This is a genomic window from Nocardioides sp. NPDC004968 (assembly GCF_040608935.1).
Classification (GTDB): Bacteria; Actinomycetota; Actinomycetes; order Propionibacteriales; family Nocardioidaceae; genus Nocardioides.
Genome location: NZ_JBEXJF010000024.1, coordinates 1 through 57,305, shown reverse-complemented (window position 1 = coordinate 57,305; position 57,305 = coordinate 1). Strand labels below are relative to the sequence as shown.

Sequence of the window (57,305 nt, the reverse complement as noted above, 5' to 3'; positions counted from 1 at the left end):
GAGGTCGGGGATGGTGCCGAGGGCGACCTACACCGTATCGACTCACGTCATCGAGGCAAGCCCGCAACTCAGCCGAGGTATCCCAGACTGCGGATCCGTCCGATCTCGTCACGGAGCTCGTCGTGGGCGGCGTTGTCCGCAGCCCGCCCGCCGGCGACGTAGTGGCTCTCCTGCGCCGTGGTGCCGTCGTAGACAACCGTGAACCGGTGTCCGACACCTGCGTTGATGAGCCCGCCGAGGAGCGCCACCGGGTCGGAGCGGTCCTCCAGCGAAAGCACTCGCGTGGTCTCGGGAACGCGCGGCGCTGCCGCGCCAGGAGCACCCACGGTGACTACTTGGTCCACGACGTACGCACCCCCGGCTGCCGCCGCGATCGCGGCCGCCGCGGTGCCCCCGGCCGCGGCGCCGACGAGCATCACGTGGGAGCCGGCCTCGACCGCCTCCTCGATGGTCCGCGACGCGGTGGCGATGTAGTCGGAGAGGTCACCGGAGACGAGCCGCAGGCGCCGACTGCCGGCGTACGGGCCCGGCAGATAGGCGATGTAGCGGCCGGGCGCCGTCTTCTGGACCGCGACACCGGTCTCGGTCGCCTCGAGAGTGCGGATGAGCTCCTCGATGGTGGCCGGGGTGGCGGCCGTGACGTCGCCGGCCGCGGTGTCCTCCTCGGTGGAGGCCAAGGCCCCGCCGATGTCGCGCAGTGCGTGCCCGGCGTCGGTCGCGAAGGCGTCGATCCCGGCGGCGCGCAGCGCGCCCGCGGTGGCTGCCCCGGCGTCGTCCCCACGCGGGAAGCCGGCGGTGAGCAGCGAGCGCAGCTCGAGCGACTCGAGCAGCCCGCCGCCGGTGGCGATGTGGTCCATCAGCTCGGGATGACCCTGGGCGAGCTCGCCAAGATAGGCGGTGACGCCCTCACGGTCGAGCGCGTCGGTCTCGATCAGGCCGGCGGACAGCAGTGACCCGCCGAGCTCGACCTCGGGGGCGAGGTAGTCGAGCGCGTTGGCCGCGATGGCGCCCAGCGTGCTGCGGGCAGCGGCCTGGAGCTCGTCGATCCAGCGGTAGGTCTGCACGGTCGCCCGCACCGAGAGCGCATCGGCCTCGAGCGCCTGGCTGAGCCCGAGGACGCCACCCTTCTCGGAGGTCGCGGCCCGGATCTCCTCCTCGGCCGGCTCCCAGGTCTTCGCGGAGAGCTCGGCGGAGGAGGTGACGTCGTCGTCAGCCAGGATCTCGGCACCGAGCTCGGCCCACTCGCGCAGCTGCGCGCCGGCATCGCCGATGGAGCCGGCCAAGCCGAGGATCTGCTCGTACTTGTCCTCCGGGCCCGCGGGCGGCGCCACCGAGTCGGGGGCGCCACTCGGGAGCGGTCCCAGGCGGTTGATCGGATCGTTGGACGAAGAGCTCATCGAGCCACCTCCGCGAGAACAGGGGCAAGGTCTGCGGCGAGCTCGGACGGCTCCACGCTGGTGATCAGCAGTGTCAGCTCTCCATCGAGCGACACCGTACGCATCGAACGCCAGCCGTCGTTGACCAGCGTCCAGGAGACCGTGCCGATCAGCGGGTTCTCCGGATCGGCGGTGGTCGCGACGATGGCACGCAGCCGGCCGTGGGCCTCGGTGGACAGCGCCTCGAGGGCCCTCGAGACGACCACGTCGCCCTCCGTCAGCACCGGCACCAGATCGCCGCGTCCGGTACGCAGCGCCTCGAAGACGGCGTCAGCGGTCGCGAACGGGACCTCGAGCTGCTCGGGCACTGCCGAGGCCAGCCGGGCGGTGTCACCCGGCAGCGTCGCGGTGCGGCCGAGCTCGGTCGACCAGGCCGCCGAGGGATACCAGGAGAGCTCGAAGACAAGCCCGTCCACGGTAGCCAGCGAGGCGGCTGCCTCACCCTTCTGCCGGTGCCAGGCGCGGCCACGGAGGCCGTCGACGACGACGTCGAGGTCGATGACCACCTCCGGGGTCGCCAGCAGTCCCAGCGCGCCGGCGATCCCGGCGTCGAGGGTCCCGTCGGCGTCGAGGAGGTCGCGGCGCTGCAGCGAGGTGCTGCCCTCGCCGAAGCCGGCGACGGCGCGGGCCAGGGCCTCGGCCTCGGCTGCCGAGCGGGTCTGCCCCAAGCGGGCGTCGAGCCCGTCATCACGGTGCGTCGCGACCTCGAACGGGAGCGGCGCCCCGATGGTCTCGCAGGCATGGGTCAGCTCGGGCAGGGTCAGGCCGACGCGGCGGGGGACACCCGCCCACGGCTCTGTCGGCGCCGCCGGAGCGGGGCCCAGGTCGATCGTGGTCATCGGAAGGTGACCTCCAGCCAGTCCTTGTGGCCCGGCTCAGGGGCCTCGAATCCGTCGAGCTTGTCCTCGGCGATCAGCGCCTCGGCGCGTGCCTCGGCCTCGGCGATCTGCTCCTTGAACAGGTCGACCTGATTGAGGTGCTTGGCCAGGGCGTCGGCCGCCCGGTCATGCTTCTCGGCCGAGCTCCGCAGCGCGGTGGCACGCTCCTTCATCCGCCCACGGAGGGACTCGGCAGCCCGACCGTGCCATGGCACGGCCTCGGACTGCACCACCAGCTTGTCGGCACTCGCGCGGATGTCGCCAGCCTGCTCTCGCAGACGGCTCACCCGACGACGGATCACGTCGCTGTCGCCGTACATATCCCTCCTCGGACAGGTCTCTGTGATGGTCCTACCCCGCAGGAACGGTTTCTAAACGTAAAATCGTGAACTTTCTCAAATTCGCTCGCGACGCCCTATCGCAGGACGGTGGAGAGGCGGTCGAGGCCCTGCTCGATCTCGGCGGCGGAGCCGGCGAAGGAGAGACGTACGAAGCGGTGTCCGTCGACCGGGTCGAAATCGACCCCGGGCGCCATCGCGACGCCCGTGCGGTCGAGGATCTGGTGGCACCAGGCCATGGTGTCGTCGGTCCAGCGGCTGACGTCGGCATAGACGTAGAACGCGCCGTCGGCCGGCGCCATCTCGGTGACCCCGAGGGAGCGGAGGCCGTCGAGGAGCACCCCGCGGTTGGTCGCGTAGCGGGTCACGTGACCGTCGAGCTCGGCGTACGCGTCCGGGGTGAATGCCGCCACCGCGGCATGCTGGGCGAGGGTCGGCGGGCAGATGGTGAAGTTGCCGACCAGGACGTCGATCGCGCGTCGCAGGTGGGCGGGTGCGAGCAGCCAGCCGATGCGCCAGCCGGTCATCGAGAAGTACTTCGAGAACGAGCCGAACACGACGGCGTCGCGCGAGGTCTCCCAGGCGCTGCGGCCACGGCTGCCGTCCCCGCCGTAGGTCAGCCCGTGGTAGATCTCGTCCGAGATCAGCTGGATCCCGGCCTCCTCGCAGTAGCGAGCCAGCGCGGCCAGCTCCTCGGGCAGCAGCATCGTGCCGGTCGGGTTGGCCGGACTGGCCACCACGAGCCCCTTCAGCCCGACGCGCTCGTGCAACTCCCGCACCTGCTCCACGGTCGGCTGGAAGCGCTCGGCGGCACCGGTCGGGATCTCCACGACCTCGCACCCGAGCGCCGCGAGTACGTTGCGGTAGCAGGGATAGGACGGCCGGGCCATCGCCACCCGGTCCCCGGTGTCGAACGCTGCCAGGAACGTCGCCAGGAAGCCGCCGCTGGCACCCGTGGTCACGACCACGTCCTCGGGGGAGACGTCGATCCCGTGCCACGCCCGGTGGTGCCCCGCGATCGCCTGGCGCAGCTCCAGGATCCCGGTCGCCGGCGTATAGCCCAGCGGGTCACCGCTCTGCAGCAGCCGCACCGCCTCGGCGCTGACCGCCTGCGGCGCCCCCGTAGACGGCTGCCCCGAGGTGAGCGAGATGAGATCGGCGTACGTCCGCTGCCGCTGCGCCGCCCGCTCGAGCATGTCCATCACGTGAAAAGGAGGCACGTTCGCGCGTTGCGCGACAGTCAGGCGGTCCATGGGAGCAAACACTAAGATGCAGGTCCATAGGTCGGAGGGGGGCCCGGCGTACATGAGTTTCGACGTCCATCAGTTCGACCTGTTCGTGCTGATCGGCTCCCTGGTCACGCTCCTGGCGATCCTCGCCGTGCGGATGTCGACGAAGGCCGGGCTCCCGTCGCTGCTGATCTACCTGCTGATGGGGGTCCTGCTCGGTGAGTCGGTGCTCGGGATCCGGTTCGACGACGCCGCGCTCGCGCATGCGGTCGGCTTCGGGGCACTGGCGCTGATCCTGGCCGAGGGTGGTCTGACGACGTCGTGGAAGGACGTACGTCCCGCCTTCGGTCTCGGGCTGATGCTGGCCACGGTCGGGGTCGTCGTCTCGATCGGGATCGTCGCGGTGGGTGCGCACTACCTGCTGGGCCTTCCGTGGCAACTGGCGTTCCTGCTGGGGGCGGTGACCTCACCGACCGACGCCGCGGCGGTGTTCTCGGTGCTGCGGGTGGTGCCGCTGCCCAAGAGGCTGACCGGTGTCCTCGAGGCGGAGTCGGGGCTCAACGACGCCCCGACCGTGGTGATCGTGACGCTGATCGCCAGCGGGGCGATCGCTGAGCACCATCCGGTCGTCGTGGCCGGGATCGTGGTCGGCGAGCTGCTGCTGGGCATCGTGGTCGGCCTGCTCGTCGGGTTCGGTGGGGCATGGCTGATGCGGCGGGCCGCGCTGCCCTCCGCCGGCCTCTATCCACTGGCGGTGATGACACTGGCCTTCCTGGCGTACGGCGGAGCGGCGTGGCTGCACGGGTCCGGCTTCGCGGCGATCTACGTGGCCGCGCTCGTGCTCGGTAACTCCGAGCTGCCCCACCGCGGTGCCACCAGGTCCTTCGCCGAGGGCGTCGCCTGGCTGGCCCAGATCGGGCTCTTCGTGATGCTCGGGCTGCTGTTGTCCCCCGGGCGTATCGACCTCCAGACGATCGGTTTCGCGCTCGCCGCCGGGCTGATCCTGACCTTTGTCGCCCGGCCCGCCTCCGTGCTGGTCAGCACCGTGGTCTCCCGGATGACGTGGCGCGAGACCGCGTTCGTCTCCTGGGCCGGATTGCGCGGCGCAGTGCCGGTCGTGCTCACCACCATCCCCCTGGCCGCGGGCGTCGACGGCGCCGAGGAGCTCTTCGACCTGGTCTTCGTGATGGTCGTCGTCTACACGCTGCTGACCGGCCCGACGCTGCCGTGGGTCGCCCGGGTGCTCGACGTCGCTCGCCCCAACGACCCGCGCTCGCTCGACCTCGACGTCGCGCCGCTGGAGCAGATCGCGGCCGATCTGATCCAGCTCCGGATCCCGCCCGAGTCGCGCCTGCACGGCGTCGAGGTCAGCGAGCTCCGGTTGCCCATGGGGTCGTCGGTGTCGCTGCTGATCCGCGACGGGCGGACCATGGTTCCGGACGACACCACGGTCCTCCGCGCCCGCGACGTCGTCCTGGTCGTCGTACCCCGTCACCAGCGTGAGCTCGCGGAACGGCGTCTCGAGATGGTCAGCCGGAAGGGACGGCTTGCCGGTTGGCTGCGCTGAGGGGTGGGTCGGAATACCCGGTTAACCGGTGAAACCTGCACTTCTCAGGTGTTGCAATGCCAGAGAAGTGCAGGAATACCCGGTTAACCGGGTATTCCAACCTCGCAGATCCGTGCGAACGCGCCTACTCGACCGGAGGGCTGCAGATCGTGGCGTCCGCCTTGGCGGTGACGGTCTTGTCGCCGCCGGTGACCTCGGGGAAGTTCTCGCCGGTGACGACCACGATGCCCGGGATGTCGGACTTGGTCTCCATGATCTTCGCGTCACCGAGCCAGCTCGCGACGAGCGCGGCTGAGGGCGCGTTCTTGTCGGGCGTCCACACCTCGACGGTCTTCAGCTTCGTGCCGCTGGGGGCGTTGCCGGTGGACCCCTTGACGAAGCCCGCGTCGACGAGGTCCGTCATCGCCCGGGTGGCGAGCCCGGCGCGCGTGCTCGCGTTGAGCACGGTCACGACCACCTGCGACGGGTAGACCTCGGAGCCCTTCTTGACCGGCGCGTCCACACACGGACCGACATCGACCTTCTGCGGGAAGGGTGCGGTCATCGCGTTCCATCCCCAGGCACCGGCCAGAGCGACCGCGGCCGCGAGCACGGCGAGGATGATGAACGTACGAAGTCCCGTGAGGGCCGAATCGAGCATGACGCCGAGCCTAACCGCTCGGTACGCCCTAACCGAGGCTGTGCACGCGGGCGTGCAACACGTTGCGCTGTTGGAGCGCCGCGCGGAGCGCCCGGTGGAGCCCGTCCTCGAGATAGAGCTCGCCGTTCCACTCCACGACATGGGCGAAGAGGTCGCCGAAGAACGTCGAGTCCTCGTTGAGCAGAGCCACCAGCTGGAGGGTGTCCTTCGTGGTCACCAGCTCGTCGAGGCGGACCGTCCGAGGAGGCAGCGCGGCCCACCCCTTGGTCGTCAGACCATGGTCAGGGTAGGGGCGAGAATCGCCGACACGCTTGAAGATCACCCTCGTGACTGTATCGCCCCCTGACCAAATCCCAACACATGCCTTCGTGCCCGATAGGAGATCGCCGGCTACGCGCCGCCCCAGCACGCGCCCGGCGGCGTTGTCGTCGGTCGACGGCCAACACCGGGCCGCCTCCCTCCTCCGCCTTGCCGGACACGCACTGGGACGGCGCTCGCTTCGGCGCCCTATCGGGCACGAAGTCATAGAGTCCTGGTCATGACGGATGCTGCTGCTCTCTCAGAAGCGGTCGGGCCCGGCTACCAATTCGAGGGTTCCGCCCTCGAGCTCGGGGGCCTGATGGCGGACGCTGAGACGTTGTTGGAGACGCCGATTCGCATTCCTTTGGGGATGTTGAACCGGCATGGGCTGGTCGCCGGCGCGACCGGCACGGGAAAGACGAAGACCCTGCAGCTGCTCGCCGAGCAGCTCTCCGCAGCCGGGGTCCCGGTGTTCGCAGCCGACATCAAGGGCGACCTCTCCGGTCTGTCCGCGCCGGGCGAGTCGAGCGAGAAGCTGACCGCACGGGCGGCCTCCGTCGGGCAGGCCTGGCAGGCGCGCGGGTTCCCGGTCGAGTTCTTCGCGCTCGGCGGTGAGGGCACCGGCATACCGGTCCGGGTCACGGTCGACGCCTTCGGTCCGACGCTCCTCTCCAAGGTCCTGGATCTCAACGAGACCCAGGAGTCCTCGCTCGGTCTCGTCTTCCACTACGCCGAGAAGGCCGGCCTGAAGCTGGTCGGCCTCGACGACCTGCGGGCGGTGCTGCAGTGGCTGGTCTCCGACGAGGGCAAGGCCGATCTCAAGGGCCTGGGCGGCCTCTCGTCCGCGACGACAGGGGTGATCCTGCGTACGCTCATCGCCTTCGCCGACCAGGGTGCGGACGAGTTCTTCGGTGAGCCGGCGTTCGCCGTCACGGATTTCGTACGCAACGACGGGGACGCCGGGATCATCTCGCTGCTCGAGCTTCCCAACCTGCAGGACCGGCCGGCGATCTTCTCGACCTTCCTGATGTGGCTGCTCGCCGAACTCTTCCGGGCGCTGCCCGAGGTCGGTGACGTCGACAAGCCCAAGCTGGTCTTCTTCTTCGACGAGGCGCACCTGCTCTTCAACGACGCCTCCGACGCGTTCCTCGACCAGATCACCAACACGGTCCGGCTGATCCGCTCCAAGGGTGTCGGCGTCTTCTTCGTCACCCAGAAGCCGACCGACGTCCCCGACGACGTGCTCGGCCAGCTCGGCTCGCGCATCCAGCACCAGCTGCGGGTCGCCACGCCCAACGACGCCAAGGCTCTCAAGGCCAGCGTCAACACCTACCCGACCTCCTCCTACGACGACCTCGGCGCGGTCATCCAGACGCTCGGGATCGGCGAGGCGATCGTGACCGTCATGAACGAGCGCGGCGCGCCGACGCCGGTCGCCTGGACGCGGCTGCGCGCCCCCGAGTCGCTGATGGGTCCGGCGGAGGCCACCGCGATGGAAGCCGCCGTGGCGGCATCGCCGCTGGCGGCGAAGTACACCGCGTCCGTCGAGGTCGAGTCCGCCGTCGACCAGCTCAAGGCGAAGACGGACGCCGCGGAGGCCGCACGCACGGCCGAGGCGGAGGAGAAGGCCGCCAAGAAGACCGCCCCGAAGAAGTCCTCCGGGTCGCGATCCCGGTCGCGTGACGACGACGACTCGATGATCGAGACGGTGGTGAAGTCGACTGCCTTCAAGCAGGCCGCGCGCACCGCTGCGAGGGAACTCGTCAGGGGAATCTTCAAGCGCCGCTGAGGCTCCTCGGTATCTGATTGGCTCGAGCATGGGCAGACTCCTTATCGTCTGCTCATGCCCGACCTTCTCCTCAGGAACGTACGCATCGTTCCGCTCTCACCTCAGGCGAACGCGCCTGCCGGGGTGGTTGACGTTCTCGTCGCCGACGGTGTCGTGACGGCGGTCGGAGAAGGCCTGTCCCGACCGGAGGGTGTCGAGGCGTACGACGCCGGTGGGCGCTGGCTCGTGCCGGGGCTGTGGGACGCCCACACCCACCTCGGCCAGTGGACGCTGCGGGCCAGCAGGCTGGACCTGCAGGGCACCCGTTCCCCCGCCGAGGCGCTGGCGCGGGTCGCCGCGGCCGCGCGCGAGATCGAGCCGGGCGAGGCGATCGTCGGGACGGGCCACTCGGCGGGCACCTGGGACCGCTGGGGGACTGTCTCCGAGCTCGACTCGGTCACCGGCGGCATCCCCGCGATCCTGGTCAACCACGACTTCCACCACGCCTGGCTGAACACCGCCGCGCTCGACGCGGTGGGGCTGCCGCGCCGTGAGGACATGGTGCAGGAGACCGAGTGGTACCAGGCCTATCCGACGGTCGCGGAGCTCTTCGAGGCCAGCGGGAACACACCGGCGGCCTACCGCCGGATGCTGACCCGGACCGCCGGGCTCGGGGTGGTCGGGATGACCGACTTCGAGGTCGGTGTCCGGCTCGACGACTGGCGGTGGCGGTGGGCGTACGACTGCGATCTGCTCCGCATCCGGGTCGCGACGTACGCCGACCAGCTCGACGAGGCGATCGCCGAGGGGCGGCGTACGGGCGACCCGCTGCTCCCGGGCGACGATCGGCTGACGATGGGACCGCTGAAGATCATCAGCGACGGCTCGCTCGGCACGCGGACGGCGTGGTGCTGTGACCCGTACGCCGACGACCCGGACAGCTGCGGAGCGCCGAACCAGTCACTGGACGAGCTGCAGGGGCTCCTGGAGAGGGCACACGCGGCCGGCCTCGAGGTGGCCACGCACGCGATCGGTGACCGGGCGGTGGCGGAGGCGCTGGCGGCGTACGCGATGACGGGGGCGCGCGGCAGCATCGAGCACGCCCAGCTCGTACGTTGCGAGGATCTGCCGCTGATGGCTCGGCTCGGGATCACCGCATCCGTGCAGCCGGCGCACATCCTCGACGACCGCGAGATGACCGAGGACGTCTGGCCGGGGCGGGAGGACCGCTGCTTCGCGACCCGCTGGATGCTCGACGAGGGAGTGCGGGTTGCGCTCGGGTCGGATGCTCCGGTCGCGCCGCTCGACCCGTGGCTGGCCATCGCGGCCGCCGTCGGTCGCTCGCGGGACGGCAAGGAGCCGTGGCACCCGGAGCAGGCACTCACCGTCCAGGAGGCGTTGGCGGCGTCGGTCGACGGTCAGCCCACGGTCGCTCCCGGATCACGCGGCGACCTGGCTGTGCTCGACATCGACCCGCTCCGGGCCTCGGTCGGGGATCTCGCCGCGATCGCCCATGGCGGGGTCGTGCTGACCGCCGTCGGCGGCCGGATCGTCCACCGGGCGTAGCGAAGGCCCGGCCTTCACCGGCCGGGCCTTGCGCCATGGGATCGTGGATCCCCCCATTTAGCTGCTGGTCAGGCGGACCAGCGCACCGAGTCGTCGACGAAGTCGGCGAACACGTGAACACCGCGCAGGTCCTGGCGCTCGTCCATGAGCTTCGTCAGGGCACTGGCGTGACGGAACTTGAGGCTGTGCTGCTTCGCGGCACTGTTGGCCTCAGGCTGGGTGGCGGTGAGTGTTTCCATCGAGGTCCCCCCTACAACGGATAGATGGTGTGCATCGTGGTTTGTCCTGCGCATCAAGCATCCCGCCCGCAAGTCGCAAGCAGGTTGTTTGAACGTTACAAGCCGGTTTCGGTAAAAGAAATGGCTGTCGATGCCTGTTGCGGTATCTGCCGAGCGATAGGGCCGAATCTCGCTAGACAAAGGCGATGGAGCCTCAGTCAGCGGCGGATCTGAGCGTGTCGACGGCCTGGCGGGCCTGCTCGAGGAGCCGCAGCGCGGCGCTCGCGTCGGGAAGGTTCGGCTCCGGAGACCAGAGCTGGTCGGCCTCGCTGATCGGATCGGCGCCGTCGATGATCGGGTCGAGGTCGGTCACCAGCGCGCCCTTCGACGGGTCGCCGGCGAGCGAGGAGCGGATCACGTCGCCGTCGATCGGGGACGCCGAGGCGATCAGGGTGGCGTTGCCGAACCTCGCTCCCGCGAGCGCGGACCCCTGCACGATCATCGCGACATGCCCGAAGACCGTACGCAATGTCGCGAGCTCACGACGGGTGAAGAGCAGTTCGGGGCCGGCGACGGAGTTCAGCACGAGCCGACCCTCCTCGCTCAGCGCGCTGCGCGCCGCGGCCATGCACTCCAGCGAGGTGAATGCCGGCGGGATCCGGTTGCCGACGAAGACGTCGATGACGATGGCATCGTGTTCCGAACCCGGGTGCGCCTCGAGCCAGGAGCGTGCCTCGGCGGTCTCCATGGTGATCCCCGGGGGAAGCGGGAACCGTGACCTGGTCAGCTCCACCAGCGCGGGCTCGATCTCCACGACCGTCTGCCTGGTCGCCGGCCATCGGTGGGCGACCGCACGGGGGAGCGCGAGCAGCGCGCCGCCCAGGTGGGCGGCGCTGCGGGGCGCCTGGTCCCCGAGCGCAGCCAGCATCCACCGGATCGAGGCGAGCTTCGGCGGTTGCGCCGGGTCCTCCCCGAGGTGGGACTGCGCGACGCCGTCGATCTGAATCGCCCAGCCGTCCTCCTTGCGTACGAGATCGGCGGTGCTGCCGTCCGAGAAGACGATGCGCTCGAGGCTCCCTGATGGCCCGGAGGGTGTTGACATACCTCGATCCTGCCAGACACCATCGCGCCCGAGCCGGGACATTCCGGTAGCCTTCTGGCGTTGTTGGTCAGCGCCGAAATTACTCGGACATCGGGCGTGAGGGAGTTCTTGCGGTGGAGATATGGGAGGTCGCCGAAAATGACGACCGGATCGAGGGTCTCACCGCCGACGGAAAGCCGGATCCGGCCTACGCCGCCTCGCTCGGTCTGAAGGACGCGCCGCTGGGCCGCCGTGCGGCCGCGGCCGCCGTCGACATCGTCTGCTACCTGCTCCTGCAGGTCCCCTACCTGGTCTTCACGCTCCCGCTGCTGCTGAAGCTTGCCCAGGGCAAGTTCGGCTTCGCCCGGTTCCTGAGCCACCCCGACTTCATGCTGGCGGCGATCGCGGGCGGCGCCACCGTGTTGCTGAGCCTGATCTTCGTCATCGTCCAGATCGTCTTCCACGGCCGCCGCGGGGTCACGCTGGGCAAGTCCGTCGTCGGAATCCGCTCGATCAACGTCAAGACGCTCGAGCGGCCGGGCGTCGGCCGCGCCTTCCTCCGCGCGCTGGTGCTCTGGGGCTCCGGGATCATCCCGATCGCTCCGATCGCCTTCCTCGCCTCGCCGCTGTTCGACAAGGAACAGCGGAGCCGCGGCTGGCACGACAAGGTCGCCGAGATCTGGATGGTCGACGTACGTGAGGGCCTCGACCCCTACGACGAGAAGCGGATGCGCATCGCCCGGAAGACGGTCGCGGCCGCGCCCGTCGCGCAGCGGAAGTCGCTGCCCTCGCTCACCACCCCCAACGATCACGACGCCGGCAGCTACCGGCCCTCGGGGCGGGTCAGCGCCGGCGTACTCGGCGTCTCCCGTCCGAAGGCGAGGAACGACGAGCCCGGTGCTTCCGCGGGCGGCTCGCTCGCGACACCGCCGTCGGGACCGGTGGCACCGAAGCCGGTGACCCCGTCGATCCCGCCCTCGCGCGCGGTGACCCCCAACCAGGGCCAGACGGTTCCCCCGCCGCCTCCGACCCCGACGCCCACGCCTTACCCGACACCGACCCCGCATCCGGCCCCGACGCCGACGCCTACGCCCGCTCCCACGCCGGCCCCCACGCCGCTGCCCACGTCCGGTGGTCAGCAGCCTCCGGCGCAGCCGCGCGAGCGGGGCATCATGCTCAAGGTCGACTCCGGTGAGCGGATCCCGGTGGCCGGCTTGGTGCTGGTCGGCCGTGACCCCGCTATGACGGAGAACACGCTGGGGGCGCGTACGGTCTCGATCATCGACGTGTCGGTCTCGAAGACCCACCTCTCGCTGCGCCCCAGCGGTGACGGCGTCGAGGTCACCGACCGCGGCTCGACCAACGGCACCGTGGTGATCCACGAGGGTGCCACCCGACGGCTGAACGCGTGGGAGCCGGTGCTGGCACCGGTCGGCGCGATGATCCGCTTCGGTGACCGCTCGGCCCTGGTGCGTCGCGGGTGACCGCCGCTCCATCTGCCGCATCTGGCTGCAATGACTGGCACGTTGACGAGGGGAACGAAGGATGAAGGTCAAGCTCACTCTGCACCGGCCGGGTGTCGCGCCTGCGGATGTGATCGTCACAGCCGACTCCACGGCCACCGCTGGTGACGTCGCTCGGCACATCGCCGACGCGGACCCGGCGCGCTCCGTGATCGCTAATGAGCACGACATCTTGACCCTGGCTGTCGCCCCGCCGACCGCCGACCGGATGGAGCCGCTCGAGCCCGACGTACCCATCGGCGACGCGCCGATCGGCTCCGGGTTCGCGGCCGCGGTCGTCAACATGGGCCCGGACAACGAGACGACCGGCTCTCGGCGCAAGAGCGTCGGGGTGCTGCGGGCGATCGACGGTCCGGTGCGGGGACAGGCGTTCCCGCTGACCACCGGCCACGCCTCGATCGGCCGCGGTCCCGAGAACGAGATCGTGCTCGCCGACCCGATGGTCTCCAAGCGTCACGCCCGCATCGAGGTGGACCGCTCGGTCGAGCTCGTCGACCTCAACTCGGCCAACGGCGTCGTCGTCGACGGCACCCAGGTCTCCCGCGTACGTCTGGCGCCGGACACGCCCGTCGTGATCGGCAGCACCACGCTGGTCATGCAGCTCTCGGCCGACTTCCTCTCCGCCGTCGAGGACCCGGTCCTCGAGCGCGGTGGCGGCCTGCTCTTCAACCGCAGCCCGCGGGTCGATGTCCGCTACCCCGGCACCGAGCACCCGCCGCCGTGGATGCCCACGGAGATGCAGAAGAAGCTGTTCCCGTGGTTCGTGCTGATCGCGCCGATCATCATGGCGCTCTCGATCTACGCGATGACCGGCCGCGCCCGCGCGCTGCTGCTGGTCGTGATGACCCCGATGATGGCGGTCGGCAACTACATCAACCAGCACCGCCAGGCCGGCGCGAAGCAGGACCACGAGATCGAGCTCTTCGAGCGGCAGTTCGAGAAGCTGGAAGAGGTCTTCTACCGCAGCAAGCCCGAGGAGGAGCTCGCTCGCAACGAGGAGGTCCCGGCGGTCGCCGAGGTCTTCGAGCAGGCGATGCAGCTCGGTCCGCGGCTGTGGACCCGGCGCCCCGAGCACTGGAACTTCCTGGCCGTACGCCTCGGCACCACCCGCTCCCTGTCGCGCAACTCGATCGCGGAGCGTGACACCCAGAACGGCCTGCCCGAGTTCATCGAGCGGATCGACCGCCTCAAGGAGCGCTACAAGTACGTCGACGACGTACCGCTGCTGGAGTCGCTCCCCGCGGTGGGCTCTGTCGGTGTCGCCGGCCCGGCCGGCCCGGCCGCCGATGCGATGCGTGGGCTCGCGGTGCAGCTCTTCGGTCTGCACGCGCCCAACGAGGTCGTCACCGTCGCCTTCGCCGACCCGGACTGGGTCGAGGAGTTCGAGTGGCTCAAGTGGCTGCCGCACACCACCTCGGAGACCAACCGGTTCAAGGACATGCCGCTGGCCGACTCCGCACCGACGGCCAACGCCCTGCTCAGCGCACTTGAGGAATACATCATGCGCGCCGGCCGGACAGCGGAGCACCGCGGCCCGTTCGCCGAGAAGTGGAACCCGATGCAGTACGGCACCGACGTCGCCCGGGCCGGCGAGGAGACCAACGCCCGGGTGCAGGTCTCGATCGTCGTCTTCGTCACCAACGATGCTCCGGTCGACCGGGCCCGGCTGGTCCAGGTGCTCGAGCGCGGCGCCGATGTCGGCGTACACGCGGTCTTCATGTCCTCCACCGTCGAGGCGTTGCCGGCGGTGTGCCGCAGCTTCCTGGACGTGAGCGACGGCCTGGAGCGTGCCACCGTCGGGCTCGTCCGCAACGGCGACCTCTACGAGGGTGTCATTGTCGAGGGCGTCTCGAACGCCTACATGGAAATGTTCGCCAAGCGGCTCGCGCCGGTGGTGGACGCCAGCACCGTCGTCCACGACTCCTCCGACCTCCCCAACTCGGTCGGCTTCCTGTCGTTGGTCGGCAACGAGGTCGCCGAGGACCCGCACTCCGTGGTGGAGCGCTGGCGGCAGAACAACTCGGTCATCGACCGCTCCGACCGGCCGCGGCCGCGGCTGAAGAAGGCGGGCAACCTGCGCGCCATCATCGGTCAGGGAGCCTCCGACGCGATGACGCTGGATCTGCGTACGCAGGGCCCGCACGCCCTCGTCGGCGGCACCACCGGTGCCGGTAAGTCCGAGTTCCTGCAGGCGTGGGTGCTCGGCATCGCCTCGGCCCACTCGCCCGACCGGGTGACGTTCCTCTTCGTCGACTACAAGGGCGGCTCGGCCTTCGCCGACTGCATCGAGCTGCCGCACTGCGTCGGTCTGGTGACCGACCTGAGCCCGCACCTCGTACGCCGTGCACTGACCAGCCTCAAGGCCGAGCTGCACTACCGCGAGCACCTGTTCAACCGGAAGAAGGCCAAGGACCTCCTCGAGCTGGAGAAGCGACAGGACCCGGAGTGCCCGCCCGCGCTGGTGCTCGTCATCGACGAGTTCGCCGCATTGGCCGGTGAGGTGCCGGAGTTCGTCGACGGCGTCGTCGACATCGCCCAGCGAGGTCGTTCGCTCGGTATCCACCTGATCATGGCGACCCAGCGCCCGGCCGGCGTCATCAAGGACAACCTGCGGGCCAACACCAACCTCCGCGTCGCGCTGCGGATGGCCGACGAGACCGACTCCAAGGACGTCGTCGACGACCCGATCGCCGGGACCTTCCCGCCGTCCCTGCCGGGCCGCGGCATCGCGAAGACCGGACCGGGTCGCCTGACTCCGTTCCAGTCCGCGTACGCCGGTGGATGGACGCGCGATGACGAGGTCGTCACCGCTGACGTGAAGGTGGCCGAGCTGAAGTTCGGTTCGATCACGGAGTGGGAGCCGGAGCGTCCGCCGGAGAGCGACTCGCACGACGAGGACCTCGGCCCCAACGACCAGAAGCGGATCGTGGCCAACCTGATCAAGGCCTCCGCCACCGCTGGTCTGATGACCCCGCGGCGACCGTGGCTCGATGACCTGGCGTCCGTGGTCGACATGCGCGACCTGCCGCTGGAGGGTGACGGACAGATCCTCCTGGGCCTTGCCGACATCCCTGAGCGTCAGCAGCAGAACGCGATCTACTTCGCTCCCGACCGCGACGGCTCCCTGCTCATCTTCGGGTCCTCCGGTTCGGGCAAGTCGACCCTGTTGAAGACGATCGCGACCGCCGCCGGTGCGCGGCCGGAGCTCGGCCGAGTCCAGGTCTACGGCCTCGACTTCGCCTCCGGCGCGCTGGGTGCGATCGCGCGTCTCCCGCACGTCGGCTCGATCATCGACGGCGACGACGCCGAGCGTCTGCAGCGGCTGATGCGCACCCTCGAGCGGGAGATGGACCGCCGCTCCGAGCTGTTCTCCAAGGCCGCGGCCGCGAACCTCACCGAATACCGTGAGATCGCCGACCAGTCGATGCCGCGCATCCTGCTCCTCATCGACAACTACCCCGAGTTCAAGAAGGAGTGGGAGATCGCAGCCGGTCGCGCGCCGTTCTACCAGTCCTTCATGCGGGTCCTCGGTGAGGGCCGCCCGCTCGGCATCCACGCGGTGATCACCGCCGACCGGTCTGGGTCCGTCCCGACGGCCGTCTTCGCGAACATCCCGCGTCGTGTCGTCATGCGGCTCTCCGACCCGAGCCAGTACGTGCTGGTCGGAGCACCCAAGGACGTACTCAACGAGCAGTCGGTGCCCGGCCGCGCCGTCGTCGACAAGGCCGAGGTGCAGCTCGCCGTTCTGGGCGGTACGACCAACGTTGCCGAGCAGACCAAGGCGCTCGACGAGCTGGTCTCCCAGCTGCGGGCCCTGGGTGTTCCCGAGGTCGGCGAGATCGGCGCCCTGCCGACGAAGATCTCCAGCAGGGCCATGCCGGCGCAGGCCAACGGGCAGCCCGTCTTCGGTATCGCCGACGACACCCTGTCCGCGCGTGGCTTCGACCCGATCGGCTCGTTCATCATCACCGGCCCGCCGCAGTCCGGTAAGACGAACGCCCTCAAGGCGCTCATCGAGTCCGTCGAGCGCTTCGACCCCGAGGTGAAGCTGTTCCACCTCGGCAGCCGTCGCGCCATGCTCGGCGACTTCCGGCCGTGGGTACGCAGCGCCACCCGCCCCGACGACGAGAAGGCGCTCGTCACCGAGCTCGCCGAGATCGTCGCCGACGAGTCCTTCCCCGGCCGCATCATGATCGTCGCCGAGGACATGACCCACCTGGCCGACGGTCCCGCCGACCGCCCGATGCGTGCCCTGCTGCAGGCGATCAACAACTCCGACCACCTCTTCGTCGGCGACGCCGACGTCACTCGAGCCGGCGGCGGCTCGGGCGTCATGGGTGAGTGGAAGGCCGCCCGCCAGGGCCTCGTGCTCAAGCCGGACACCTACGACGGCGACACGCTGTTCAAGGTTCCGTTCGGCAAGCTGAAGCGCACCGACTTCCCGGTGGGCCGCGGAATCTTCGTCCAGGCCGGGCGCATGGTGACCATGCAGATGCCTCTGGCGAGCGACTCCGAGAACTCTGCATGAATCTGACAACGAGGTCGTTTTTACCCTTCACATCCTTGTGACGGGTGGCCTACGGTGGCCAGCGGCGTTCTCAGAGGCGTCACCTCATGAAAATCCCGGGAAAGGCAATGATCGATGAGTGACTTCGGCGCAACATACGACGAGATGACCGGCACTGCCGACAAGCTCGACCAGGGCAAGGACACGATCGAGTCGGCGCTGGACGAGTGCCAGGGCTACGTGGACGAGCTGGTTCAGGACGGGTTCAAGACGGAGAAGGCGTCCGGTAAGTTCCAGGACGGCTACACGGAGATGACCACGGGTCTGAAGGACGCCATTGCTGGTGTCGAGGACATGGCTCAGGCTCTGCGTGACATGGCGACCGCGATCCAGGACCTGGACTCGCAGCTCGCTGGCGGCTGAGCCGCAGCGTTGGTCGTGCGCTGCTGTGACCTCCTAACCGGGTCCAGCAGAATCTTTACTTTCGGAGATGTTTAGAACTCGACGTAGCGGGTAGGACTACCGCGACGAAGTCGATCGCCCGGATCTCGGACCACGCTCGGGATGAGGGTGTCGGCTCGTCGGGTTCACGCTTCACGACCTCGTGATGCGTGAGTGATGGTGACGAGCGGCGCCGCAATGGGGTGTCGTGTAATGGAAATCGCGGGAAAGGCGAAGATCGATGAGTGACTTCGGGGCAACATACGACGAGATGACCGGCACCGCCGACAAGCTCGACCAGGGCAAGGACACGATCGAGTCCGCGCTGGACGAGTGCCAGGGCTACGTCGACGAGCTGGTTCAGGACGGGTTCAAGACGGAGAAGGCCTCTGGCAAGTTCCAGGACGGCTACTCCGAGATGACCACCGGCCTCAAGGACGCTATCGCTGGCGTCGAGGACATGGCTCAGGCTCTGCGCGACATGGCTACGGCCATCCAGGACCTGGACTCCCAGCTCGCCGGCGGCTGATCGACAGCATTGCGCGGCGGTGCCAACCCTCTGGGTTGGCCCGCCGCGGTCGTCCGATGACGGTGGATAGCCCGGACATCGGCGACTGTCGGTACGTCAAGAGTTTGTCGGGGAACGGAAGGACGGTCGGATATGGCCGACGTCAGTATCAAGATCGCTGAGTTGGACACCGTAGCCACGAGTCTCAGCAAAATTGTCGAGGAGTTCGAGCAGGCGAGCAGCCGTGCCGACAAGCTTGAGGACGCCATCGGAGATCCGTTCGGCCGCAACGACCTTCGGGAGGCGGCCGAAGATTTCGAAGATCGATGGAACAACAAGCGTGACGAGCTGAAGGACGCACTCCAGGACGTCCAGGAGCATGTCAAGGGTGTCGTCGATGGGTTCCAGAACTGGGACAGCGAGACCGCCTTGGCGTTCGAGTCCAAGTGAGACGGCAGTAGCGTGGTGGCGGAAACGACTGGGCTGTAGCTCGGGAACAAGGAGATCAAGTCGATGTTTGGCGGGATGGAAGACTCTCCCAAGGGCAGGGAGATCAAGCATGTTGAAGGCACGCCCGGAGAAATCGTTTCGCGAGGCAAGCAGATCGAGAGCCTCGGTAAGAAGATGCATGACGCTGCCACAACTCTGCAGACTCTCAAGGACAACAGCCTCTCGGATGGACAGCAGCAGGGTAAGGCCATCCAGAAGCTTCAAGAGATCATCGGCGACTCTCACGAGAAACTGAGAGAGGCCGGCGACCTCTACGAGCCCGTCGGGCCGGTTCTCGTGCAGTACGGCGAATCGCTCGAGTCGTGCAAGCCGCGGATCGACGGGAGTGCCAACACCTGCAAGGAGTTGTGGTCGACCTACGAGAACCTCCCGGGCGACAAGGACGACAGCACCACAGAGGAGGAGGGTGGCCTCCTCGGAATCGGCGGCACCGACAAAGAGGAAGCCACTGAGAACAAGGCCAAGAAGGAAGCGTACGAAAACTGGCAGAGCGAAGCCGAGGTCTTCGACACCTGGTATGACGTGTGGGAGGACGCCTTCGACACGGCTACGAACGGCATCACCGACGGGACCTCTGGCGCAATTGAGGATAGTTGGTGGTCGGATGCGGCTGATATTCTGGGATGGGTCGCGTTCGCTGTTGGTATCATCGCGCTGGTTATCGGCGGTCCTATACTCGGCGCCCTCGCTCTTATCGTTGGGGCCCTTTACCTGGTCGCCGTTCTTGGGCAATTCTTTAATGATGAAGCCAATGGGTGGGATATATTCTTGGCAGCTGTCGCGATCGTTCCTATCGGAAAGCTGTCGACATTCGCAAAACTCGGCCATCTGAACAAGGCAGCTTCGAAGGCGGCGCTATTCGGGAATTTCGGTGCCTGCAAGGGCCTTACGAGTGCGCTCAGGAATCCGAAGTTGTATTACAGTGACGGGCTCATCGGAATCTTCAAGTCGAGTGGCGCGCGCACTGGATTCAGTAAACTGTTCCTGGGTAGCGAGGGCTTCGCGAGCGTGTATCAGGCTCACCGTGGATTCTGGGCCGATAATGCCGCCATGGCTGGGCTGTCATCGGTCAGAAATCTAGCTGCATTCGACTTCGCGCTGACGGCGTTCTCGGGAGTGACGGGTCACTACGCCAATTTTGAGAGGATCCCGGCGCTCAATCTTCCCTCACTCAACATTCCGAGTTGGCTCGGTTGACCGAGACTGAGGCTGATAAATGACACAGCACGAATGGGCTCTTGACCTGGTGGAAGACTTTGAGGTCCCCGGATGGTTGTTCATCCCGGGCGGCCTCGGCCCCGGCCAATCGGATGAATGGGTCTTAGCTGCGACGGAAGAAGTTGCCGGCAAAGAAGGTTGGGACGGGAGTCCGATTTCGAGAGCCGAGGCGGATGAGCTGCTTAGGTCTGCTCTTAGCGATCGCGACAACACCTCCTCGATTGCGACGTTTCAGGTGTGGCCGCCAATCGGACGAGTCACCGCGATGTGCCATATCGGTGTGTATCCATCCCTGGATATGCCGAAGTGGGAAGAGCCCGACGCCATCGTGCATCGCTTTGAGGCGCCGCACATCGGACCTGGGCTTCAGTGCACGACACAACGGGTGATTTCGAACGCGGCCGGTGCCGATATCGATTTGGCTGGCATCCACTTCGTCTTCGACGACGGTGAGGCCACTCTCATTGTGAGTTTGGCGGAAGTGTTTGAACCGCTCACGGTCTATGCTCTTCGGGGCGTTCTCCCATTGCTTCGCAATCTTCGTCTCGTCCGTCCGGGGAACGGTCAGACGTTCCAGTCGGTTATGGTCGAAGGGGTTCTCGAGGAGTCCCCGTGGCAGTTTGAGGAGAGCGTATGAGTGCATCCGATTTGCGTGCAGCGATGGGAATTTCTGCCGATCCCGAGTTTGACATCACTCTTCCTCCGGGTTGGTCTCGGAGAGCGGTCGATGATGAGACCTTTGAGATAATGGTCTCGGGGTTGAAGCAACGGCTCATGCAAGCGCACAAGATAGAGATGTACGCCGAAACCCGGCGACTGCTGAAGAAGTCATTCGATGACATGCGGGCGAATGGCGCGACGGCCTTTTTCGTCGCGACGGAGGAAGACAACCCATCTACCTTGTGGATGCCGGCTTCGATGATCGCATCAATTCGCCGGGCGGAGCCTGGGGCCAGCCTCGACGCCATGGCGCGAGAGCTAATTCGGGGACATGGGGCAACGCCCCTGTTGGGGGACGTCCGCACCCTGCGCTACGAGAAGGAGAAGCGGGTACAGGTGGGCAGCGAGTCCGTCCGCAATTGGTCGGTCACCTACCTGCTGCCGATTCCGGGAACGAACCGCCGTCGTGCATTGCAACTTGTGGCTGGATTTGGCGCGCCGCTCAACGTGCCGCAGGACGATCCCAAAGTTCTCGCCATCAAGCACCTTTTTGATACTTGTGTTTCGACGGTAAGGTGGCGTGCCGCCTCGGCGTCCGCGCCGAAGTAGGATGCGCTAGAGATTGATATTGGGATGTATCAGTAATGAGTGATGGTCTTGATGGCGTCGACCAAGTGCTCGGGTGGGTACGCGCGTCTGACTTTTCTCAGCCTGTCCAATGGGGCGTTATTGAGTCCGAGATTCTGAGCAAGCCGGCTCCGGATCTGGATCCACCGATGGGGCCGAGTCCGATCTTCGGTCTCCCGATTTACCTCTTGGGAGCGCTCCTATACGCCTTTCCCGCGCTCGGATTTATCGTGTTGATTTCTCGAGCGAATGGAGCTATCGGTGATTCGGACGCGTTGGCCTCTGCCGTGTTCATGGCGTATCTGATCGCACTGGCCGTTCCTTTCGTCACGTTCCAGATATGGCACGGTTTCGGTCGCCGACGCCGATTGATGGATTCGCTCGTTACCGCGGTATCGGGTGCGTCCGCTGCCGGCGCTTTCACCCTGCTTCAATGGGGCGGGGTGGACATTGGCGGCAGTTTGCTCGTTCTACTCGTTCTTGCGGCGGCCGTCGCAAACCTTGGTTTCCTCGTATTGTGGCTTTTCGGCTCACGACCCGGGAGTCCGACGACGCCCCGAAACGCTCGCCCCCAGAGCCGGGAGGATCTGAACTACAACAATGTCCGGGCGCAGGCCATTGAGATCCTGGTGAAGCGCGGCGTTGTGAACGAAAGAGACATCGACATCCCGGCGATGCTCAACATGCCGATCGGGTCCTGGCGACAACTAGACGCCTGAGGACAACTAGCCGGGCTGTGGTCGAGACTGCGCGGCCGAGCTCATGACGTACGTGGTCCTGCACGGATCCCCGAGGCGGGTGCGGTCCGTAGCTGTCGGTTCCCCTACATCGAGATGATGCCGAGGGAGGCCAAGATAAGGAAGATACCGCCGCCGCCGAAGATGATGAAGATCGCGCCGTAGTTGATGATGCGACCGCCAGTTGAGCCGCCGCTGACGATGTCGCTGGAGTCGGGGTCGGCGGGGTCGTACATGATCTCGATGATGTCGCCAACCTTCCCGTTGTGGAGATGCTCGACCTCACCGACGTGCTGAATTCCAGCGGCGTCCCGATACTCGTAGTGGGCGTGGACGTATGTCTCCGTCGTGCTCGACTCGATGAACGAGGACCGGTAGGCCTTTTCTTGGGCGTTGCGAATTGTCGCCTGGGCGCGTGGCCACGCGCCCACACGCCGCTGACGGCTTACGAGATACCAGGCCAGCCAAGCCGGGAGGATCAGCAGGGCAATGCCGACTAGCAGCGCGACGGTAGCGCCAGTGCTCATGAGATCTCCGTATCCCCGAGGTGGTTGGGGGCCACACTCTAGTGGACCGTCCGGCCAGCCTCCCGGCGGCGTCTGGCTATGTCGACGACAGGTCCCCCACGGGCGTCGTTAGGATCTAGGCGGCCGTCGTCTCGGAGGCTTCCGAGAGATCCTTGTATGAAGGTGACAACGAATCGCGATTTGCGCTTCACTACTTCAGGTCGCGTGCAATACCGTGACGTCCGGCGCCCCGACGGGGCGTCCTGCAATGAAATCGCGGGAAAGGCAATGATCGATGAGTGACTTCGGGGCAACATACGACGAGATGACCGGCACCGCCGACAAGCTCGACCAGGGCAAGGACACGATCGAGTCCGCGCTGGACGAGTGCCAGGGCTACGTCGACGAGCTCGTTCAGGACGGGTTCAAGACGGAGAAGGCGTCGGGCAAGTTCCAGGACGGCTACACGGAGATGACCACGGGTCTGAAGGACGCCATTGCTGGTGTCGAGGACATGGCTCAGGCTCTGCGTGACATGGCCACGGCGATCCAGGACCTGGACTCGCAGCTCGCCGGCGGCTGATCCATTCGCTTGGTTGGGCGGGGCGGCGCGTAGGTGATCGCCCCGCCCAAAGCGGTATTTCAGCACTATGACCGGGTATTGACGGAAGATCGAAGGGGAGCGCGCGGTGGCGGACGTCAAGATCAAGATCGAGACACTCTCGAGAATCGCGACGCAGTTGGACTCGATCGTGGGCGAGTTCGAGAATGCGACGAGCCAGTCCGAAGCGCTCGAGGCGGACATCGGCAATCCGTACGGCCGCGGCGACCTTCGCGACAAGGCGCAGGACTTCGAGGAGCGCTGGGATGACAAGCGCGACGACCTCAAGGAGAGCCTGAAGGAGCTCCAGGAGCACGTCAAAGGCGTAGTCGACGGTTTCGAGAACTGGGACAGCGAGACTGCCCTCCAGTTCCAGACCAAGTAGGACGTCCGCCGGACCGCGAACGCGGTGACCGTGCGACGGGCGATCAGGACACCTGACGGGCTCGACGAAGGAGCACATGAGCCATGGATTCATCCCCTAAGGGCAGAGAGATCAAGACTGTCGAGGGCAACCCCTCGGGCATCATCGAGCGCGGCGACGCCATCGAGCGTCTGGGCGAGATGATGAAGTCCTGTTATGAAGAGCTGAAGAAGATCTCCGAGCACGATCTCGCCAATGGCGAGATGGACGGCAAGGCCGTCGAGAAGCTTCAGGACAGGATCGGCGACTCCTACAAGACGCTCGAAGAGGCCAGCGCGCTCTATACGCCGGTAGGCCCGATAATCGCGAAATACGGCGAAGAGCTTCAGCAGTGGCAGCCGCTGATCAGGTCGCAGGTCGACACCTGCCAGGACCTGTGGGCCAAGTTCGACAGCATGGAAGGTGCGCCGACCCACCTTCCGGGCGCCGGTCCGAAGGAAGGCAGCCCGGAGGCGCAGCAGGAGGAAGACGCCGAGGAGGCGAAGGACCAGGCCCGCAAGGACTGGGAGAACGCCGCCGAGACCTGGGACGGCTACTACGACTCCTGGGAGGATGCGTACGACGCTGCTGTCAGCGGCATCGGTAACGAGATGTCCGGCAAGATCGAGGATGGTTTCTGGGAGGTCCTCGACGACATCATCGCGGTCCTCGAGATCGTCGCGATGGTGCTCTTCGTGGCGGCCCTGTTCATTGCCGGACCCCTTGCGGCCATCGCGATGGCGGTATCGGCGCTTGTACTCCTTGCTAGGACCATCCAGTTCTGTGCCGGAAAATGTTCGATCGTCGACCTTGGGCTGGCGGTTCTCGACGTCATACCGTTCGGCAAGTTCGGAAAGATGGCCGATGCGGTCGGTGCCCTGACAGACGCTGGCAAGTTCGCCAAGTTCTCGGCTGCATACAAGGCCGCTGGCGGCGTTGGTGACGCCGTCAAGCTCAAGGCCTTCCCGGACATCATGACCAGCCTCCACGCCGGCCTTGACGTCGGTGACTTCACGCGGATCAGCGAGTACGGCAAGATCTGGGGCGCCGCCGGTGACATTCAGGGTGCGTTGGCGAAGCAGGCCAACTCCTTCTACAGCACGGTGAACACGATCCAGGGCCTGCCCGACTCAGCCGTCGACATCTTCGCCTGATCGGCCGACCTTCCATGCATGATGAGTGCTGCTCGGAGCTTGTAATCAAAACGGAGGACGACCGTGGTCGGAACTTGGCGGGCTGAAGGAATCTACCCGCAACGCGAATGGACGTTGATCCCCAGTGACTTGGGGCAGGACGCCGACGCGTGGGTGTCGAGCGAGTGTGCCCGAGTCCGAGAGTGGTTCGGCGAGGACGCGAGCCAGCGGTCTGACGAGGACGTTCGCCGCATACTGGCCGACTCCCTCGCTACCATCGGCGAGCCTGGCAGGCTGGTCACGATGCTCCACTGGCCGCTGACGGTCCCGATTCCCAGCCGAGTCAGACTCGTGCTCGCCGAGGCCGGCGACCTCGACGTGAAAGCTTGGGAGAAGTCTGGCTTCGACGTCGACGAGTGCATCGGTGCTGCGGTTGGACCCGGTATCAAGTGCATCGCATCGCGGGATGAGAGCGTCGACGGACATGATCTCCATCTGTCTACCGCGGTCTACGCCTTCAGCGGCGAATCCGGTGGTGTGGGGTTGATCGTGGAGTCAGGCGTCCCCTTGGCGTTCCAGCTCACGATCGCTCAGATGCCGATCATCCTGTCGAGCCTTTCACTTCTCGATCCGGAGGGGCGTCCCTTCGAAGCTCGCCCGGTTCCGGGTCTCACACGAAACCAAGTTGACGAATGGGAGCAGGTTTCCAATGCCTAAGGCGGCAGCGATTGATCCGGGCAACTGGGCAACGGTGCACAGCAATTTCGATCGCTTCGACATCAACGAGCTGAACCGAATCGTTCTGGACTACGCGCAGATCGAACTGGAGTCAGCTGAGAGGAAGCGTCGCCGCTCGGGTGGGGCGAATCTTGCTGCCAAGTTGATGTACTGGGTCGCGCTGATCGGTCTGGCCGGACCGCTGTTCTCCGTGGCGATCTTTGCCAGTGGCGGAGGCACGAGGAAGCTCTCCGAAGACTTCTCGCCGGGTTTCGAGGTTCCGTGCGTCTACATCGGATGCGCGCTCGGATTCCTTGCCCTGCTCTATCACTTCGTGCCGTGGGCTCGCTCGACTCATCGACAGTGGGACCGATCCCTGTTCGGGTTCTCGGTCTTCGTGTCGGTCTCGACCGTCCTGCTTCTGGTCCTGATCCTCATGAGCGACCCAGATGCATATCCGCGGGTTCCCCTCGCGATGGCACCGCTGTTGTTGCTGGTGTTCGGGATCGCGGTGATCGTCGCGGAGTTTCGGCTCTACTCTCGCGAGAAGCCGCCGGCGGTCGACGTCAACGCGCTGACCTCGGACGAAATGGACGTGCTCCTCGCCTCGAGGCGTCAAGCGCTGACCACGCTCCGCTCGCGTTCAATCGTGTCCTACGATGAATTTGATGCACTGGACCGCAGTCCTCTGACTGCAAGTGCCGAAGGAAAGGCTTGAGGTGTCTGGAAACGGCGCAGGCTCGTTGAGGGAGATGCTGGGTGCAACCAAGGACCCGCAGTTCCACCTGAAGCTCCTCGACGGATGGGAGCGCCACGTTCCCGACGCTTCCGACCGGGACGCGATCGACGCCGAGATGAAGCAGCGTTGCATGGCTGCCAACCGGCCCGACCTGCACGCGCATCTTCGGATGCAGATGGACCAGGCGTTCTCGCTCATGAAGCAGCAGAACGTGATCGCCTATTTCGCGGCCACCGGGCAGCCGACCGGCGACGTCTACATTCCGGGTTCCATGTTCGCCACCATCCGTCGCGCGCCGAACGGCGAGAGCCTCGATGGTTACGTGACGCATGCGATCCAGACGTACGACGCCAAGCCGCTCTTCGGTGACAAGCGATTCATCCGGTTCGAACGGGAGTCGACGAAGGAGCTCGAAGGCGGCTCCATCGTCATGACCTCGATCGTGTACGTGACACCGATCCCTGGGTCGAATCACCGCCGTGGCCTGCAACTGACGGCTTCGATCGCGCGACCCGTGGACATGGCGGCGACCGACCCGGTGTTCGTCGGTTGGAAGACGGCGTTCGACGTATGTGTCTCGACGCTTCGCTGGGCGCCGCCGGCGGCCTAGTCGCGAAGCATCGATCGATCTCGGGTTGGAGTACTGATGGCCGCGCCGAAGGCGCTGATGGAATGGGCGCGCAAGACCGATGAAGCCCGTGAGGAATGGGCTCGACAGGCGGTATACGGCTGGGCGCGTACGGAGCGGTTCTCGCAGCCGTTCAGCTGGGGCGAGGCCGAGGCGGCGGTGTTGGAGCGGAGCTACCCACCGCTTCCGGGCCGGTTCCTGCTGAACGCCGTCGGCGCTGTGGCGATGGGGCTGCTCGCGCTCATCGTTGTTCCGCTTTTCGGTTCGGCGGTAGTGGGGTTGGTGCTGGTTGCACTGGCCGGCGGTCAGGAGACGGGCTCGGAGGGATTGTTGTGGCTGGCGCGGATCGCCTTCGCGGCTGCGATCCTCGTAGGCGGCACAGGGCTGTCCGTATGGTGGCAGACGCGGCGGCGCAGCGTGCTCGGCGTTGCGCTGGCCGCGGTCACCGCGATCGCGTCAGGGGCGACGTACGTGTTGCTGCTGGTCTTGGATCTGCCCACGATGCCGTGGCTGTCGATCCTGGTCCTTGGCGCTGGGACCCTGGGGTTGGTCGATCTGGTCCTGGAGTTGGTATCCAGACCTGAGGGTGGGGCAAAGAGCCGGAAGCCACCGCGGCGCGGGCCACGAAGCTCGGACAAGCGACAGCGGGCCGGCGTCGCACGGGACCGCCTCCTCGACGTTCTCATCCATCGTCGTCTCGTCGATGTCGACGAAGGCGACCGTATTCGACTTCGAGAGATGCCCCTGGGCTACTGGTCCGAGCTCGATGGGCTCGATGAGCGGGAGTGGCGTCGGGTGCTCGAGTATCGCCACGTGGGCTGGCGTGAGTTCGATGCGAGCGACAAGCAGGTTCGTTAGCGGATCAAGTGCCTGCGAGGGCTGAGAGCCGTGCTGGGGCGGTGCGGTGCCGCGGGGGCTGGGCGCGTACCGTATCCCCGCTCGGAATCTCGGGGGCTTCCGCTGTTGCGCCTCCCGACTCTTCTACTGACGACGGGATGTGTGCGTTGACTCGACGTGTGGCGGCGATGGCGGTGGCTTCGGCGGCTCTGCTCTCCGGATGTGGCCAGGTCGGTCCGCCTCCGAAGGACTTCGCGACCGAGGACGCGGTCCTGGCGATGCGGATCCACGAGGGCGGCGAGGACTCCAGCTACCTCGTGCTGGTCTCCGCGAAGGGGGAGACGCGTGCGATCGAACTCGGCCGGGTCGAAGGCGCCGCGATCTCATGGACGGAGGATGGGATCACCACGTCCGACCGGAGCCACGATTACGTGATCGATGAGAAGGGCCTGACCGCGAACGAGCGTACGAGCGGTGGGAACGAGATCGAGACGCAACATGAGTGGTATCGAGTGCCGGTCGGGGCGGGGACGTTGATCGGGTTCAGCCCCGAGGACGGGTCGAAGGATCCGTTCGTGACGTACATCGACGGAGACAGCGGCAAGGCGACGACGCGGGTGTCTCCGTACGGTCAGACATCGACCGCGGCGGTGTGCGGTGAGCGCGTGTTCTCATCGGGAAGGGGCACCGACACCAAGGCCTTCGAGGACGACAGCGGGTCCATCCCGGAGAGCCAGCTGAACCGCGCCGCGTTGACGTCGGCCTATCCACACGACGGTGCGGACATCCTGAGCACCTTGGAGCCCTCGACCTTCCCGGGCACGACGTCGCCCTGTGTCGACGGCATTGTGTACGAAGGGTGGGAGAACGACGCCGACCAGCACCTCGTGCGGGTCTGGAACACGGCCAAGGGAACGCCTGCGGCGCAGGTCGCCGTCGACCACGAGATCGTCTATCCGGAGGACGACTCGTCGCCCATCGGGGGACCGGCTCGGGTGACGGTCTCGGACGGACGGCTCTTCTGGGTCGTCGACAACACGATGTGGAGCGCGCCGTTGCCGACCACCGAGGCTGCGCCGATTCGTGCTCGCGAGGTCGGCTATCTGGAAGGTACCGCCGGGCTCAACGCTGAGGTGATGACGTACGCGTCGAATGCCGCCTACACGGTCACGAACGAGAGCGAACTGCACGAGCGCTTCACCAGGCGTCGGAGCGATCGAGTGTGGACCGAGCTCACCGAGCTGAGCCTGGTGCGCACCGACCTGGCCACGGGGAAGGCGTCGCTGGCTCTCGAGGTCGGCGTGAAGGACGTCGACTTCCCGACCAAGGACACCAGGGTCACGGCGATGGCGATCAACCCGGAGTGGCTGGCCGAGAACAGCGAATAGGCGAGGGCCAGGCGATGTCGTGCAGATCACCGTGCGACACGCCGAAGTAGAGAGCGACCACCAGGGGCTCGGGTTGCCAGGGTGACGCCGTACCTCTCGATCTCGGGAACATTCACTGTTGAAAGGGACCCTTTCCATGCGCACTCGCACCACCGTCCGGACCTGTCGATCGGCCGCCGTCGGCCTCAGCCTCGGCCTCGCGCTCGCGTTGACGGGATGCGGCTCCGAGGACACCAAGGCCGATGCCGACGCTGCGGTCGAGGTCGAGTCCAGCGCCCCGGCCTCCGAGTCAGCGTCCGCGGCTCCTGCCGGCGCCGAGGCCGAGGTGAAGATCGGGAAGACGCTCAAGGACCCCGACATGGGCGACACGATCGAGGTCATCTCCGCGGTTCGTGACTTCCAGTCGACGGAGGAGGCTGAGCTCATCGCCGAAGGCGGCGAGATCGTGCTGCTCCAGATCAAGGTCACTCCTGGGAAGGAGTACGGCGGCCTCATCCAGGACGGGAACTTCGAGATCTCCTGGGACAACGGGGCGGACTTCTGGTCGCCCGACACCGATGAGGTGGCCACGGAGCTGACCGCCGCGAAGCGTACGCCGTTCGAGGACGTGTCGCGGCGCGATGGCGGTGAGCACACCGGATGGATCGCCTTCGAGGTGGACGAGAAGGCTGACACGTACCTCGTCGAGTACGTCCGCGACGGCGCGAAGGTGATCGGCTCGGACAAGACGATCGCCGAGTTCAAGGAGCAGGTGGAGATCCCCGCCGGCTGAGGTCTCGACAAGCTGCTCGGTGGAGACCGGCTACGTCGGTGGGCGGTCTCGGCCGAGGCTCGTTAGGATCTGGGCGTCCGTTGTCTCGGAGAGGGGACTTGAAGGTGCATCCTGGGGCACGTCGTCGCGCGGGACTCGTTTCCGTTGCCAGTCTGGCGCTGGTCGCCACCGCCTGCTCGGGTGATCTTCCGGCCTCGGTCGAGGAGGGGTCTGAGGTCGCCGTCGCGTGGACGGAGTCCTTGACGAGCACCAACCCGGCGAGCGCGGCGAGCGTGACCGACGGGAACCTCGACATCGCCTCCCTGACCCGCGGAGCCTTCGGCACCCTGGTCAACGACACCGTCGAGATGGACGAGACCTTCGGCAAGGTCACCATGGAGGGCGACGAGCAGGCCAGGGTGCGCTACGACCTGGCCGAGCCGACCTGGTCCGATGGCGTACCGATCGACACCGCGGATCTCATGCTCGCCTGGGCCGCGACCTCGGGTTACTTCCGCACTCCGAAGGAGGGAAGCCCGGACGGCACGGTCGACTTCGGCGCGGTGCCGACCGGTCTGACCAAGAGCGCCTACATCCCCGAGGTCGACGAGGGCGCCCGCGCCATCGAGGTCCCGCTGGTGGTGCCGGTGGTCGACTGGCGTACGGCCCTGGACGTCGCCGTGCCGGCGCACGTCGTCGGCCAGAAGGCGCTGAAGATCGAGGACCCGATCGAGGCCAAGGAGGTCGTCGAGACCGCGATCGAGGAGTCCGACACCGCGAAGCTCACCAAGATCGCCGAGGCCTGGACCTCGTCCTTCGCGATCGCCGAGAACGGCAAGGCATCCGAGGAGGCGCTGCTCTCCAGCGGCCCCTACCGGGTCTCGAAGATCTCGGCCGGCGAGAGCGGCCAGGAGGTCGACCTGGAGGCCAACCCGGAATACGCGGGCGAGGCCAGGCCGACCTACGAGCAGGTACGCCTCACCCCGGCCAGCGCCGACGCGCTGGACAGCCTGGGGGAGAAGGTCGACGTCGTCCAGGTCACCCCGACCAAGGCCAACCGGAAGCAGGTGCGTGACCTGGAGCGCCGCGACTACGGCGTCGCGAACGCCAACGACGGCACCATGTGGGCACTGATCCTCCGCACCGACCGGGGCCTGTTCAAGCGCAAGGACACCCGCACGGCCTACCTGCGGGCGGTGCCCCGCGGCGACATCGCCGAGGGCGGCGCGGGCGAGTGGGCCGAGGCGTACGAAGCCACCGATGTCATGCTCTTCCCGCCGGGTGGCGAGGGCTACCAGATCGCGACCGAGGACTCCGGGTTCTCCACGAAGTTCAAGGCCTCCGAGGACGCGACGGCCCCGCGCGGCGCCAAGGTGTGCATCTCCTACGACAAGTCGAGCGCGTTCGCCTCAGGTGCCTACGACACCATCTCGAACGTCGTGGACGACGAGGGCTGGGGCACCACCGACTGTGGTGTGTCCTCGGCCGACAAGGTGCTCTCCGGCAGCAAGTGGGACGCCGCGCTCGTCCGGATCCCGGTCCCGCAGACGCCGGAGGAGATCTCGGCGCAGTGGGGTAGCAAGGGCAGCCAGAACGCGACCGGTGGCGGCGACCGCGAGCGCGACCGCCTCATCAGCGAGCTGGCCCGCACCGCCGATCCCTATGAGGCTCGCGACGTACGCGTCCAGATCGAGAAGACACTGGTCCGGGATTCGATCGTCGTGCCGATCGTGATGAACCCGACGGTGACGGTGATCGACAAGAAGGTCGACAGCGTACGTCCCCGCTCCGGGCAGGTCGCGCCGCTGGTCTCGACCATCGTCGAATGGTCGCCGACCAAGAAGTAGGCGACTTTTAGCGCATTGGAGTGGTTGGGTTGCTCCACCCTTGAATAGGGTGCGGGCATGACGACGCTTCATCCCGGGGCAGTGTTCGGCCACTACCGCCTGGATCGCATTCTTGGTGAGGGTGGAATGGGCGTGGTCTATGACGCCTTCGACACCAAGCTCGAACGGCAAGTTGCCCTCAAGATGGTGCATGCCCACCTCGCCGACCGACAGTTCATCGACATGTTCATCCGCGAGGGGCAGACCCTGGCGCAGATCAGGTCGCCCCACATCATCGCGATCTACGACATCGGCGAGCAGCAGGGCAGCCCGTTCATCGTCACCCAGTTCATCAAGGGCGGTGATGTGACCGGACTCGTACGCAGCAACGGACCGCTGGCGCCGCACCTGGCCTGCCTGGTGAACGCCCAGGTGGCGGGGGCGCTTCACGACGCCCACCAGGCGGGGATCATCCACCAGGACGTCAAGCCGTCGAACGTGCTCGTACGCAACCCGGCGAGCCCCCTCGACCCGTTCGCGTACCTGTGCGACTTCGGGATCGCGACCTCGTCCACCGACTCGCCTGTCGGCGGGATCACCGGCACGTGGAACTACCTGGCGCCCGAATACATCCGCGACGAGCGTGACGCGCAGGGCCGGCCGATCTCGCCGGAGCCGTCACGAGACATCTACGCGGCCGGCTGCATGCTGTGGTTCACGCTGACCGGCAAGATCCCCTACTCGGGTGCGGCCGTGCAGGTGGCGATGGCCCACCAGAGCGCGCCGATCCCGCAGTTCGTCGGCTCCGATGACTGGACCAAGGCGGCCAACCGGATCCTGCAGCTCTCGATGGCGAAGGACCGACGGAGCCGCTACCAGAGCGCGGCGGTCTTCAAGGACGACCTGCTGAAGCTGCGCGAGATCACCGCGCCCGCTCAGCTCGTGCCCGCGCCGTCGATGACCGACCCGAACCCGGCGCCCATCCTGGTCGCGGCCGTCCGGGCGCCCTCCGAGAGCGAAGCCATCCTGATCGAGGAGGCGCAGCGGCCGTCCAAGATCACTCCGCTCCGGGTCGGTGCCGCGATGGTCGGCGTCGCCGCCCTCGGAGTCGGTGGAGCCCTGGCCATCACCCAGCCCTGGGTCGACCACGGACCCGAGCCCATCGTGCCGACCGTCAAGGGCGCTGCGTACGCGGATGTGAACGGGGACAAGTTCGGCGACGTGATCACCAACGTCCAGAACCCCGACGGCGAGGGGGTGGATGTCGTCACGTGGAAGTCGGACGGACGCACGTTGACCCCGTCGAAGCCGGTCACGTACGACGACCCCGCGCTTCCGGCCGACAACGACGGGGGCGAGGTATTTCCGCTCTGCGGCGACTTCGCGGGAGACGGGAAGAACACGCTCGTCACCTTCGTGCGAAGCGAGAAGGGCTTCGAGTTCCACGGTGATCTGGAGGGATCCATCAAAGCTCCCGCGGGGGTCGTCGAGCAGGGCAAGAAGATGACGGGGTCGAACTTCTACTACGACCTCGGCACCGACGACTTCGACGGTGACGGTGTCGCCGACCTGTTCATGAGCGCGCACTTCGGCAACCCGAACCCCGATCTCGACACGCAGGGGAGAAGGGCCGGGGACGGCACGATCTGGGTCTACCGAGGCACTGGGTCAGGGTTCGAGGAGCCGACACTCTTCGCGTCCTATCCGGCCGTACCGGTGGAGCAGGTCGCGGTGGGCGAGTTCACCGGCGACGAGAAGGCCGATCTGGTGGTCCTGAATCGGGTCGAAGGTAGTCCGGAGGACATGACCCTCACGTCTGGCACGTCGGACCTGGACCTCTACCAGGGAGAGGGGACGTCTGTCGCTGCCGCGAAGCCGCTCCCGTTCAAGCATCAATCGATCAGCTCGTTCGTCGCCGGTGACGTCAACGGCGACGGTCGCGATGAGATCGTCGCCGCGGAGTCCGGTCGTGGTGAGGGCCAGTCGATCACCGTCGGCACGTTCAGCGAGGACCTGACCCAGTTCTCGGTCGCCAACCGCGGGAAGCTTCCCAAGCCCCGCAACACCCTCAAGACCACCAGCAGGTATCCCGTGACCGTTGCCGACGTCAACGGCGACGGACGGACCGACATCGTCGCGGTTACGCAGGACACCAGCGAAAGCCCGTACGCCTTCTACGTGGCGCTGGCCTCGAAGACCGGCACGTTCCCCGGTCACATGATGGCGACGTGGAAGAAGTCGCCCGACGATGTACGCCGCTACAACCTGATGGGAGGAACCCTCGGATGAGCGATTCCACTGGAACCCCTGACAACGCCCCACGCGGGCCGCAGCCGTCGTTCGAGCGTCCTCCGGTCGACGACCCCGACAAGACCACGATCAGGCCTCGGGTCGCTCGGCCCAGCGGACCTTCCAGTACGCCGCAGCCACCGCCGCCTCCTACGACCCTGCCGCCGACCCAGGCCCCGCCGCCACCGCCTCCGCCTGTGCAGGCACCTTTGCCGGCGACCGTGCTAGGAGCGGATGCGCCCGGCATGATCGGGCCCTACCGGCTCGAGCAGCAGGTGGCGTCCAACGAGATGGCGGTCGTCTACCGGGCCACCGACACCCGCCTCAATCGAGCGGTCGCCATCAAGGTGCTCCTCGGGCACAGTGCCCGGGACCCCGAGTTCGTGTCCCGGTTCGACAAGCAGGCCACGCTGATGGCCAAGCTGGACTCGCCCCACATCATGGGCGTCTACACCAACGGCCGGACCAACGACGGCGCCCCCTACCTGGTCTCCCAGTTCGCCGACGGCGGCGACCTCGGCTCGCTACTGAAGGCCCGTGGCCGTCTCCCCGGCCCGCTCGCCGCCGACATCTGTGCCCAGATCGCCGATGGTCTGGCAGCGATCCACTCGCCCGAGGTCGGCGTCGTGCACGGCGACGTGAAACCGTCGAACATCCTGCTGCGCGACGGCAACACCCCGCCGTACGCCTACCTTGCCGACTTCGCGGCGGCGCGCGCCGACGACTCCGCGACCGCCCGGCCCGGGATCCACTCCGGTGCGTGGAACTATCTGGCCCCCGAGCGCGCGATGGGTGCGCCGGCCACTCCGGCGAGCGACCTCTACTCGCTGGGCTGCCTGTTCTACGAGCTCGTCACAGGGGCCGTTCCCTTCACCGGGGCGAACGACGTCGAGACCGCGATGGCCCACGGATCACAGCCGATCCCGACGCTGCCGGGCCGCGATGACTTCACCCTGCAGGCCAATGACCTGCTCTCCGGTGAACGTGGTCTCCTCGCCAAGGATCCGGCTCAGCGTACGAACGAGGCGGTCCGGGTTCGGGACCGCTTCGCCGCGATGGCCGGGCGACAGATGGGCTTCGCGTCCGGAGCCACCGTCACGCTCAAACGTGCCAAGGCCACGTGGTGGATCGCCGGCGCGGCGGCACTCGCGGTCGTCGTTGCGGGCGGCACCGCGGTGGGTGTCACCCTCGCGACCACGGAGAACACTCCCGCGAAGCCCAAACCGGCGGTGAGCGGAGACATCGACGGGGACCGGTTGGGCGACCTGGTGCTCGGTGCGCCGTTCGGTGACGTCAACTACAACTGGGACAGCAACGCCGCGACCCTCTTCGCCTCCACCGGCAAGGGTTTCGAGGCCGGCACCACCAAGGGCCTCAAGTTCGGCAATCTGCTTGGCGACGTGGACGCCGACGGACGGGTCGACGTGGTGCAGGTCTCCGGCATCGGATCCTCGTTCAACGTCGACTCCAACGCCAAGAACCAACCCGACGGCGCCATCCAGGTGCCGGCGTCCGGCAAGCGCCTGGCCATGTTCTGCGCCGACTTCAACGGCGACGGCCGCGACGACATCGGCATGATCTCGGTCGGCAACGGGACCAAGCTGCCCGAGGAGGACGCCGACCTGGCAAAACTCAAGGACCTCGAGTTCCAGGTGACGGTCATGCCGAGCATGGCCGACAACACCTGGGGCAAGAGCACCGACTGGTACACCGGTCCCTGGCAGGGCGCCACGTTCGACGTCAACTTCGACGTCGGCGACTTCGACGGCGACAAGCGAGCCGACGTCATCATGGGCGCCAGGGAGGCCTCACCGGCCGCAGTGGTCCTGCTGATGAGCCAGGGCTCGAAGCTCACCAAGACCGACCTCGAGGTGCCCGGGCCCGACGGTGATCGGGTCGCCGGGTCGTCCAACTTCGCCGACGTCGATGGCGATGGCAAGGACGAGCTCATCACCCAGGAGATCGTGGACCAGAAGTGGGCCATTCGCGTCTACTCCTACGACCCCGAGGGCAAGAAGTTCGTCCCGGAGCCGTCGTGGGACATCGACGACCCGGTCAAGAACGACGACGCCGTCAGCGGGTCTCAGATCCCCGCGGTCGCCGACGTCAACGGTGACGGTCGGGACGACTTGGTCAACCCGTTGCGCGCCGGCGACGGGGACTACGAGTACCTCAACAAGGCGTCGGTCCTGATCTCCGGTAAGGACGGGTTCACTGCCGAGACGTGGGAGATGCCCGCCGCCGACGAGTACGAGACCCACCCGCCGTTGCGCAAGGCGTCCAACAACAACGGCACCGGGACGCTCTGACCGCAGACGAATGACGAACGGCCCGTGACCTGGATCAGGTCGCGGGCCGTTCCTCATTCGAGAGCTCGAGGACTACACCGTCGACTCGCTCCAGGCCAGCTGGATGACCTCGATGCCGCGGTCGCGGGTGACGAGGCGCCCACGACCCGGGAGGGTCGGGACCGGCTTCAGGTTGCCGATGAGCGGGCCCTCGTCCGGGTTGCCGGAGAGCAGCAGGCCCGGCATCGCCAGGTCGCGCATCGACTGGATGACCGACTCGTAGAGGGAGCGCGAGGCACCGCCCGATCGGCGGGCGAGGATGACGTGGAGGCCGACGTCGCCGGCCTGGGCCATCAGCGGCTGCAACGGAGCCAGGGGCGAGCCCTGCTGCGTCGAGACGAGGTCGTAGTCGTCGACGAGCACGAACAGCTCCGCGCCGGACCACCACGACCGGCTGCGCAGCTCCTCGGGGGTGACGTCCGGGCCCGGGATCCGCTTGGTCAGGTACGCCGCCAGGTCGTTCAGCGTCGGGTTCGCCTGGGTCGCGGAGGTGAGGTAGCCGACCAGGTAGTCCTCGGGGATCTCGCCGAGCAGCGACCGCCGGTAGTCGACCACCGCGATCTGCGCCTCCTTGGGCGTGTGCGTCCGCATGATCTCGCGGGCGATGCTGCGCAGCATCGAGGACTTGCCGGACTGGCCGTCGCCGAAGACGAGCAGGTGAGGCTCGGTGTCGGGGTTGAGGCCGACCGGGGCCAGCTCCTTCTCGTTGATGCCGAGAAGGAGTCGCTTGCCGGGCTTCTCCGTTGTGACCCCGGCCTGCTCGCGGATCCGCTCGATCGTGATCCGCTCCGGCAGCAGCCGCAGCTTCGGTCCGGCAGGACCCTGCCAGGCCGCGGAGACCCGGGAGATCAGGTCGTCGACGCCATCGCCCAGCGTCGCCGCCGAGCCGTCGCCGTCCATACGGGGCAGGGCGCTGAGGAAGTGGAGCTTCTCCTTCACGATGCCTCGACCCGGGCGTCCGGTCGGCACCAGGGCGGCGAGCTTGCGGTCGAGCTCGGAGTCCATCGGGTCGCCCAGACGGAGCTCGAGCTTGGTGCCGAAGACGTCGCGCATCGACGAGCGGAACTCGGCCCAGCGACCGGCTGCGGCAACGATGTGGACACCGAAGGTCAGGCCGCGCGGAGCGATCTCCTGGATGGCGTACTCGAGGTCGTCGAAGTCGGCGCGCAGCGTGCCCCACCCGTCGATGACGAGGAAGACGTCGCCCCAGCCGTCGTCGGCCTGGCCGCGGGCGCGGCGGGTGCGGTAGGTCTCGATCGAGTCGATGCCCTGCGCCCGGAAGTAGGCCTCGCGGCGGTCGATGATGCCAGAGATCTCGGCCAGGACGCGGCGTACGACATCGGGCTCGGAGCGGGTGCCGACACCGGAGACGTGCGGGAGCTTGGCCAATGGTGCGAACGTGCCGCCACCGAAGTCGAGGACGAAGAACTGCACCTCCTGCGGCGTCATGGTCAGCGACATCGAGGTGACGATGGTGCGGAGCGTGGTCGACTTACCGGTGCGGGGCGCACCGATGACCGCGACGTGACCGGCGGCCCCGCGCAGGTCGACCGTGAGCGTGTCGCGCAGCTGCTCACGCGGCTTGTCGACGATGCCGAGCGGCACCACCAGTCCACCGAGCCGCTTCCAGGCCGGCGAGTGCAGACCGAGCTCGGGCGAGGTGGTCAGGTCGGGCATCAGCGTGTCGAGCGTGTCGGGGATGTCGAGCGGCGGCAGCCAGACCTGGTGGGCCGGGGCGCCGTGGCCGGTCATCCGGTCGACGGCGATGTCGAGCATCGACTTCTCGACGCCGTCCGCGCCCACGACCGGGGTGGCCGGACGCTCGTCCTCCTCGACCGGCATCGCCAGCTGCTTCACCTCGGCGATCGAGAACGGGTAGATGCCCTGCAGCTTGCCGCCCTCGTCGCGGCGGACCCGTGACCCCGCGGCCGGCGGCCCCGAGACGTACGCAGCCCGGAACCGCTGCATGTTGGTCGGGTCGGGCTTCAGGTAACCGAGGCCGGGGATCGCCGGGAGCTCGTAGGCGTCCGGCACACCGAGCACGGTCCGCGACTCCTGCGCGGAGAACGTACGCAGACCGACGCGGTAGGAGAGGTGGGAGTCGAGACCGCGTAGGCGGCCCTCCTCGAGACGCTGCGAGGCGAGCAGCAGGTGGATGCCGAGGGATCGGCCCAGACGACCGATCGCGACGAACAGGTCGATGAACTCGGGCTTGGCCGAAAGCATCTCGGAGAACTCGTCGACCACGATGAACAGCGACGGCAGCGGATCCATCGAGGGGTCCTGCGTACGGGCCTTCTCGTAGTCCTTCAGCGAGGAGAAGTTGCCGGCTTCGCGCAGGAGCTCCTGGCGGCGGGTCATCTCACCGGAGAGCGCGTCCTGCATACGGTCGACCAGGGTGAGCTCGCCCTCGAGGTTGGTGATCACCGCGGAGACGTGCGGCATGCCCGCCATCCCGGCGAAGGTCGCACCACCCTTGAAGTCGACCAGCACCAGGTTGAGGACCTCCGGCGGGTGGGTGAGCACCAGACCGAGGACGAGGGTGCGGAGGAACTCCGACTTACCGGAACCGGTCGCGCCGATGACGAGGCCGTGCGGCCCCATACCCTGCTGGGCCGACTCCTTGATGTCCATGTAGATCTGCTGGCCGGCCTCACCGACACCGACCGGCACACGCAGCCGGTCGCGGTTGGCGCGAGGACGCCAGGCGACGTCCGGGTCGAAGGAGCGTACGTCGCCCAGACCGAGCAGCGCCATGTAGTCCTTCGGGGCCGCGATCTCGGTGTCCTGCGGGGTCTCGGCGGCCGCGTCGGAACCCTCCGGGGCCACCGTGTAGAGCGCGGTCAGGCGGCGGGCGTAGGCCTCGGCATCGGCCATGCTCATCTGGTCCACCCGCAGGCGGACCGGGTCCATGCGTACGCGCACCTGGTAGCCGGCGACCGTGTTGTTCTCGTCGGGCTCCTCGTCGTCGATCAGGAATCGCACCCGGCTGGAGTCGAACAGCTCGTCCCAGTGGGTCGGCAGGTCGATGACGGTGACGCCCTGGATGCCGTCGTCGGGGAGCACGTGGTTGCCCGGCGGGACGGAGCCGCCGTCGACGATGACCACGACCTGCGGCGAGGGGATCCGGTCGTCGGTGCCCCAGCGGGCACGCTCGCCGACCTCGGTCGGAAGCAGGGCACCGAGGTCGTTGATGTTGGTGACCACCATGCGGCGCGGCCCGACGGCGTCGACCTCGCGGCCGCTCTGCGCGTGCGGGAGCCACTTGACCCAGTCCCACTCGGCCAGGTTGCGCTCGGAGGTGAGCACGGCGACGATCAGCTGCTCCGGCGAGTGGAAGGCCGTCATCCCGCAGATCAGCGCGCGGGCGAGCGCCCGGGCCTGGTCCTCGTTGCCGCAGATCTCCATCTTGTCGAAGCCGCGCAGGTTGGTCGCCGCCGGCAGGTCGGGCTGGACCCGGTGGACGGTCAGCAGCCGGTGCAGTGCGCTCGCCGACGCCGGGTCGACCTGGTCGATCGGGGTCTGCTGGGGCGGCACCAGGGTCAGGGCCAGGGGCTGGTGCGCGACGCCGTAGCGGACGTCGAGATAGCGCTTGTGGGTGTTCGAGCGCTCCCACAGCCGGCTGCGCTCCTCGGCGATCGCGGGCAGCGAGGACGGCGCGGGATAGTGCCAGGTCAGCGCCTTGCGCTGCTGCTCACCGGCCTTGCGCGCCGACTGCCGGATGCCGGCCAGGTAGCGCAGGTAGTCGGTGCGCTGCCCGCCGACCTGCTTCTGCTTCTGCTTACGCTGCCGGTCGATCTGCACGAAGATGAAGCCGAGCGTGGCGAAGAGGAACATGCCGGCGGCGATGTAGCGCTGGATCGGCGGGGAGCCGCCCGCGCCCGACTGCATGGTCGCGATGAGCACGATCGACCCGAGGCCACCGAGCATGGGGATGGCGTTCATCAGGATGCCCCCGACGCCCTCGCCCTCTTCGATAGCCGGCGGAGCATTCAGAGCCAGCTCCCCCTCGGGGACCTCCGGCTCCTCGGTGCGGGTACCGCCGGCTGTCGCAGCGATGGTCACGTGTCCCCCTGAGACTGGTTCAGTGCCCCACGGGCCCGGATGCCGCAGGTGGTCAGGATCTTAGAGTGCCCGCCACCCGGCTACTACCCTTAACCGTGCCGGTCGGGTAAAACGGGCGGTGGAGCTTCCGATGTGGAACTCTGTCACAGGGTCATCACGCATCCGGGAGGTGTCATGTCCACGCAGACGGCCGATGCCGTTGAGCCGGCGCTCGCAGCAGGCGGCCTGGCGGTCACGGTCCACGGCACCGCCGGAGTGGTCGACATCGTCGTTCCGTCCGATGCGCACGCCTCGGACCTGGCGCGGGAGTACGCGACTGCCGTCGGCCTGCCCGCGGCCCCGGTGCTGCGTGACCGCCGTGGCGAGGTGATCCAGCCGGACGCGTCGCTCGCCTCACGTGGCATCACCTCGGGCGCCCTGCTCGCCGCAGACTCGCCGCCCACTCAGGCCTACGCGCGGCGCGAGGTCGTCGAGACGGCCGACCCGGTCCGAGCAGGCAGCTTCTCGTTCTACTGGGTCGGTCTGGCCACTCTCCTGGCGGTCGCCGCGGCCGGGTTCGGCGCCCAGGCCGACGGCTGGCAGCGACTGGCCATCGCCGGTCTGCTCGCGCTGGGCGCGTTGATCGGCATCATCCCCGCGGGGCCGTACGCAGCGCGCCGAGCGATCGCCGCTCCGGCCTTCGCCGCCGGCGCCGCCTTCGTCATCACCGTCGACCCGGTGCCCGAGACGCTGCCGATGGCGGTCGGCGTGGCCGGGTTGAGCGCCGCGGTCGTCGCGACGATCTCGCGGTCGCTCGTCGACACCGTCGACGAGGCCCTGAAGATCTGGACGACGACCGGCGTCGTCGTCTTCGTGGTGACCGCGCTGTGCGCCCTGCTCGGCACCTCGCCGCAGGTGCCGTGGTCGATCCTGTTCGCGGCTGCCGCGCTGGCGGCGCGGATCGTCCCGTCGTACGCCGTCGACGTCCCGGACTCCTATCTCCTCGACGTCTCCAAGCTGTCGGTGACCGCCTGGTCGGCACGAGCCAAGACCACCTCGGGCAAGGCGACGGTCCCGATCGACGAGGTCACCCAGGTGGCAGGGCGTGGCGCCCGCACCTTGGCGGCGGCCTCTTGGGCGGTTCTGGCCGTGGTCGCGGTGAGCGGGCCGGCACTGGTGGCGACGGCGACGGACGACGTGGACCGGATCGGTGTCTGGCTGATCCTGTTGGCCGGTGCCTTCGTCATCCTGCTCTCGGCGCGCAGCTATCGCTACTGGCTGCCGCGTGGCGTACTCCGGGTCGCCGGGGTTATTGCGCTGGCGGTCGGGGTCCGTGCCTTCGTAGGCTGGGCCGACCCGGAGCTGGTCTCCTGGTTCGGTCTGGGAGTCGTGGTGATCGGGTTCGCCGTCATCATCGCGGCGATCGCGACCGGCCGGGGCTGGCGCTCGGCGAAGTGGGCGTCTCGGGCCGACTGGGCGGAGTCGCTGTGCGGCGCCGCCGTCATCGCGTCGTTCGTGGTTTCCTCAGGGTTCTTCCGACACCTGTGGGAATCGGGTTTCAATGGCTAGGCAGCAGGGCTGAAAAAGTTCAGAGATTTGTGTTTAGAACTCCGGAGACGGGGTAAGAACACATTGTCCGGACCTCGGGGGAGCCCATCGGGAGCCGGGCTCCAACAGGTATCAAACCTAGGAAAACCGGTTCCGCCGGTGGAAGGACAGCACCATGAGCAGTGAGATCAAGCAAGGCCAGGCGATCAACACCGCCGTCAACTTCATCAACGAGACCAAGGCCAAGCTGCAGAGCGTCAACAGCCGCACCGTCTCGGAGGCCCAGGCGGAGGGCGCATCGGGCTGGAAGGGTTCCGGCGGCACCTCGTTCCAGCAGCTGATGAACACCTACAACGAGAAGTCGCGCGAGATCACCAACGCGCTCGACGAGCTCACCGCGGGTCTCGAGAACGCCCGCAAGGTCGGTAGCCAGGCCGACGAGGATGTTGCCGGGCAGTCCAGCTCCGTCACCTCCAGCATGGACAGCATCTCCTACAAGATGGGTGGCTGACCACCCGGTCAGGCCGCATTTCAAGCACAGGACTGGAAGGAACTGACATGGGTGAAGAGATTGTCGTAAACCACGGGAAGATGGGCTCCATCACCGACGTCCTGCTCAAGGGCGTTGCGGACATGGACCGCGAGCTCGACGAGCTCGAGCGTCACATCCTCGGCCTCCAGGAGAACTTCACCGGTGAGGCGGCTGACGCCTACAACCGGGCGCAGGCCAAGTGGAACCAGAGCATCCGCGAGCTCGGCATGGCTCTGGACCGCGGCAGCAAGTTCGTCAACGAGGCCAACGCCAGCATGCACGACGCGGACCGTCGCGGTGCCGGCGGCTTCGGCGGCTGAGTTCTTCAGCACACAGGCAACACGAGGGGACCGGTGCGGGGCACCGGTCCCCTCGTCGCTGGTTTTATGGCAAAGTCAGCGCTGATGTTCGCTGTCTGACTCAGCGGGCGCGAGGTAGGTCTAACTCTCGGGACATTCGGTCGGTTCGTCCCGGGCACAGGCACGACGCGAGGAGTTCGTGAAATGACGCAGGCGCAGGTGGCGCCCACTGGGCTGGTCCGGGTCACAGTCGCCTCCGGCACACGTCGGATGGATCTGGTGCTGCCGGGCTCGGTGCCGGTGGCGGAGCTCGTGCCGGAGCTTGCGCGAAGCGTCGGGTTGCTCGACCCGCAGACGGCGTACGCCGGCTACCGCGTCGTGCTCGCCGACGGCCGCAAGCTCGCCGGCGACCTCGGTCTGATCCCGCAGGGCGTCGAAGACGGTGGCGTGCTCACCGTGAGCGCCGGAATCGACGACAAGCCGCCGCGGGTCTATGACGACGTGGTCGAGGCGATGACCGACGTCGTCGAGAGCGAGATGGCCCCCTGGAAGCCGGAAGCAGGACGACGTACGTCACTGCTGGCCGCCGCGCTGCTGCTCCTCCTCGGTGCCGGTGCGCTGTGGACGCAGGCTCCGTCGATGCTCGCCGGCGTCGCTGCCGGGGTGATCGGCATCGTCCTCGCCGGAGGCGCCATCGTGCTCTCCCGGCTCGAGGCCGAGAACGACGCCGCGATCGCCGCGGTGTGGATCGGTGAGGTCTACGGCGCGGTCGCCGGCTTCCTGATCGGCTCGGCCTCCCTCGGCCCCGAGGGCGGCGTCGGGATGCCGCTGGCCTTCGCCGGCGCGGGCGCGATGCTCGCCGCCGCGATCGGCTTCCTCGGCCTCGGCGAGGCCCGGATGCTGGCGATGCCGGGCGCGCTCGTCGGTGGTGTCTTCCTGGTCGCCGGCATGCTGCTGAGCATGACCGGCTGGAAGGCCGGTGTGGTGCTCGGGATCGTGCTGGTCGTCGTGGTGCTGGCCGGCAGCTTCTTCCCGTGGCTCGCGCTGAGCACGACCAAGACCGACGTCCCTCAGCTCTACTCCGACGAGGACATCAACCTCGACCCGGACGAGATCCGGGCCGACCAGGTCAGGGTCGACGCGAAGGTCGCCCACGAGATCCTGGTCGCGATCGCCCTCTCGGTCGGCGTCCTGGTCGTGCTGACCTCGCCGTTCGTGGTGCGGCTCGGGCTCTTCGGCACGCTGCTTGCTCTCGCCGCGTGCGTCGTGCTGATGCTGCGCACCCGGCAGTACCGGACGGGCTCGGAGGTGCTCGTCGGTCTGGTCTCCGGGATCGCCGGCCTGCTCGCGATCGGTGCCGCGCTGCTCGTCTACCACGAGTCGTGGCGGCCGACGACCGCCGTCGTGCTGGCGGCTGCGGGTGGCGTACTCCTGGTCCTGACCCTCGTCCCCGACGTCGGGTCGATCCGTCGTGGTCGGCTGGCCGATGTCGCCGAGACCGCCTGCCTGCTCGCGATGCTGCCGCTGATGGTGCTCGCCTCGGGCCTCTTCGGCGCCGCGGTGGCTGGTTTCTGATGGCCAGCAAGAAGGACCTCGTAGAGGCCCATGCCTTCAGCCGCCGCCGGCTCGTCTCCGCGTTCCTCTCCGGCGCTCCGGGCGGGCGTGAGGTGGAGCCGGCCCGACCGGGCCGCTCGGTCTTCGGTGGCGTCGTACTCGCGGTGCTGCTCATCGCCGGCGGTGCTGTCGCCCACTTCCTCGCTCCCCGGCCCGCGACGGGCTGGGCAGACCAGCCCGGCCTGATCGTGACCAAGGGCGGGGCGCGGTACGTCGTCACCGGCCCCGAGAACGACAGGGCGCTGTACCCGGTCGTCAACCTGGCCAGCGCCCAGCTCATCCTCGGGCTCGACCTGGAGAAGAAGTCCAAGGTCATCGACCAGGAGGAGATCGACAAGGAGTTCCCCAAGGGCACGATCGGCCTCGGCGGACCCGACGTCCCTGAGGAGCTGCCGCTGAAGTCCGACTTCATCAACACCGGCTGGACGGCATGCACCGCCAACGGTGCAGGTACGCACCTGAACATCTCTGCGAAACCCGACGTGCAGCCGGCCACGGACACCGGTTTCATGGTGCAGACCGAGGACGGCACCTACCTCATCGCCGAGCACGAGAGCGAGGGGTACGCCCAGGCTTACAGCTACAAGGTCGAGGGTGACGCGGAGACCTATGCGGACCGTATCTTCAGCGACCCTGTCTCGACGCCGACAGTGCCCCAGGCATGGGTCAACCTCTTCCCGGCCGGCGCGCCGCTGTCGGGTGATTCCTTCGGGGGCGCGTTCACCAAGGCCGGCGGTACGGTCGAGGGTGAGGACTACCCGATCGGCACCAAGGCCAACTTTCAGGCCAACAACTACCTGATGACGGAGTCCGGCTGGATCCGGATGGACGAATTCACCAGCGAGGTCTATGACGTCGTCTTCGGCAGCAAGGGCAACCAGCAGTCGCTGGACTCGCAGCCGAACATCAACGGCGAGCGCCTGGAGACCTTCTGGCCCGACGAGTCCCTCGAGGCCGGCACCGGCAGCGTATGTGCCGAGCTCGAGACCGAGGACGAGACGACCGTGCGGCTCGGCATCGATCCGGGCGAGACGGCCTGGCCGACTTCGGAGCCTCCTGCCGCCGGCGACTTCACCTCGGCCCGGGTCGATCCCGGCAAGGGAGCCTTCGTCTACGCCGCCAACGGCGAGGAGCTCGACAAGAAGAGCGCGACGCCATATCTGATCGATGCCCGCGGCACCGCCAACACGCTGGACGGGCCGGTCACGGTCGAGCGGCTCGGCCTGAAGACCGACTCGGGCCCGATCGTGCCCGGCACCTGGCTGCGGCTGCTCCCCGGCGGAGCTGCGCTCTCGACCGAGCTGGCGCTGTGCCCGCCCAACTCTGACGAGGTCCAGGAGAGCAAGTGCGTGGCGACCGAGTGAAGCTGATGCGTAGCTGCATCGCGCTCGCTGCCGTCATCGGTGGGTTGTCGCTGCTGGGCAGTCCGGGACCTGCGTACGCAGCGGAGGAGAGGGCCGACTGCTCGGCCTATGCGACCAACACCGGCGGTTCCCCGCAGAAGGCGGACACCAAGACGGCGCCGGTTCCCGACGGTGTCGCTCCGTTCGCGATCATGCGGATCCCTGAGGCTCAGCAGGTGAGCAAGCAGGGCCAGGGGATCCGTGTCGCGGTGGTCGACTCCGGTTACAGCCGCAGCGCGAAGGCCTACTACGGCACCGTCGCGGCCGGCCTGATCTCCCAGATCGCGCCCAAGGCGAAGCTCAGCGACCACCCAGTCCTCAAGGTCGGTCAGGAGAAGTCCACGGTCGACGCCAAGCAGATGACCGCCGAGCTCAACTCGCTGGCCAAGGGCAACGCGAAGGGGCTGATCGTCGACATCGGTCTACCCGCGACGCAGGCTGCTCCCGGCCTCGACGCGGCCGTCGACACGCTCACCAAGAAGGGCGCCATCGTGGTGATGGCCGCGGACTGGTCCGGTGTCACCACCGACACCGATCCCCTGGACATCGCGCCCAAGGTCTTCCCGAACGCCGACGACCCGGTCGTGACGGTCAGCGCCTCCGGCACCTGGGCCTCCGACCCGAATTTCACGGTGCTGCCCAACTCCAACACCGACGTCGTCGCTCCGACGTACGGTGCCGCCTCGACGACGCTCTTCGGTCAGCCGTGCTGGGTCGACTCGATCACGACGTCGTTCGCGTCGGCAGAGGTCGCGGGCGTACTCGCCCTCATCTGGTCCACCAACAGCGGCTGGAGCGCTCAGCAGGTCATCGACCGCCTCTACAGCACCACGTCGGGCCGTGAGGGCCAGGGCGGCCGCTACTGGGGTGCCGGTGTGGTGAACGCTTACGCCGCACTCACCCGCCCGGCCGTCAAGGAGGCCGCCGCTCCGCCGGAGATCGAGCAGGCCCCGATGGCGCGCGAGAAGGCGGATCCCCTTGCCGCGGTTCGTGAGAACGCGATCTGGTGGGGGATCGCCGGCGGCGGTGCGCTCGGTCTCGGGCTGGTACTGCGGCCGCTGTTCTCGCGGCGCAAGAGCTCGATGTAGCGCGTCAGTCCGAGCGGTCGAAGGCCTCGCGTGCTGCTTCGACCTCCGGCAGCGTCGTGGTCGTCCAGTGGTAGAGCCGGTCGATGAGGTCCTGCAGGGTGCTGCCCAGCGGGGTGATGCGGTATTCCACCGCGACCGGGCGGGTGCTCAGCACCACGCGCTCGACCATGCCGTTGCGCTCCAGACGACGGAGCGCGGTGGTGAGTGACTTCTGGGTCACTGCCGGTATCGCCTGACGCAGCTCGTTGAAGCGGCGTGGCCGCTCGCACAGCGTGTCGAGCACCTGGAGCGACCACTTGTCGAGGAGTTGGTCGAGGAGCTCGCGATGCTCCTGGGTCAGGCGCAGCGGGCTCGGGCTGGTATCCGACATGACACCTAGTCTCGTTGAAGTGTCCTCTGGATACCAAGTACACATGAGAAACCTTAACCCACGAAAGGATCTCATCGTGTCCGTTGATCTGCTCACCCCCGAAGGCATGTTCCAGCCCGTGCCCTATCACCACGTCTCCGTCGCCACCGGCACCCGCCACGTCCACGTCGCCGGACAGATCGCCCGGGACGAGCTCGGTCGTGGCGTCGCCCCGGACGACCTCGCCGGCCAGCTCGCCCATGCCCTCCGCAACACGGCCCGCGGCCTGGCCGGCGCCGGCGCGACCTTCGCCGACGTCGTACGCCTCCGGTTCTTCGTCACCGGCTGGACCCCGGACAAGTACGACGCCTTCGTCGCCGGGCTCGAGAGCGTCATCGACGAGCTCGACATCCCGCAGCCCCTACCGCCGCTCTCCGCTATCGGCGTGGACTACCTGTTCGAGCCCGACGTGCTCGTCGAGGTCGAGGCGTACGCCGTGCTGGACTGAGGCGCCTCAGGTGGACGGGGCCATGGCGAGGTGGCGCCAGGTGCGGTGCCGCCACGCCTGGTACTCGGCGGGCGCCCAGCGCAGGGTGCGGGTCATGTGGACGTAGGTCTCGGCGTTGGCGAGCAGGGCGCTGGTCGCGATCACCCACTCGAGGTCGGCATCGGGGCTCATCAGCCCGTCGCGGTGCAGCTTCTCCCAGAACGCACGCACCTGCTCGAGCGTCGACTCGCGGGCCGCCTGGGCTGCCGCCGCGATCAACGGCTCGTCCGCCTCGGCCTGCATGGCCACGGCGAGGACGGGCGCGATGCGATCCATCATCAGCGCGGTGCCTTCCGCGTCCGCAGCCAGTCGCTCCTCGAGCGTCGGGGCGTTCATCACCGTGTCGATCCAGTCTCGATCGGCCAAGGCGATCGGCAGGGCGTCGCCGACGAGGGCCACGTCGACCACCCGCTTGAGCAGGTGTGCCTTGCTGGCGAAGCGGACGTAGATGGTTCGGTCGGAGACTCCCGCGGCTTTGGCGACGTCTGTCAGCGCGGTGCCGCGATAGCCGCGCTGGGCGAAGAGCTCGTGGGCCGCGGCGACGATCGCCTGCTCGGTCCGCTCGGCACGAGATCCCCTAGCGGGGGGATTGACTTCTGAAAGCATGAGTTGCAGTCTAACTGTAATTAGGAGATTGCAGTCATACTGCAAGTCAGGAGTGGACATGAGCGACCACGAAGCACCGGCTCTCGCCGGCGTCCACCACCTCAAGCTGCCGGTCGCCGACCTTCGGCGATCCCAGCGGTGGTACGAATCAAGGCTCGGGTACAAGCTCGTCGTGGAGTTCCAGACGGACGGCGAGCTCGACGGCATCTGCCTGGTGCACCCCAACGGTGGCCCGAACCTGGGCCTGCGGCTCGATCCCGAACGTGCCCGTGCGGCCGCCGGTTTCGACTACTTCTCGATCGGAGTGAGCGACGAGAGCACCCTCCGGGCGCTCGCGGACAGGTTGACCGAGCTCGGCGAGCGGCACGCCGGCGTGCAGCCTGCGACCCTCGGTTGGATCCTGCCGCTGCTGCACGATCCCGACGGTCACGAAGTGCGGTTCTACACCGTGCAGCACCACACCGAACCGGACCCGAAGGACGTTCTCGTCGTGGACAACCCGGTCGAGGCGGCCCGACGCAACGCCGTGGCCCGGGCCGAGCACGCGGTGGGCTGAGATGAACCTCAAGAAGATCGCCCGCGGCGACCAGCCTGTACGCCGCGTCGATCGCGAGAGGGCGCCGCGGTGGGCGGCATCGGCGGGCTGGGCGTACATCGGCGCGGTCGCGGTGCTGGCGGGGTATGTCGTGGTTGCCGTCAGCATCGGAGCCGGCTTCGAACGGGATCTCGTGGCGGCAGCCGAACGCGAAGGCGTGGCGGTCAATGCGCTGGCGAGCTCCACGCAGGCCGAGATCACCCATGACCATCCGGTCTACGCACTGATCACGGGGCTGCTCCTCTTCGTGTCCCCGGTGTTCCTGGCTCTGGCCGCCGGCCGGATCCGCACCGGGGCGCCCGGCCGGCTCGCCCAGCTCGCGTGGTGGTCGGCACTGGCCACGCTGGTCGTGTGGTGGACGTACGTGGCTCTGGGGTTGGGCCTGTTCGCCGACCCGGAGAATCTGCCGCCGCTCGTGAGGGACTTCGATGCGCTGACGGTCCCGCTCGTATCTGCCTTGTCGCTGCTCGCGCTCGGGTCGATGGTGTTCGCCGCGGAGGCGCTACGCGGGCACGGCGTCGTTCGCCGAGCGGCGCGTGCGACCACGGTCATCAGCCTCCTGCTCGGCGTGGTCAGCCTGGTGGGCCTGGTCGCCACCGGATTCGAGGACCCGGTGGCCCCGATCGTGATCGTGCCCGGAGGGCTGATCCTCGGGATCGCGCTGCTTCGCGCGCAGCGGCCGGCGCGCACTGGATAAATGAACGGCGCCTGACCTGCTCGAAAGCAGGTCAGGCGCCGGTTTGTGCTGGCGGATCTGGGGGGATTCGAACCCCCGAGGGCGTTAACCCAACACGGATTCCAGCCGTGCGCCATAGGCCACTAGGCGACAGATCCGTGAGAGATCCTACGCGGCTCCGGGATCATGGAGGAAATCGGCGGAGGTCCAGCGGGTGCGCTTTGGGATCGGCCAGCGGACTCGTCTAGACTCTTCCGCAACCCCCCATGTGGCGACATCTTGTCGAACCTCCCCAGGGCCGGAAGGCAGCAAGGATAAGCGAGCTCTGTTGGGTACGTGGGGGGCCTTTTCTTTTCCGCAAGTCAGCGGCGGGCGGCCTCTTGGTCCCGGGTGATCTCGCGGATGATCGAGATCCAGTACACGCAGGCGATCACCAGGGCGATCGCGGAGAGCGTGTCGAACATCGCGACAACGATGATCGCGTCACGCGACAGGACGTCCTCGCTGTTGAAGAGCTGCCCCGACAAGTTCATGGCCAGGACCGCGACGATCCAGGCTGTCCACCAGACGCCCAGTGCCGGGCGGGTCTGGCCCTTCGCGGTGGCGCGGCGCACGTCACCGACGACCTGAAGCGGGAACCAGAACGACACGATCGGCACCCACCATCCGAGCCATACCCATGGGCGGCTGCGTCGCATCGGGAACCCGGGGTTCATGACCTTCGCAAGATCATAGCTCCGCAGCAGCCACAGGCACCCAACGATGTAGAGCGTGATCAGGACCGCGAACATGGCGAGGCCGATGACGGTGGATGCGCCGACCCAGACCCACCCCAAGGTTGAGGGAGGCTCGCCCGCCATCATGTCGTTGACGGCCACGGAGACCGGATACGAGATCGCGGCCGAGATGACCACCATGGCGGTGAGGCCCACGGCGAGCCAGATGGATGCGGTGGCCATTCCCCGAGGGATGGCCGGCAGGCTCTGGTTGGAGTGCGGCGGTCCTGGCATCCGGCTCGGGTCGGGAACAGGTTGGTTCGGAAAGGGTGGTGGCGTGTCGTACGGATTGCTCATTGAGCGTCCTCTCTGCTTCGGGATGGCTGACGAAACGTAGATCCGTCTGCGGCCGCCTGCGTTGGAAGCGATCACGAACGCGTCACGATCGGAGCTGGCTCCTTCGGGGTGAACGCGAAGTGGTCGATATGGGCTGTGGGTCGCCCGTGAGTGGGCCCAAAGCGGCCACTTTGCTTGGTTCGTCCGACGCCCAACCGCCCGGCGGCTACCGACTGTCGGTGGCGATCGTTAGGGTTCATGGGGTGGACGCACCGCTAGCTCTCTATCGCCGCTACCGGCCGGACAGCTTCGCCGATTTCATCGGACAGGAGCATGTGACCGGTCCGTTGCGCAATGCGCTCGCGGCCGACCGGGTCAACCATGCGTACCTCTTCTCGGGGCCCCGGGGGTGTGGGAAGACGACGGCCGCGCGGATCATGGCGCGCGCGATCAACTGCGAGCGGGCGCCGATCGCGGACCCGTGCGGGGAGTGCGAGTCCTGTCGTGATCTGGCGCGCGGGGGCCCGGGAAGCATCGACGTGATCGAGATCGACGCTGCCTCGCACGGTGGCGTCGACGACGCCCGTGATCTGCGGGAGAAGGCGTTCTTCGCTCCGGTGAGGTCGCGCTACAAGATCTACATCATCGACGAGGCGCACATGGTCTCGACGCAGGGATTCAACGCCCTGCTCAAGCTCGTCGAAGAGCCGCCGGAGCACCTTCGCTTCATCTTCGCGACCACCGAGCCGGAGAAGGTGCTCGCGACGATCCGGTCGCGTACGCACCACTATCCGTTCCGCCTCTACCCGCCCAAGGTGGTCAGCGAATATGTCGCGCGGCTGTGCGAGGAGGAGAAGATCGCCGTCGACGCATCAGCGCTGCCGCTGGTCGTGCGTGCCGGCGGTGGCTCGATGCGCGACACTCTTTCGGTCATGGACCAGCTGCTCGGCGGGGCGGGGCCTGAGGGCGTGACGTACGAGCTGGCCGCCGGGCTGCTCGGCTACACCCCGGACGCGCTGCTGGACGAGGTCGTCGACGCCTTCGCCGCCCATGACGGCGCCGCGGTCTTCGGTGTCATCGACAAGATCATCGAGACCGGCCAGGACCCGAGGCGGTTCACCGAGGACCTGCTGCGGCGGCTGCGTGACCTGGTCATCGTCAAGGCGGTCCCGGACGCGCCCGCGACCGGGCTCATCGACGTCTCCGACGACGGCGGTGAGCGGCTCGTCGCCCAGGCCGGACGCTTCGGACCGCACGATCTTTCGCGCGCCGCCGATGCGGTCGCCACCGGTCTGACCGAGATGCGCGGCGCCACCGCCCCCCGACTTCTGCTCGAGCTGATCTGTGCCCGGGTGCTGCTGCCCGCGGCCGACGGTGCCGACGGTCTCGCGGCCCGGCTGGACCGTCTGGAGAGGCGGATCGAGATCAGCGGTACGCCGACGGTGTCCGCTGCTCCGGCGGCGGCCGCCCCCGCTCAGGACCGGCCGGTGCTCAAGCCGTCGGTCGGTGCGCCGGGGCACGAGACCGTCGCTCCGCCGGCGCCGCAGCCCGAGCCCGTCCAGGCGTACGCCCCGACCCCCGAGCCGGCCCGCGAGCCCGCTCCGGCTGCGGAGATGCCTCCCCAGCAGGCGCCGGCCGCTCCCGAGCCGCCGAGCCAGCCTCAGCCGCAACCACAGACACAGCCTCAGGCGCAGTCGCCGGGTGCGATGGGCAACGTGGACGTCCGCCGCCTGTGGGACGACGTGATCGCCCAGACCAAGGGCCTGCGCCGGGCGACCTGGTCGCTCGTGGGACAGAACGCTCAGGTGGTCGACTTCCGCGACGGCGTGCTCACCCTCGGGTTCGCCTCGCCGGGTCTCCGTGACCGGTTCGCGACCGGCGGACACGAGCCGATCCTCGGGCAGGCGCTGGTCAACGTGATCGGCATCCAGCCGAAGATCGAGGCGATCGTCGCGGGCGGCGGCCAAGGAGCCCCGCAGCGGCAGGCCGCGCCTCCGCCGCAGCCGAGCCAGCCCCAGGAGCCCACCCAGCCGCAACAGCCGCCGGAGGCATCCTGGAACGAGCAGGCGCCTCCGCCCGACTGGGCCGCCGAGCCGCCGCCCCCCGACCAGCCACCGCCGCCGGAGCCGTCGGCGACGCAGCCGGCCGACCCGGGAGCGATCGCGCTTGCTCGGGAGGCCATCCGGCCGACGCGTGCGGCCGACTACGAGCCCCCGGTCGACGACACGGTGGCCCGCCTGGCGGAGGCGGATGCCGCGGTGAACCCCGACGACCAGGCCTACGACGGGCCTGCCGCGATGGGCGCCGAGGCGCTGCTCGCTCAGGAGTTGGGTGCAACGATGATCGAAGAGATTCCTCACAACTAGGACGGCACAGATGACGAACCCACTCGAAGGCCTCGGCGGCGAGGGCGGCTTCGACCTCAACGCGATCATGCAGCAGGCCCAGGCGCTGCAGAGCCAGATCGTCGACGCCCAGGAGAAGCTCGCCGAGACGATCGTCGACGGCACCGTCGCCGGCGGTGCGGTGACCGTCAAGCTCACCGGCACCGGCGAGCTGGTCGGCGTGGAGATCAAGCAGGGCGAGTTCGACGGCAGCAACCCCGACGACCTCGAGGACCTCGGCGCCGTGATCGTCGCCGCCTACCGCGAAGCCAAGGGCAAGGCCGACGAGCTCGCCGGTGACGCGATGGGCCCGCTCGCGGGCGGCCTCGGTGGTGCCCCCGGCGGCGGCGAGCCGCCGTTCAAGCTCGGCTTCTGAAACAGACACGGTCGAAACCAGCACAGCTAGAGACAGGCGATAACCAAGTTGTACGAGGGTGTGGTCCAAGACCTCATCGACGAGCTGGGACGGCTTCCGGGCGTAGGCCCGAAGAGCGCTCAGCGGATCGCGTTCCATCTGCTCCAGGCTGATCCCGCCGACGTACATCGGCTGGCCTCGATCCTGAACGAGGTCAAGGCGAAGGTGAAGTTCTGCTCGGTCTGCTTCAACGTCTCCGAGGAGGAGACCTGCCGGATCTGTCGCGACCCGCGTCGCGAGCAGTCGGTGCTGTGCGTGGTCGAGGAGTACAAGGACGTCGTCGCGATCGAGCGCACCCGCGAGTTCCGCGGCCGCTATCACGTGCTCGGCGGCGCGATCAGCCCGATCGATGGGATCGGTCCCGACCAGCTGCGCATCCGTGAGCTCGTCCAGCGGCTCAACGACCCAGGGATCACCGAGGTGATCCTCGCCACGGACCCCAACCTCGAGGGCGAGGCGACGGCGACGTACCTGACCCGTCAGCTGAGCCCGCTCGGGCTGAAGGTCACCCGTCTGGCCAGCGGCCTCCCGGTCGGTGGCGATCTGGAGTACGCCGACGAGGTCACCCTCGGCCGAGCCTTCGCCGGACGCCGTGCGGCTGAGTAGTACCTAAGAGCCGACTCTTTACCCTCGTCAGGCCGCGACTTCGGCGGTAGCCTGACGATTCAAGGGACCTCGGGAAGGGGGCAGTCATGACGAACGACTTGACCGGCAAGGACTTCGCCACCAGCATCGCCGACTCGGTGGAGAGCTTCCTGCTCTCTGTGCGCGCGATCGCTGCGGACGGCGATGGTGGCAGCGCTGTCCCGATGCTGCTGCTGGAGGTGAGCCAGATCCTGCTGGCGGGCGCGCGACTGGGCGCCCAGCAGGACTTCGAGCCTCGTGAGGAGTTCCAGCCCGACGTGGGCATGGAAGCCGACGTCGACGAGCTCCGGATGGGGCTTGCCGAGATGTTCGGGGACATCGACACCTACAGCTTCGTCTTCGATCCGTACAGCCCGGACGTGGTCGACAGCCAGATCTCCGACGACGTCTCCAGCCTGGTGACCGACCTGGAGTACGGCCTGCGTCATTACCGTCTCGGCGACGTCGACGAGGCGCTGTGGTGGTGGCAGTTCAGCTACGTCAACAACTGGGGCAACCTGGCCGGTGCCGTGCTCAACGCACTGCTCACCGTGGTCGCTCACGACCGCCTCGATTCCGAGCCGTTCACCGGTGAGGACGAGGACCTGGCTGCCGCTGATGAGATGCTGGAGAAGACGGCCGCATCGGCAACGTAGACTCTCCCGCCGTGGGAATCGTCGTTCAGAAGTACGGTGGCAGCTCGGTCGCGGACGCTGCAGGCATCAAGCGCGTCGCTCAGCGAGTGGTCGCGACCAAAGAGCAGGGCCACGATGTTGTCGTGGCCGTCTCTGCCATGGGCGACACCACCGACGAGCTGATCGACCTGGCCAACAAGGTCTCGCCCGACGCGACCGCGCACGCGCGTGAGTTCGACATGCTGCTGACCTCCGGCGAGCGGCAGTCGATGGCGCTGCTCGCGATGGCGATCAACGACGTCGCGAACGAGCGCGGGCTGGCGTACGAGGCTCGGTCCTTCACCGGGTCGCAGGCCGGTCTGATCACCGACGCGCAGCATGGGCGCGCCAAGATCCTCAGCATCACCCCGGAGCGGATCCAGGCAGCGCTCGGCGACGGTGCGATCGCGATCGTGGCCGGCTTCCAGGGCGTCTCCAGGGACACCAAGGACATCACCACGCTGGGCCGTGGCGGCACCGACACCACCGCGGTCGCGCTGGCGGTGGCGCTGGACGCCGACGTGTGCGAGATCTACACCGACGTCGACGGCGTCTTCACCGCCGACCCGCGGATCGTCCCGACCGCCCGCAAGCTGAGCTCGGTCGCCTTCGAGGAGATGCTCGAGCTCGCGGCCTCCGGGGCGAAGGTGCTCCACCTGCGCTCGGTGGAGTTCGCCCGGCGTCACAGCCTCCCGATCCACGTACGCTCGTCCTTCTCCACCCTCAACGGCACCGTCGTCAAGGGCAGCATCGACGCGGTCTCGCCACACGCCGACCATCAGCTCAGCGGGGACGCTGGGATGGAGGCGCCGATCGTCGCCGCCATCGCCCACGACCGCAGCCAGGCCAAGATCACCGTCGTCAACGCACCCGACGAGGTGGGCGCCGCGGCGAAGGTCTTCGAGATCATCGCCGGGGTGGGCATCAACGTCGACATGGTGGTCCAGGACTCGTCGGCGGCCGGCGCCGACCGCACCGACATCACGTTCACACTGCCCCGCGACGACGCCGAGCGCGCCGGGAAGGCGCTGGAGCAGGCGCGCGGCGAGGTCGGCTTCGAGCGGGTGAACACCGAGCCTCGGATGGGCAAGGTCTCCCTGATCGGTGCCGGGCTGCGCACCCAGCCGAAGAAGATCGCCGACTTCTTCTCCGCGATCGCGCAGGCCGGCGTCAACATCCAGATGATCTCCACCTCGGAGGTCCGGGTCTCGGTCGTCGTCGGTGACGACGAGGTCGACCGCGCCGTGGAGGCCGCCGCGGAGAGGTTCAGCGACGTGGAGGTCGAGAAGGTCTCCTACGGCGCCGACGCCGATGGCGACACCCCGGAGATCGTCGGCGTAGCCCACGACCGTGGCGAAGCCAAGATCACCGTTGCCGGCGTCACCGACGAGCCCGGCGAGGCCGCCCGCATCTTTGACACCCTTGCCGACAACGGCATCAACATCGACATGATCGTCCAGAACGTGTCGGCGGAGAAGACCCGGCGTACGGACATCTCGTTCACGCTGCCGCGCACCGACGTCAAGCGGGCCCGCGCGGCACTCGGCGACATCCAGGCCGAGGTCGGTTTCGCCGACCCGGTCGCCGACGAGCAGATCGGCAAGCTCTCGATCGTCGGTGCCGGGATGCGTACGCATCCGGGGATCACGGCGAAGTTCTTCGCCGCGCTCGCCGCAGAGGGAGTGCTGATCCGGATGGTTTCGACCTCGGAGATCCGCGTCTCGGTGCTCGTCAGCGCCGACGACCTCGACCGCGCCGTGCGCGCCACACACAAAGCATTCGGCCTCGACAGCGACGTAGAGGCCATCGTCTACGGAGGGACCGGCCGATGAGCATCAACCTGGGAATCGTGGGAGCGACCGGACAGGTGGGCGTCGCAGTACGCCAGATCCTGCTCGAGCGCGGCTTCCCGCTCGGCGAGGTCCGTTTCTTCGCCTCGGCGCGCTCGGCGGGCAAGTCCATCGAGTTCGGTGGCCGCTCGGTCGTCGTCGAGGACGCCGCCACCGCTGACCCCTCGGGCCTCGACATCGCGATCTTCTCCGCCGGTGGCGCCACCTCGAAGGCACTGGCGCCGAAGTTCGCTGACGCCGGCGTGATCGTCATCGACAACTCCTCGGCCTGGCGCAAGGACCCGTCGATCCCGCTGGTCGTCTCCGAGGTCAACCCCTCGGCGATGGACGGAGTCATCGAGGCCCGCCAGGGCATCATCGCCAACCCCAACTGCACCACGATGGCCGCGATGCCGGTCCTCAAGGCGCTCCACGACGAAGCCGGTCTCGAGCGGCTCGTCGTATCGACCTACCAGGCCGTCTCGGGCTCCGGCGTCGCCGGCGTCGAGGAGCTGGTCAGCGAGGTCGCGGCTGCCGGCGACAAGGCCCGCGAGCTCGCCTACGACGGCTCCGCCATCACCTTCCCGGAGCCGGACAAGTACGTCGAGACGATCGCCTACAACGTCCTTCCCTACGCCGGTTCGCTGGTCGAGGACGGCCTCAACGAGACCGATGAGGAGCAGAAGCTCCGCAACGAGTCCCGCAAGATCCTGTCCCTGCCCGACCTGCGGGTCTCCGGTATCTGCGTCCGCGTCCCGGTCGTCACCGGCCACTCGCTCGCGGTCAACGCCGAGTTCTCCTCGTCGCTGACCCCCGAGCGCGCCACCGAGATCCTCTCGAACGCCCCGGGCGTCGAGCTCCGCGACGTACCCACGCCTCTGTACGCCGCCGGCAAGGACCCCTCCTACGTCGGCCGCATCCGCCAGGACGAGGGCGTGCCCGACAACCGCGGCCTCGCCCTGTTCATCTCCAACGACAACCTCCGCAAGGGCGCCGCGCTCAACACCGTCCAGCTCGCCGAGCTGGTTGCCGCTGCCCTCTGACGAGACGTCAGGCGCGCTGTCCGAGACATCGATGCCGATCGACTGAGGCGCTGTCACGGGAAAGA

52 protein-coding genes, 1 tRNA gene and 1 other RNA gene are annotated in these 57,305 nt (G+C 67.7%); 40 read left to right on the top strand and 14 right to left on the bottom strand.

All coding sequences use genetic code 11. The features are described 5' to 3' along the window. Positions 1–68: 68 nt before the first annotated feature. The 4 genes from ABZU72_RS20025 to ABZU72_RS20010 all read right to left on the bottom strand — a co-directional run bounded on the left by ABZU72_RS20025 (position 69) and on the right by ABZU72_RS20010 (position 3,905). The gene (locus tag ABZU72_RS20025) at positions 69–1,397 is read right to left on the bottom strand and encodes a hypothetical protein (RefSeq protein ID WP_355020576.1); all 1,329 of its coding nucleotides are present in this window, start codon (positions 1,395–1,397) and stop codon (positions 69–71) included. Beyond that, positions 1,394–2,275: a hypothetical protein gene (locus tag ABZU72_RS20020; protein WP_355020575.1), complete on the bottom strand. Its 882-nt coding sequence runs from the start codon at positions 2,273–2,275 to the stop codon at positions 1,394–1,396. Before ABZU72_RS20020 ends, ABZU72_RS20025 begins: the two co-directional genes overlap by 4 nt. Continuing rightward, a complete protein-coding gene (locus ABZU72_RS20015; protein WP_355020574.1) occupies positions 2,272–2,634 on the bottom strand; it encodes a hypothetical protein in 363 nt (120 codons plus the stop codon). The genes ABZU72_RS20020 and ABZU72_RS20015 overlap by 4 nt, the downstream gene beginning before the upstream one ends. Before the next feature lie 95 nt (positions 2,635–2,729). Beyond that, entirely contained in the window at positions 2,730–3,905 is a 1,176-nt protein-coding gene (locus ABZU72_RS20010) for a pyridoxal phosphate-dependent aminotransferase (protein ID WP_355020573.1), read from the bottom strand. A gap of 52 nt (positions 3,906–3,957) precedes the next feature. On the opposite strand from ABZU72_RS20010, the gene ABZU72_RS20005 reads away from it, so the two are divergent. Further along, positions 3,958–5,448 carry a potassium/proton antiporter gene (locus tag ABZU72_RS20005; RefSeq protein ID WP_355020572.1) on the top strand — a complete coding sequence of 497 codons (1,491 nt, stop codon included), beginning with the start codon at positions 3,958–3,960 and terminating at the stop codon, positions 5,446–5,448. A 124-nt stretch (positions 5,449–5,572) separates the two neighbouring features. Here the strand turns inward: ABZU72_RS20005 and ABZU72_RS20000 are convergent, their stop codons facing one another. Further along, on the bottom strand, positions 5,573–6,088 hold the full coding sequence (locus tag ABZU72_RS20000; protein ID WP_355020571.1) for a LytR C-terminal domain-containing protein: 516 nt from the start codon (positions 6,086–6,088) through the stop codon (positions 5,573–5,575). Positions 6,089–6,116: 28 nt separating this feature from the next. After that, complete coding sequence (locus tag ABZU72_RS19995) at positions 6,117–6,410, bottom strand: type II toxin-antitoxin system VapB family antitoxin (protein ID WP_045551249.1); 294 nt, start codon at positions 6,408–6,410, stop codon at positions 6,117–6,119. A gap of 216 nt (positions 6,411–6,626) precedes the next feature. Between ABZU72_RS19995 and ABZU72_RS19990 the strand changes: the two genes are divergently transcribed. Both ABZU72_RS19990 and ABZU72_RS19985 read left to right on the top strand, forming a co-directional pair. Further along, a complete protein-coding gene (locus ABZU72_RS19990) occupies positions 6,627–8,177 on the top strand; it encodes a helicase HerA-like domain-containing protein (RefSeq protein ID WP_355020570.1) in 1,551 nt (516 codons plus the stop codon). Between the two features lie 54 nt (positions 8,178–8,231). Then, a complete protein-coding gene (locus tag ABZU72_RS19985) occupies positions 8,232–9,722 on the top strand; it encodes an amidohydrolase family protein (RefSeq protein WP_355020569.1) in 1,491 nt (496 codons plus the stop codon). A 68-nt stretch (positions 9,723–9,790) separates the two neighbouring features. On the opposite strand, the gene ABZU72_RS19980 is transcribed toward ABZU72_RS19985, so the two are convergent. Next, the gene (locus ABZU72_RS19980) at positions 9,791–9,961 is read right to left on the bottom strand and encodes a hypothetical protein (RefSeq protein ID WP_168381080.1); all 171 of its coding nucleotides are present in this window, start codon (positions 9,959–9,961) and stop codon (positions 9,791–9,793) included. A gap of 193 nt (positions 9,962–10,154) precedes the next feature. After that, positions 10,155–11,042 carry a fused MFS/spermidine synthase gene (locus tag ABZU72_RS19975; RefSeq protein ID WP_355020568.1) on the bottom strand — a complete coding sequence of 296 codons (888 nt, stop codon included), beginning with the start codon at positions 11,040–11,042 and terminating at the stop codon, positions 10,155–10,157. 113 nt (positions 11,043–11,155) lie between these two features. On the opposite strand from ABZU72_RS19975, the gene ABZU72_RS19970 reads away from it, so the two are divergent. From ABZU72_RS19970 to ABZU72_RS19930, 9 genes are all read left to right on the top strand, one after another. After that, positions 11,156–12,505 (top strand): RDD family protein, encoded by a 1,350-nt coding sequence (locus ABZU72_RS19970; protein ID WP_355020567.1) that lies wholly within the window; start codon positions 11,156–11,158, stop codon positions 12,503–12,505. Positions 12,506–12,566: 61 nt separating this feature from the next. Further along, positions 12,567–17,072, top strand: coding sequence for an FtsK/SpoIIIE domain-containing protein (locus ABZU72_RS19965; RefSeq protein WP_355020566.1), 4,506 nt, complete (start codon positions 12,567–12,569; stop codon positions 17,070–17,072). 114 nt (positions 17,073–17,186) lie between these two features. Then, positions 17,187–17,474 carry a WXG100 family type VII secretion target gene (locus ABZU72_RS19960; RefSeq protein ID WP_008356172.1) on the top strand — a complete coding sequence of 96 codons (288 nt, stop codon included), beginning with the start codon at positions 17,187–17,189 and terminating at the stop codon, positions 17,472–17,474. Positions 17,475–17,733: 259 nt separating this feature from the next. Beyond that, the gene (locus ABZU72_RS19955; protein ID WP_141791345.1) at positions 17,734–18,021 is read left to right on the top strand and encodes a WXG100 family type VII secretion target; all 288 of its coding nucleotides are present in this window, start codon (positions 17,734–17,736) and stop codon (positions 18,019–18,021) included. A gap of 132 nt (positions 18,022–18,153) precedes the next feature. Continuing rightward, positions 18,154–18,450, top strand: coding sequence for a flagellar protein FlgN (locus ABZU72_RS19950; protein ID WP_355020565.1), 297 nt, complete (start codon positions 18,154–18,156; stop codon positions 18,448–18,450). Positions 18,451–18,525: 75 nt separating this feature from the next. Then, positions 18,526–19,707, top strand: a complete 1,182-nt coding sequence (locus tag ABZU72_RS19945; RefSeq protein ID WP_355020564.1) for a hypothetical protein — start codon at positions 18,526–18,528, stop codon at positions 19,705–19,707. Between the two features lie 19 nt (positions 19,708–19,726). Then, positions 19,727–20,365 (top strand): hypothetical protein, encoded by a 639-nt coding sequence (locus ABZU72_RS19940; RefSeq protein ID WP_355020563.1) that lies wholly within the window; start codon positions 19,727–19,729, stop codon positions 20,363–20,365. Then, positions 20,362–20,997 (top strand): hypothetical protein, encoded by a 636-nt coding sequence (locus ABZU72_RS19935; RefSeq protein WP_355020562.1) that lies wholly within the window; start codon positions 20,362–20,364, stop codon positions 20,995–20,997. Before ABZU72_RS19940 ends, ABZU72_RS19935 begins: the two co-directional genes overlap by 4 nt. A gap of 35 nt (positions 20,998–21,032) precedes the next feature. Then, entirely contained in the window at positions 21,033–21,734 is a 702-nt protein-coding gene (locus ABZU72_RS19930; RefSeq protein WP_355020561.1) for a hypothetical protein, read from the top strand. A 104-nt stretch (positions 21,735–21,838) separates the two neighbouring features. On the opposite strand, the gene ABZU72_RS19925 is transcribed toward ABZU72_RS19930, so the two are convergent. Further along, entirely contained in the window at positions 21,839–22,279 is a 441-nt protein-coding gene (locus ABZU72_RS19925) for a DUF3592 domain-containing protein (protein ID WP_355020560.1), read from the bottom strand. A gap of 274 nt (positions 22,280–22,553) precedes the next feature. Here ABZU72_RS19925 and ABZU72_RS19920 point away from each other — a divergent pair, with 274 nt between their 5' ends. From ABZU72_RS19920 to ABZU72_RS19865, 12 genes are all read left to right on the top strand, one after another. Beyond that, the gene (locus ABZU72_RS19920) at positions 22,554–22,841 is read left to right on the top strand and encodes a WXG100 family type VII secretion target (RefSeq protein WP_008356172.1); all 288 of its coding nucleotides are present in this window, start codon (positions 22,554–22,556) and stop codon (positions 22,839–22,841) included. Positions 22,842–22,947: 106 nt separating this feature from the next. After that, the gene (locus ABZU72_RS19915; RefSeq protein WP_355020559.1) at positions 22,948–23,244 is read left to right on the top strand and encodes a flagellar protein FlgN; all 297 of its coding nucleotides are present in this window, start codon (positions 22,948–22,950) and stop codon (positions 23,242–23,244) included. Positions 23,245–23,327: 83 nt separating this feature from the next. Beyond that, positions 23,328–24,416 carry a hypothetical protein gene (locus ABZU72_RS19910; protein ID WP_355020558.1) on the top strand — a complete coding sequence of 363 codons (1,089 nt, stop codon included), beginning with the start codon at positions 23,328–23,330 and terminating at the stop codon, positions 24,414–24,416. Between the two features lie 114 nt (positions 24,417–24,530). Continuing rightward, positions 24,531–25,112 (top strand): hypothetical protein, encoded by a 582-nt coding sequence (locus ABZU72_RS19905; protein ID WP_355020557.1) that lies wholly within the window; start codon positions 24,531–24,533, stop codon positions 25,110–25,112. Next, positions 25,105–25,830, top strand: a complete 726-nt coding sequence (locus tag ABZU72_RS19900) for a hypothetical protein (RefSeq protein ID WP_355020556.1) — start codon at positions 25,105–25,107, stop codon at positions 25,828–25,830. Before ABZU72_RS19905 ends, ABZU72_RS19900 begins: the two co-directional genes overlap by 8 nt. Further along, positions 25,811–26,461: a protein TPRXL gene (locus ABZU72_RS19895; RefSeq protein ID WP_355020555.1), complete on the top strand. Its 651-nt coding sequence runs from the start codon at positions 25,811–25,813 to the stop codon at positions 26,459–26,461. The genes ABZU72_RS19900 and ABZU72_RS19895 overlap by 20 nt, the downstream gene beginning before the upstream one ends. A 36-nt stretch (positions 26,462–26,497) precedes the next feature. Next, entirely contained in the window at positions 26,498–27,337 is an 840-nt protein-coding gene (locus tag ABZU72_RS19890) for a hypothetical protein (protein ID WP_355020554.1), read from the top strand. A gap of 146 nt (positions 27,338–27,483) precedes the next feature. Then, positions 27,484–28,704: a hypothetical protein gene (locus ABZU72_RS19885; protein WP_355020553.1), complete on the top strand. Its 1,221-nt coding sequence runs from the start codon at positions 27,484–27,486 to the stop codon at positions 28,702–28,704. Between the two features lie 136 nt (positions 28,705–28,840). Then, positions 28,841–29,476: a transcriptional regulator gene (locus tag ABZU72_RS19880; RefSeq protein ID WP_355020552.1), complete on the top strand. Its 636-nt coding sequence runs from the start codon at positions 28,841–28,843 to the stop codon at positions 29,474–29,476. Positions 29,477–29,715: 239 nt separating this feature from the next. Next, positions 29,716–31,302: an ABC transporter substrate-binding protein gene (locus tag ABZU72_RS19875; RefSeq protein WP_355020551.1), complete on the top strand. Its 1,587-nt coding sequence runs from the start codon at positions 29,716–29,718 to the stop codon at positions 31,300–31,302. Between the two features lie 57 nt (positions 31,303–31,359). After that, positions 31,360–33,570, top strand: coding sequence for a protein kinase (locus ABZU72_RS19870; RefSeq protein ID WP_355020550.1), 2,211 nt, complete (start codon positions 31,360–31,362; stop codon positions 33,568–33,570). 245 nt (positions 33,571–33,815) lie between these two features. Further along, on the top strand, positions 33,816–35,879 hold the full coding sequence (locus ABZU72_RS19865) for a protein kinase (RefSeq protein ID WP_355020549.1): 2,064 nt from the start codon (positions 33,816–33,818) through the stop codon (positions 35,877–35,879). Between the two features lie 72 nt (positions 35,880–35,951). Here the strand turns inward: ABZU72_RS19865 and eccCa are convergent, their stop codons facing one another. After that, entirely contained in the window at positions 35,952–39,983 is a 4,032-nt protein-coding gene (eccCa, locus tag ABZU72_RS19860; protein ID WP_355020548.1) for a type VII secretion protein EccCa, read from the bottom strand. Positions 39,984–40,157: 174 nt separating this feature from the next. On the opposite strand from eccCa, the gene ABZU72_RS19855 reads away from it, so the two are divergent. The 6 genes from ABZU72_RS19855 to ABZU72_RS19830 all read left to right on the top strand — a co-directional run bounded on the left by ABZU72_RS19855 (position 40,158) and on the right by ABZU72_RS19830 (position 46,446). Beyond that, positions 40,158–41,531, top strand: coding sequence for a hypothetical protein (locus ABZU72_RS19855; protein ID WP_355020547.1), 1,374 nt, complete (start codon positions 40,158–40,160; stop codon positions 41,529–41,531). Positions 41,532–41,685: 154 nt separating this feature from the next. Then, on the top strand, positions 41,686–42,021 hold the full coding sequence (locus ABZU72_RS19850) for a WXG100 family type VII secretion target (RefSeq protein WP_355020546.1): 336 nt from the start codon (positions 41,686–41,688) through the stop codon (positions 42,019–42,021). A 47-nt stretch (positions 42,022–42,068) separates the two neighbouring features. After that, positions 42,069–42,362, top strand: coding sequence for a WXG100 family type VII secretion target (locus ABZU72_RS19845; RefSeq protein WP_355020545.1), 294 nt, complete (start codon positions 42,069–42,071; stop codon positions 42,360–42,362). Between the two features lie 183 nt (positions 42,363–42,545). Continuing rightward, entirely contained in the window at positions 42,546–43,916 is a 1,371-nt protein-coding gene (gene eccD, locus ABZU72_RS19840) for a type VII secretion integral membrane protein EccD (RefSeq protein WP_355020544.1), read from the top strand. Continuing rightward, positions 43,916–45,319 (top strand): type VII secretion protein EccB, encoded by a 1,404-nt coding sequence (locus tag ABZU72_RS19835; RefSeq protein ID WP_355020543.1) that lies wholly within the window; start codon positions 43,916–43,918, stop codon positions 45,317–45,319. Before eccD ends, ABZU72_RS19835 begins: the two co-directional genes overlap by 1 nt. Further along, a complete protein-coding gene (locus ABZU72_RS19830) occupies positions 45,301–46,446 on the top strand; it encodes a S8/S53 family peptidase (protein WP_355020542.1) in 1,146 nt (381 codons plus the stop codon). Before ABZU72_RS19835 ends, ABZU72_RS19830 begins: the two co-directional genes overlap by 19 nt. 4 nt (positions 46,447–46,450) lie before the next feature. Here the strand turns inward: ABZU72_RS19830 and ABZU72_RS19825 are convergent, their stop codons facing one another. After that, positions 46,451–46,816, bottom strand: coding sequence for a helix-turn-helix domain-containing protein (locus ABZU72_RS19825; RefSeq protein WP_355020541.1), 366 nt, complete (start codon positions 46,814–46,816; stop codon positions 46,451–46,453). A gap of 76 nt (positions 46,817–46,892) precedes the next feature. Here ABZU72_RS19825 and ABZU72_RS19820 point away from each other — a divergent pair, with 76 nt between their 5' ends. Beyond that, the gene (locus ABZU72_RS19820; RefSeq protein WP_355020540.1) at positions 46,893–47,303 is read left to right on the top strand and encodes a RidA family protein; all 411 of its coding nucleotides are present in this window, start codon (positions 46,893–46,895) and stop codon (positions 47,301–47,303) included. Between the two features lie 6 nt (positions 47,304–47,309). On the opposite strand, the gene ABZU72_RS19815 is transcribed toward ABZU72_RS19820, so the two are convergent. After that, positions 47,310–47,948: a helix-turn-helix domain-containing protein gene (locus tag ABZU72_RS19815; RefSeq protein WP_355020539.1), complete on the bottom strand. Its 639-nt coding sequence runs from the start codon at positions 47,946–47,948 to the stop codon at positions 47,310–47,312. A gap of 58 nt (positions 47,949–48,006) precedes the next feature. Between ABZU72_RS19815 and ABZU72_RS19810 the strand changes: the two genes are divergently transcribed. Continuing rightward, on the top strand, positions 48,007–48,504 hold the full coding sequence (locus ABZU72_RS19810; RefSeq protein WP_355020538.1) for a VOC family protein: 498 nt from the start codon (positions 48,007–48,009) through the stop codon (positions 48,502–48,504). 1 nt (position 48,505) lies between these two features. Beyond that, the gene (locus tag ABZU72_RS19805; RefSeq protein ID WP_355020537.1) at positions 48,506–49,240 is read left to right on the top strand and encodes a hypothetical protein; all 735 of its coding nucleotides are present in this window, start codon (positions 48,506–48,508) and stop codon (positions 49,238–49,240) included. A 49-nt stretch (positions 49,241–49,289) separates the two neighbouring features. On the opposite strand, the gene ABZU72_RS19800 is transcribed toward ABZU72_RS19805, so the two are convergent. Further along, positions 49,290–49,377 (bottom strand) — tRNA-Ser (locus ABZU72_RS19800). Positions 49,378–49,477: 100 nt separating this feature from the next. Here ABZU72_RS19800 and ffs point away from each other — a divergent pair. Further along, positions 49,478–49,568, top strand: an RNA gene (gene ffs / locus ABZU72_RS19795) — signal recognition particle sRNA small type. Positions 49,569–49,581: 13 nt separating this feature from the next. Here ffs and ABZU72_RS19790 read toward each other — a convergent pair. Next, a complete protein-coding gene (locus tag ABZU72_RS19790) occupies positions 49,582–50,178 on the bottom strand; it encodes a DUF4328 domain-containing protein (RefSeq protein ID WP_355020536.1) in 597 nt (198 codons plus the stop codon). A gap of 356 nt (positions 50,179–50,534) precedes the next feature. Here ABZU72_RS19790 and ABZU72_RS19785 point away from each other — a divergent pair, with 356 nt between their 5' ends. From ABZU72_RS19785 to ABZU72_RS19760, 6 genes are all read left to right on the top strand, one after another. Next, positions 50,535–52,637, top strand: a complete 2,103-nt coding sequence (locus ABZU72_RS19785) for a DNA polymerase III subunit gamma and tau (protein ID WP_355020535.1) — start codon at positions 50,535–50,537, stop codon at positions 52,635–52,637. Between the two features lie 10 nt (positions 52,638–52,647). Then, a complete protein-coding gene (locus tag ABZU72_RS19780) occupies positions 52,648–53,031 on the top strand; it encodes a YbaB/EbfC family nucleoid-associated protein (RefSeq protein WP_355020534.1) in 384 nt (127 codons plus the stop codon). 48 nt (positions 53,032–53,079) lie between these two features. Further along, positions 53,080–53,676: a recombination mediator RecR gene (gene recR / locus ABZU72_RS19775; RefSeq protein WP_008356228.1), complete on the top strand. Its 597-nt coding sequence runs from the start codon at positions 53,080–53,082 to the stop codon at positions 53,674–53,676. An 86-nt stretch (positions 53,677–53,762) separates the two neighbouring features. Then, a complete protein-coding gene (locus ABZU72_RS19770; protein ID WP_355020533.1) occupies positions 53,763–54,350 on the top strand; it encodes a DUF5063 domain-containing protein in 588 nt (195 codons plus the stop codon). A gap of 11 nt (positions 54,351–54,361) precedes the next feature. After that, positions 54,362–56,200, top strand: coding sequence for an aspartate kinase (locus ABZU72_RS19765; RefSeq protein WP_355020532.1), 1,839 nt, complete (start codon positions 54,362–54,364; stop codon positions 56,198–56,200). Beyond that, positions 56,197–57,240: an aspartate-semialdehyde dehydrogenase gene (locus ABZU72_RS19760; RefSeq protein ID WP_355020531.1), complete on the top strand. Its 1,044-nt coding sequence runs from the start codon at positions 56,197–56,199 to the stop codon at positions 57,238–57,240. Before ABZU72_RS19765 ends, ABZU72_RS19760 begins: the two co-directional genes overlap by 4 nt. Positions 57,241–57,305: the final 65 nt, after the last annotated feature.

Coding starts and splice junctions, on each gene's coding strand:
- ABZU72_RS19805 (WP_355020537.1), top strand. CDS start 48,506: ATGAACCTCAAGAAGATCGCCCGCGGCGACCAGCCTGTACGCCGCGTC.
- ABZU72_RS20005 (WP_355020572.1), top strand. CDS start 3,958: ATGAGTTTCGACGTCCATCAGTTCGACCTGTTCGTGCTGATCGGCTCC.
- ABZU72_RS19790 (WP_355020536.1), bottom strand. CDS start 50,178: ATGGCCACCGCATCCATCTGGCTCGCCGTGGGCCTCACCGCCATGGTG.
- ABZU72_RS19890 (WP_355020554.1), top strand. CDS start 26,498: ATGGCCGCGCCGAAGGCGCTGATGGAATGGGCGCGCAAGACCGATGAA.
- ABZU72_RS19920 (WP_008356172.1), top strand. CDS start 22,554: ATGAGTGACTTCGGGGCAACATACGACGAGATGACCGGCACCGCCGAC.
- ABZU72_RS19850 (WP_355020546.1), top strand. CDS start 41,686: ATGAGCAGTGAGATCAAGCAAGGCCAGGCGATCAACACCGCCGTCAAC.
- ABZU72_RS19935 (WP_355020562.1), top strand. CDS start 20,362: ATGAGTGCATCCGATTTGCGTGCAGCGATGGGAATTTCTGCCGATCCC.
- ABZU72_RS19870 (WP_355020550.1), top strand. CDS start 31,360: ATGACGACGCTTCATCCCGGGGCAGTGTTCGGCCACTACCGCCTGGAT.
- ABZU72_RS19880 (WP_355020552.1), top strand. CDS start 28,841: ATGCGCACTCGCACCACCGTCCGGACCTGTCGATCGGCCGCCGTCGGC.
- ABZU72_RS19975 (WP_355020568.1), bottom strand. CDS start 11,042: ATGTCAACACCCTCCGGGCCATCAGGGAGCCTCGAGCGCATCGTCTTC.
- ABZU72_RS19900 (WP_355020556.1), top strand. CDS start 25,105: ATGCCTAAGGCGGCAGCGATTGATCCGGGCAACTGGGCAACGGTGCAC.
- ABZU72_RS20020 (WP_355020575.1), bottom strand. CDS start 2,275: ATGACCACGATCGACCTGGGCCCCGCTCCGGCGGCGCCGACAGAGCCG.
- ABZU72_RS19945 (WP_355020564.1), top strand. CDS start 18,526: ATGGAAGACTCTCCCAAGGGCAGGGAGATCAAGCATGTTGAAGGCACG.
- ABZU72_RS19930 (WP_355020561.1), top strand. CDS start 21,033: ATGAGTGATGGTCTTGATGGCGTCGACCAAGTGCTCGGGTGGGTACGC.
- ABZU72_RS20025 (WP_355020576.1), bottom strand. CDS start 1,397: ATGAGCTCTTCGTCCAACGATCCGATCAACCGCCTGGGACCGCTCCCG.
- ABZU72_RS19825 (WP_355020541.1), bottom strand. CDS start 46,816: ATGTCGGATACCAGCCCGAGCCCGCTGCGCCTGACCCAGGAGCATCGC.
- ABZU72_RS19950 (WP_355020565.1), top strand. CDS start 18,154: ATGGCCGACGTCAGTATCAAGATCGCTGAGTTGGACACCGTAGCCACG.
- ABZU72_RS19985 (WP_355020569.1), top strand. CDS start 8,232: ATGCCCGACCTTCTCCTCAGGAACGTACGCATCGTTCCGCTCTCACCT.
- eccD (WP_355020544.1), top strand. CDS start 42,546: ATGACGCAGGCGCAGGTGGCGCCCACTGGGCTGGTCCGGGTCACAGTC.
- ABZU72_RS19770 (WP_355020533.1), top strand. CDS start 53,763: ATGACGAACGACTTGACCGGCAAGGACTTCGCCACCAGCATCGCCGAC.
- ABZU72_RS20000 (WP_355020571.1), bottom strand. CDS start 6,088: ATGCTCGATTCGGCCCTCACGGGACTTCGTACGTTCATCATCCTCGCC.
- ABZU72_RS19960 (WP_008356172.1), top strand. CDS start 17,187: ATGAGTGACTTCGGCGCAACATACGACGAGATGACCGGCACTGCCGAC.
- ABZU72_RS19955 (WP_141791345.1), top strand. CDS start 17,734: ATGAGTGACTTCGGGGCAACATACGACGAGATGACCGGCACCGCCGAC.
- ABZU72_RS19835 (WP_355020543.1), top strand. CDS start 43,916: ATGGCCAGCAAGAAGGACCTCGTAGAGGCCCATGCCTTCAGCCGCCGC.
- ABZU72_RS19845 (WP_355020545.1), top strand. CDS start 42,069: ATGGGTGAAGAGATTGTCGTAAACCACGGGAAGATGGGCTCCATCACC.
- ABZU72_RS19865 (WP_355020549.1), top strand. CDS start 33,816: ATGATCGGGCCCTACCGGCTCGAGCAGCAGGTGGCGTCCAACGAGATG.
- ABZU72_RS19815 (WP_355020539.1), bottom strand. CDS start 47,948: ATGCTTTCAGAAGTCAATCCCCCCGCTAGGGGATCTCGTGCCGAGCGG.
- ABZU72_RS19780 (WP_355020534.1), top strand. CDS start 52,648: ATGACGAACCCACTCGAAGGCCTCGGCGGCGAGGGCGGCTTCGACCTC.
- ABZU72_RS20010 (WP_355020573.1), bottom strand. CDS start 3,905: ATGGACCGCCTGACTGTCGCGCAACGCGCGAACGTGCCTCCTTTTCAC.
- ABZU72_RS19855 (WP_355020547.1), top strand. CDS start 40,158: ATGTCCACGCAGACGGCCGATGCCGTTGAGCCGGCGCTCGCAGCAGGC.
- ABZU72_RS19925 (WP_355020560.1), bottom strand. CDS start 22,279: ATGAGCACTGGCGCTACCGTCGCGCTGCTAGTCGGCATTGCCCTGCTG.
- ABZU72_RS20015 (WP_355020574.1), bottom strand. CDS start 2,634: ATGTACGGCGACAGCGACGTGATCCGTCGTCGGGTGAGCCGTCTGCGA.
- ABZU72_RS19810 (WP_355020538.1), top strand. CDS start 48,007: ATGAGCGACCACGAAGCACCGGCTCTCGCCGGCGTCCACCACCTCAAG.
- ABZU72_RS19760 (WP_355020531.1), top strand. CDS start 56,197: ATGAGCATCAACCTGGGAATCGTGGGAGCGACCGGACAGGTGGGCGTC.
- ABZU72_RS19940 (WP_355020563.1), top strand. CDS start 19,727: ATGACACAGCACGAATGGGCTCTTGACCTGGTGGAAGACTTTGAGGTC.
- ABZU72_RS19980 (WP_168381080.1), bottom strand. CDS start 9,961: ATGGAAACACTCACCGCCACCCAGCCTGAGGCCAACAGTGCCGCGAAG.
- ABZU72_RS19965 (WP_355020566.1), top strand. CDS start 12,567: ATGAAGGTCAAGCTCACTCTGCACCGGCCGGGTGTCGCGCCTGCGGAT.
- ABZU72_RS19990 (WP_355020570.1), top strand. CDS start 6,627: ATGACGGATGCTGCTGCTCTCTCAGAAGCGGTCGGGCCCGGCTACCAA.
- ABZU72_RS19910 (WP_355020558.1), top strand. CDS start 23,328: ATGGATTCATCCCCTAAGGGCAGAGAGATCAAGACTGTCGAGGGCAAC.